General features: G+C 71.6%; 33 protein-coding genes and 1 tRNA gene (1 of these 34 cut by a window edge). 7 read left to right on the forward strand and 27 right to left on the reverse strand.

All coding sequences use genetic code 11. From position 1 onward, the window contains the following. The first annotated feature begins 28 nt into the window (after positions 1–28). Positions 29–616, forward strand: a complete 588-nt coding sequence (locus tag ACTWNK_RS32750; RefSeq protein ID WP_474308778.1) for a prolyl oligopeptidase family serine peptidase — start codon at positions 29–31, stop codon at positions 614–616. 120 nt (positions 617–736) lie between these two features. Here the strand turns inward: ACTWNK_RS32750 and ACTWNK_RS32755 are convergent, their stop codons facing one another. Beyond that, positions 737–2,713: an MFS transporter gene (locus ACTWNK_RS32755; RefSeq protein WP_474308779.1), complete on the reverse strand. Its 1,977-nt coding sequence runs from the start codon at positions 2,711–2,713 to the stop codon at positions 737–739. Between ACTWNK_RS32755 and ACTWNK_RS32760 the strand changes: the two genes are divergently transcribed. Both ACTWNK_RS32760 and ACTWNK_RS32765 read left to right on the forward strand, forming a co-directional pair. After that, on the forward strand, positions 2,616–3,416 hold the full coding sequence (locus ACTWNK_RS32760) for an AraC family transcriptional regulator (RefSeq protein ID WP_474308780.1): 801 nt from the start codon (positions 2,616–2,618) through the stop codon (positions 3,414–3,416). The genes ACTWNK_RS32755 and ACTWNK_RS32760 overlap by 98 nt on opposite strands. Before the next feature lie 758 nt (positions 3,417–4,174). Continuing rightward, positions 4,175–5,380, forward strand: coding sequence for a DNRLRE domain-containing protein (locus ACTWNK_RS32765; RefSeq protein ID WP_474308781.1), 1,206 nt, complete (start codon positions 4,175–4,177; stop codon positions 5,378–5,380). Between the two features lie 816 nt (positions 5,381–6,196). On the opposite strand, the gene ACTWNK_RS32770 is transcribed toward ACTWNK_RS32765, so the two are convergent. Together ACTWNK_RS32770 and ACTWNK_RS32775 are read right to left on the reverse strand one after the other, a co-directional pair. After that, positions 6,197–8,377, reverse strand: coding sequence for a terpene synthase family protein (locus ACTWNK_RS32770; RefSeq protein WP_474308782.1), 2,181 nt, complete (start codon positions 8,375–8,377; stop codon positions 6,197–6,199). Positions 8,378–8,517: 140 nt separating this feature from the next. Beyond that, positions 8,518–8,591, reverse strand: a tRNA-OTHER gene (locus ACTWNK_RS32775). Positions 8,592–8,756: 165 nt separating this feature from the next. Between ACTWNK_RS32775 and ACTWNK_RS32780 the strand changes: the two genes are divergently transcribed. Beyond that, complete coding sequence (locus ACTWNK_RS32780; protein ID WP_474308783.1) at positions 8,757–8,969, forward strand: hypothetical protein; 213 nt, start codon at positions 8,757–8,759, stop codon at positions 8,967–8,969. On the opposite strand, the gene ACTWNK_RS32785 is transcribed toward ACTWNK_RS32780, so the two are convergent. Both ACTWNK_RS32785 and ACTWNK_RS32790 read right to left on the reverse strand, forming a co-directional pair. Continuing rightward, positions 8,908–9,837 carry a hypothetical protein gene (locus ACTWNK_RS32785; protein WP_474308784.1) on the reverse strand — a complete coding sequence of 310 codons (930 nt, stop codon included), beginning with the start codon at positions 9,835–9,837 and terminating at the stop codon, positions 8,908–8,910. The two genes, ACTWNK_RS32780 and ACTWNK_RS32785, sit on opposite strands and share 62 nt — an antisense overlap. A gap of 101 nt (positions 9,838–9,938) precedes the next feature. After that, positions 9,939–10,325: a peptidase inhibitor family I36 protein gene (locus ACTWNK_RS32790; protein WP_474308785.1), complete on the reverse strand. Its 387-nt coding sequence runs from the start codon at positions 10,323–10,325 to the stop codon at positions 9,939–9,941. 246 nt (positions 10,326–10,571) lie between these two features. Between ACTWNK_RS32790 and ACTWNK_RS32795 the strand changes: the two genes are divergently transcribed. Together ACTWNK_RS32795 and ACTWNK_RS32800 are read left to right on the forward strand one after the other, a co-directional pair. Beyond that, positions 10,572–12,473, forward strand: a complete 1,902-nt coding sequence (locus tag ACTWNK_RS32795) for a hypothetical protein (RefSeq protein ID WP_474311046.1) — start codon at positions 10,572–10,574, stop codon at positions 12,471–12,473. A gap of 146 nt (positions 12,474–12,619) precedes the next feature. Further along, positions 12,620–13,825 (forward strand): ATP-binding protein, encoded by a 1,206-nt coding sequence (locus ACTWNK_RS32800; protein WP_474308786.1) that lies wholly within the window; start codon positions 12,620–12,622, stop codon positions 13,823–13,825. Here the strand turns inward: ACTWNK_RS32800 and ACTWNK_RS32805 are convergent. Genes ACTWNK_RS32805 through ACTWNK_RS32815 form a run of 3 tightly spaced genes read right to left on the reverse strand, consistent with a single transcriptional unit; the run spans position 13,822 to position 17,200 of the window. After that, positions 13,822–14,568, reverse strand: coding sequence for a thioesterase II family protein (locus tag ACTWNK_RS32805; RefSeq protein WP_474308787.1), 747 nt, complete (start codon positions 14,566–14,568; stop codon positions 13,822–13,824). The genes ACTWNK_RS32800 and ACTWNK_RS32805 overlap by 4 nt on opposite strands. After that, positions 14,565–15,317 (reverse strand): ABC transporter ATP-binding protein, encoded by a 753-nt coding sequence (locus ACTWNK_RS32810; RefSeq protein ID WP_474308788.1) that lies wholly within the window; start codon positions 15,315–15,317, stop codon positions 14,565–14,567. Before ACTWNK_RS32810 ends, ACTWNK_RS32805 begins: the two co-directional genes overlap by 4 nt. Next, positions 15,314–17,200: an ABC transporter permease gene (locus ACTWNK_RS32815; RefSeq protein ID WP_474308789.1), complete on the reverse strand. Its 1,887-nt coding sequence runs from the start codon at positions 17,198–17,200 to the stop codon at positions 15,314–15,316. The genes ACTWNK_RS32810 and ACTWNK_RS32815 overlap by 4 nt, the downstream gene beginning before the upstream one ends. 383 nt (positions 17,201–17,583) lie before the next feature. Here ACTWNK_RS32815 and ACTWNK_RS32820 point away from each other — a divergent pair, with 383 nt between their 5' ends. Further along, a complete protein-coding gene (locus ACTWNK_RS32820; RefSeq protein WP_474308790.1) occupies positions 17,584–17,754 on the forward strand; it encodes a hypothetical protein in 171 nt (56 codons plus the stop codon). 40 nt (positions 17,755–17,794) lie between these two features. On the opposite strand, the gene ACTWNK_RS32825 is transcribed toward ACTWNK_RS32820, so the two are convergent. The 19 genes from ACTWNK_RS32825 to ACTWNK_RS32915 form a co-directional block, all read right to left on the reverse strand. Continuing rightward, on the reverse strand, positions 17,795–18,520 hold the full coding sequence (locus ACTWNK_RS32825; protein ID WP_474308791.1) for a DUF4097 family beta strand repeat-containing protein: 726 nt from the start codon (positions 18,518–18,520) through the stop codon (positions 17,795–17,797). Continuing rightward, positions 18,517–19,158 carry a response regulator transcription factor gene (locus ACTWNK_RS32830; protein ID WP_474308792.1) on the reverse strand — a complete coding sequence of 214 codons (642 nt, stop codon included), beginning with the start codon at positions 19,156–19,158 and terminating at the stop codon, positions 18,517–18,519. Before ACTWNK_RS32830 ends, ACTWNK_RS32825 begins: the two co-directional genes overlap by 4 nt. After that, positions 19,146–20,402 carry a sensor histidine kinase gene (locus ACTWNK_RS32835; RefSeq protein WP_474308793.1) on the reverse strand — a complete coding sequence of 419 codons (1,257 nt, stop codon included), beginning with the start codon at positions 20,400–20,402 and terminating at the stop codon, positions 19,146–19,148. Before ACTWNK_RS32835 ends, ACTWNK_RS32830 begins: the two co-directional genes overlap by 13 nt. Before the next feature lie 85 nt (positions 20,403–20,487). Then, positions 20,488–22,596, reverse strand: a complete 2,109-nt coding sequence (locus tag ACTWNK_RS32840) for an MMPL family transporter (protein ID WP_474308794.1) — start codon at positions 22,594–22,596, stop codon at positions 20,488–20,490. Between the two features lie 145 nt (positions 22,597–22,741). Continuing rightward, a complete protein-coding gene (locus ACTWNK_RS32845) occupies positions 22,742–24,016 on the reverse strand; it encodes an MFS transporter (RefSeq protein ID WP_474308795.1) in 1,275 nt (424 codons plus the stop codon). Further along, positions 24,013–29,109, reverse strand: coding sequence for a non-ribosomal peptide synthetase (locus ACTWNK_RS32850; protein WP_474308796.1), 5,097 nt, complete (start codon positions 29,107–29,109; stop codon positions 24,013–24,015). The genes ACTWNK_RS32845 and ACTWNK_RS32850 overlap by 4 nt, the downstream gene beginning before the upstream one ends. A 10-nt stretch (positions 29,110–29,119) precedes the next feature. Next, positions 29,120–39,955, reverse strand: a complete 10,836-nt coding sequence (locus ACTWNK_RS32855) for a non-ribosomal peptide synthetase (protein WP_474308797.1) — start codon at positions 39,953–39,955, stop codon at positions 29,120–29,122. A gap of 243 nt (positions 39,956–40,198) precedes the next feature. Beyond that, entirely contained in the window at positions 40,199–42,088 is a 1,890-nt protein-coding gene (locus tag ACTWNK_RS32860) for an AfsR/SARP family transcriptional regulator (protein ID WP_474311047.1), read from the reverse strand. A gap of 15 nt (positions 42,089–42,103) precedes the next feature. After that, positions 42,104–43,801 carry an acyl-CoA dehydrogenase gene (locus ACTWNK_RS32865; RefSeq protein ID WP_474308798.1) on the reverse strand — a complete coding sequence of 566 codons (1,698 nt, stop codon included), beginning with the start codon at positions 43,799–43,801 and terminating at the stop codon, positions 42,104–42,106. Then, on the reverse strand, positions 43,798–44,697 hold the full coding sequence (locus ACTWNK_RS32870) for an ornithine carbamoyltransferase (protein WP_474308799.1): 900 nt from the start codon (positions 44,695–44,697) through the stop codon (positions 43,798–43,800). The genes ACTWNK_RS32865 and ACTWNK_RS32870 overlap by 4 nt, the downstream gene beginning before the upstream one ends. Continuing rightward, positions 44,694–49,406 carry an amino acid adenylation domain-containing protein gene (locus ACTWNK_RS32875; RefSeq protein WP_474308800.1) on the reverse strand — a complete coding sequence of 1,571 codons (4,713 nt, stop codon included), beginning with the start codon at positions 49,404–49,406 and terminating at the stop codon, positions 44,694–44,696. The genes ACTWNK_RS32870 and ACTWNK_RS32875 overlap by 4 nt, the downstream gene beginning before the upstream one ends. After that, complete coding sequence (locus ACTWNK_RS32880) at positions 49,403–49,576, reverse strand: MbtH family protein (protein ID WP_474308801.1); 174 nt, start codon at positions 49,574–49,576, stop codon at positions 49,403–49,405. The genes ACTWNK_RS32875 and ACTWNK_RS32880 overlap by 4 nt, the downstream gene beginning before the upstream one ends. A gap of 14 nt (positions 49,577–49,590) precedes the next feature. Next, the gene (gene sbnB / locus ACTWNK_RS32885) at positions 49,591–50,571 is read right to left on the reverse strand and encodes a 2,3-diaminopropionate biosynthesis protein SbnB (RefSeq protein ID WP_474308802.1); all 981 of its coding nucleotides are present in this window, start codon (positions 50,569–50,571) and stop codon (positions 49,591–49,593) included. Positions 50,572–50,573: 2 nt separating this feature from the next. Next, positions 50,574–51,611: a 2,3-diaminopropionate biosynthesis protein SbnA gene (gene sbnA / locus ACTWNK_RS32890; RefSeq protein ID WP_474308803.1), complete on the reverse strand. Its 1,038-nt coding sequence runs from the start codon at positions 51,609–51,611 to the stop codon at positions 50,574–50,576. Positions 51,612–51,678: 67 nt separating this feature from the next. Next, positions 51,679–53,511, reverse strand: coding sequence for an AMP-binding protein (locus ACTWNK_RS32895; RefSeq protein ID WP_474308804.1), 1,833 nt, complete (start codon positions 53,509–53,511; stop codon positions 51,679–51,681). 28 nt (positions 53,512–53,539) lie between these two features. Next, positions 53,540–54,880: a condensation domain-containing protein gene (locus ACTWNK_RS32900; RefSeq protein ID WP_474308805.1), complete on the reverse strand. Its 1,341-nt coding sequence runs from the start codon at positions 54,878–54,880 to the stop codon at positions 53,540–53,542. Then, positions 54,880–55,119, reverse strand: coding sequence for an acyl carrier protein (locus ACTWNK_RS32905; protein WP_474308806.1), 240 nt, complete (start codon positions 55,117–55,119; stop codon positions 54,880–54,882). The genes ACTWNK_RS32900 and ACTWNK_RS32905 overlap by 1 nt, the downstream gene beginning before the upstream one ends. Further along, positions 55,109–56,653 carry an acyl-CoA dehydrogenase gene (locus ACTWNK_RS32910; RefSeq protein WP_474308807.1) on the reverse strand — a complete coding sequence of 515 codons (1,545 nt, stop codon included), beginning with the start codon at positions 56,651–56,653 and terminating at the stop codon, positions 55,109–55,111. The genes ACTWNK_RS32905 and ACTWNK_RS32910 overlap by 11 nt, the downstream gene beginning before the upstream one ends. Continuing rightward, positions 56,643–57,671, reverse strand: the 3' portion of a protein-coding gene (locus tag ACTWNK_RS32915; protein ID WP_474308808.1) for a fatty acyl-AMP ligase. 678 nt of this gene lie beyond the right edge of the window; 1,029 of the gene's 1,707 nt are visible here — the last part of the coding sequence; its start codon lies off the right edge, out of view; it ends in the stop codon at positions 56,643–56,645. Before ACTWNK_RS32915 ends, ACTWNK_RS32910 begins: the two co-directional genes overlap by 11 nt.

Consider the following 57,671-nt stretch of genomic DNA (forward strand, 5'->3'; position numbering starts at 1 on the left):
AGCCGGTGCGCTGGGTACGCAAGCAGTGGTGGGCCACCAGGGCTTCGCCGTCGTCACCATCGACAACCGCGGCACCCCGAACGTCTCACCCGCCTTCACCAAGGCCGTGCACCGAGGCCTGTCGCAGGTCGCGCTCGACGACCAGGTCGCCGGGCTGCTGGAACTCGCGGGCAAGCATCCCGACCTCGACCTGTCGCGGGTGGGGGTACGGGGCTGGTCCTACGGCGGGTACCTGGCCGCTCTGGCCGTGCTGCGACGGCCCGACGTGTTCCACGTGGCATGCGCCGGGGCGCCGCCGTCGGACTTCCGCTGGTACGACACCGCCTACACCGAGCGGTACCTCGGGATGCCCGACGAGAATCCGGAGGGGTACGCGGGCGATTCGCTGATCGGGGATGCAGGTCGGCTCGAACGGCCTTTGCTGCTGATGCACGGGCTGGCGGATGACAACGTGTATCCGTTGCACACATTGCGGTTGTCGCAGGCGTTGACGGCCGCTGGGCGGGGGCATGCGACCGTGCTGTTGCCCGGGGTCACGCATTTGACGCCTGGTGGGGTGGGGGAGCGGTTGATGGCCATTGAGCTGGACTTCTTGCGGGGGCATTTGGGGAGGTGAGGTGGGTGGGCTTTCGGGGGCTTTCGGGGGGTGGGCTTCGGGGGCGCTGGGATTTGTGGGGGCGTCGATCGGGCTGGGTGTTCTGCGAGCTGTTCGTGGACGTGGCTGCCGCGTCGGCTTTCACGGCTGCCGGTCGTGGGCCGCCCATGCGCCTGCTGCGAGTACCAGCGCGATCCCCATGAGCGCGATGGTGAGACCCCACTGCAGGTAGAACCCGCCCAGCAAGGCCACCGCCGTCGCCGATGCCAGCATCGGGCCCGTCGAGTTCAGCGCCGAGAGCGCACTCACGCCTTCGGGCCCGACATCCCTGACCAGCCTCGCCATCAGCGGCGCGTACCCCGCGCCATGCCCCAGACCGGCCAGCACCAGCGGCACCCACGACCACCCCTGCCCCTCCCCCGCCGACAGCAGCACCGCCACCCCCACCACCGACACGGCGAAAAGCCCCACCCCCGCCGAAGGCACATGCCGCCAGGCCAGCCTCGGCCCGACCAGACTCATCACCCCGAACGCCACCGTGAACGGCAGGAACGCCAATCCCGCACGCAACGGCGTGAACCCCTCTTCCCCCTGGAGATGCAAGGTCAGCGCGAACAGCAGAGCGGCGTACGCACCCGCCATCGCCAGGCACGCCGCGAGCCCCGCCCACGCCCGCCGTACCGCGCCGAAGTCCAGCAACGGAGCCGGCGCCCGCCGCTCGTGCCGTGCGAACACCGCCAGCACGACCAGCCCGCCGCCGAGCACCGCCCACGTCCACGGCCGCCAGCCGTACTCCCTGCCCAGCAGCAGCGGCCCGACCACCCCCAGCATGCCACCGGTGAGCAGGAGCACACCGACCGGATCAAGCCCCGCCCGCCCACGCCCCACCCCCGGCAGCACCCGCCTCCCCGCCAGCACCGTCACCACGCCGATCGGTACATTGACCAGAAACACCGCACGCCACCCCACCTGCCACACAACCAGCCCGCCCACCACCTGGCCGAGCGCCGCCGCCAGCCCGATCGTGGCCGAGTACAGGCCGATCGCCCGCCTGCGCGCCTGCCCCTCGAACTCCACCTGGATCATCGCGAACACCTGCGGCATGACCAGCGCCGCCGCCGCAGCCTGCACCGTACGCGTCGCCACCAGCACCCACGTGACCGTGGCCAACGCACACACCGCCGACGCCACCGTGAACACACTCACCCCCGCCAGGAAGACCCGCCTCCGCCCCCACACGTCGCCCAGCCTGGCTCCGGTGACGATCAACACGCCCAGCGTGAGCGCGTACCCCGACGCGATGAGCTGCACACCGGCATCACCGGCGTCGAGTCCACGCTTGATCGCCGGAAGGGCTACCGCTGTCAGGCTGCTGTCCATGCTCACCGCCAGCTGGGCTGCGAGGAGAACGGCCAGGGTGGCTCGTTGGGTGCGCTTGGTTGGTTTGGTTCTAGGGGTCGCCGCGGTGGTCATGGGCGCAGGTTGGCAGGCGGAGGTACGGCCGGTCTTGAACGAATATGATCCCCGCTCTGGGGGCTTGGAGCTTGGGGCTTGGGTGTTGTTGTGGAGGTGAACGGGTGTGGGGCATCGCCCGAATCGGAGGCGCGTCCCAGGACCTGGCGGAGCCATGGTGACGGGAACCGGGTCGCCAGCGCAGGTCCCGCCACGGGAAAGACCCGACGAAGGCTCCCGGCCACGGCAAAGGCCGGCGCGACAAATGTCCAGACCACCACAAGTACCGCAGGCGCCCTGAAGCCCCAGATTCCCCGCAAGAGCCACCAGCCCGGCGCAAACCCGAGCCTTGACAAGGATCGACCGGCGACGAAGACCGAGGCGACCACAAAACCGCAGACGTGATGAAACCCGAGCCACGAAAAGGAGCACCGCGCGATGAAGACCGGCGTCACTCCAGGAACCGTCGGCGCGACGAAACCCCGAGCCGTGACAAGATCCGGCGCACGATGAAGACCAGGGTCGTCGCAGGGACCGGAGGCGTGACGCCGATCTGGGGTGGTGGCTGGTGGAGCTGACCGAGATCGCGGCCGCCTCGCCGGACTTCACGATCAGGGTGAGCTCCTGCGTCGCGATGACGGCGGACTGGTCCACGCCTCGCCCCATCGACACGCCCGAGGTGGTCCTGGTACGCCGTGGCAGCTTCCGCGTCCGCAGTGGCGGCGAGCGCCTCAGCCCCGACCCCACACTCGGCTACATCCTGGTACCAGGCAGGGAACACCGCGTCGCCCATCCCGCCGGCGACGACGTGTGCACGGTCATCACCGTCGGCGAACGCCTGTGGCACGACCTCACCGACGGCGAACCGCCCTCCACGGTCGCCGTACCGGTCGACGGCCGCCTCGAACTCTGCCACCGCCTCCTGTCCCACCACCGCCACGACATGTCGGTCATGACCGACCACCTGATCCGCATCCTGACCCTGATCGCCACCACCTCCCGCCCCGCCCACCACCGCGCCGCCACCTCCCGCCGCGGCGCCGCCCTCGCCGACGACGCCCGCGCCGCCCTGCTGGCCGACCACCCCGACGCCACCAACCTGATACGGCTCGCCCGCACGCTCGGCGTCTCCCCCGCCCACCTCAGCCGCTGCTTCGCCGCCCACTGCGGCATGCCGCTCACCCGCTTCCGTACCCGCCTGCGCGTCAGCCGGGCCCTGGCCCACCTGGAGTCAGGCGCCCACGACCTGGCCACCCTCGCCACCACCGTCGGCTTCGCCGACCAGTCCCACCTGTCCAGGGCTTTGCACGCCGAACTGGGACTACCACCGGGACGCGTACGAACACTGTTCGGCATCCACGACACATAGTTCGACAGTCACAGGCCACCCGGCCCCGGACGGTCACAGGGCACCTGCCCTCCGGGGGGTCGCAGGTCACCCGCCCAGGACGGTCGCAGGTCACCCGCCCAGGACGGTCGCAGGTCACCCGCCCATCGCTAGTCCTCAGTTCCCAGCCCTTGCCCAAGGTCGCTCGCCTCCGATCCCAACCTCAACTCCGACTGCGGCTTCGACCCGAACCTCAACCGCGACCGCGACCGTGACCACAGCCACAGCCACAGCCACGGCGACGGCGACGGCGAGCAGGGGCCACCCCGCCCCCGTCCTTGGCGCCGGCTCCTGGCCTTGCCCCTGCCCCTGCTCTGCCCCCCGCCCTGCCCCTGACTCTGCTCTGGCCCCTCCCTCGGCCCTGACTCCGACTCTGGCCCCTCCCGGCTCTGGCTCTGACCTCCGGCCCTACCCCGGCTCTGGCCCCGGCTCCTGGCCTTGGTCCTGCCCCGGCCCTGGCTCTGCCTCTGGCCCCTGCCCCGCCCTGACTCCGACTCTGGCCCCACCTCCAGTTCTGCCCCTGACCGCGGGCCAGGCTCCTGGCATCTCCCCCGACTCCGACTCCGGCACAACGTCGCCCACACATCGCCCCGTCGCTCGTCGCTTCCCTCACTCGCAGCACGCCGCTCGCCGCTCTACGTTCGAGACAAAAGATTCGGAAATCAAGCCGTCTTGCAAACAGGTGTTCTAATATGAACGAGGGAGAGTGACTGATCATCCATCAGAAACCGAGGTGACCCATGCACACGACCACCCCGCGCACGTCCAATCGGCTTCTGTCCCCCTTCACCGCCCTCCTGACCGCCACCCTCCTGACGGCCGCGTTCCTCGCTGTCCCCCACACCCCACCAGCATCCGCATCCACCGCCGCCCCCGAGCGACAGCACACCCTCACACTGCCCCTTCAGTCCCACGCCTGGATCGACTCCATCGGCTCGACCGACGCGACAGGCACGACGCTGTGGGCCGGCACCTATTCGACCGGCGAGACGCAAGTCCACGAGCGCTCCTACCTGCGCTTCGACGTCTCGCGTCTGGCGGGCAAGCGCATCACGTCCGCCGAGCTCCGCCTACGCAACACCCAGTCCTACGGCTGCGGCGAAAGCTACTCCCACATCTCGGTACAACGCGTCGCCACCCCATGGACAGGCAAGCGCCTGACCTGGACGAACAAGCCGGAAAGCGTCCCCACCACCGAGGCCGTCTCGCGAGGCCCCGGCACCTGCGACACCGACGGTCCGCCCTCCGGCGTGGACTGGACATGGTCCCTCACCGACATCGCCAGGGAATGGTCCAAAGGCACCCCCAACCACGGCCTTGCCCTACTCCCCTCCGACGAGCCCACCACTCCACTCCTCTACGACCATGCCTTCACCGCATCCCAATCCACAGCCGCACCCGAAACACACCCGCTCCTGACCATCACCTACACAGCCACAGCCACAGAGACCAGCCCCGCCCCAGGCACCAACCCCGACATCTCACGGTCGTCCACTCCGTCACGCCCCACCACGCCATCCGCGCTCACCACTTCATCACCCCAACGCCTTCTGCCACCCCGGCCCCCTCTGCCAACCCCTGCCGGTTCGCCGACGCCCGCAGAAACGACTGTCGAACAGGGTGCCGACACGTTACCCCCGTCCGTCGCGGCAACCTCGCCCAAGGACGGCTCCCAGTCCGTATCACCCGAGGCCGTGGTGACAGTCACGTTGAGCGAGCCCGCGACCCGCGTCTCCTTGACGATCCTCGACCTGGCACGCGGCACCACGATCGACGGCACGACAACCGTGAACTCGGCCGGCACAGTACTGACGTTCACCCCTGCCGAGCCGTTCGACGGCTACTTCCAAATCACCACGAGCGGCGCACGCGACACAGCAGGCAACACCATGCCCTCCCACACCTGGTGGTTCACCACCCGGTCTTCCACCCTCTTACGGGCGTAGCCCACCCTTACGGGCACAGCCCGCGACGCCTACGTGCGTACCCCGAACAGCAACTCCTCGGGCAAAGCGTTGCCCGATTACCAACTCTGCGAGGCCGGAGTGTTGCCCGATCAGCATCTCTTTGGGGCCCGGGTGTTGCCCAAGCAGCATCTCTTTGGACGTAGACCAAACAGCCAGCCTCACTTGCCCATAGGGCGTCTCGCCGTTCATGGGGCATCTCGCCTGCCCATAGGGCAACCCGCACGTCGCCCCAGAAGGCACATCTGGGAAGCACCTCAGGCCAACCCCCGGAAGACGCCTCAAGCTCGCCCCGCCAGGAGCTAACTGCAAGCCGCCCCCCGCAGGTACCTCAAGCTTCAAGCCCACCCTCCCGGAGGCCCGGCAAGCCCGCCCGAGGGCCCGTCAAGCCTTCCCGGGAAACACCCCGAGCTGCCCGCCAATCCCGCCATTCCCGCCAAGCCCTGCCAGGACCGGCCAGGACCGGCCAGGACCGGCCAGGACCGGCCAGGACCGGCCAAGCCTCGACCTAACACCTGCCAAAGCCGGTGAAAGCCCGTCAAACTTGGCCGGGTTTGGCCGCCCATGTGCGCCTGCGCCCGAGGACGGCCTCGCCTCGCCCCAGCCTGATCCAGCCCGTTGTATCCCCCAGATCGAAACTCCGCACGGAAACAACCCCCGGGAGCGGCAACAACTCCTGGAGCTCCCGCCCCCAAAGTCCCGCTTCAGGGCTTCAGGGCTTCAGGGCCTCCGGGCTCCCGAGCACCCGATCCAAGGTCCCGCTCCCGAACTCCCACCAAGGGGAGCCCGGGAAAGCGTTCACCCCGCTGCCAGCCGTACCGCCGAGGTCCCTAGGCCAGTGGGCAAGAAGGAGAATGCGGGGGTGCGTTGGCGGAGGAGTTCGGGTTCGGTGTAGCGGTCTACCTTTTGGTGCCAGGCGAGGATGCCGGACATCCAGTTTTTCAGGTCGGCCGCGTGCTGCAGGAGTTGTTCGTCGATCTCGGGGGCCAGGTCGAGTTCGGCCAGCATCGCGGGGAGGTCGTGGTCGGCGATCTGTTCGAACTGGAGCATGCGCTGGGTCATGAGGTCGGCCACGACGTCACGGGCGGCGATGGTGTCGAGGCCGAGGAAGTTCTCCACGACGAGGACCATGTTGTGCAGCTCGCCCTCGAACTGGATCTCCTTCTGGTAGGAGAACAGGTCGTTGGTGAAACACGCGTAGTCCTGGGCCGCGGTGTCGAGTTCGCGCATGACGCGGGTCTGGTAGAGCTCGGCAGGCACCACGTCGGCCTTCGACATCTTGGCCAGCGCCATCGTCAGGTCGGAGCCGAACGTGCTGCGCCGCATCTCGATGTAGTCGACCGGATCGGGCACCCGGTTCTCCAGCTGGTTGCCCAGCTCCCACACCCAGCTCTCCAGCATGACCTCAACGGCCCGCCGGAAGGCCACCCGGTCGTGCTCGGCCATCGGCGTGGCCGTGCGCCGCCACAGGTCGAGCAGGCCGAGCTCCAGCTGGTTGGCCGGCTGCGGCGTGACCCCGAGGTCGATCGGCATGAACTCCGTCAGCCGCTCGTTGCACAGCCTGGCCGCAGTGAGGTTACGCGCCGCGCCGAACACGGCCGGGTAGTAGTCGTCGGCGTAGGTCCCCCACGCCAGCCAGTCGGCCGCCCGCATCAGCTCCTCGGCGTCGGCGTCGGGGTGGATGCGGGAGGCGCAGTACGGCAGGTCGGCGGCGTGGTAGCTCTCCTCGGTCCACAGGCCGCCGCCGCTGAGGCCGGGCACCGCGTCGAACAGCCCCACACGCCTGGCCCAGCCGAGCGCCCACTCCTGGGCGGCGGGCTCGTGCGGATTGACGTTCACCGGGTACGGCATGCGGAACTCGGGCAACGGCAGATGCCCGACCGGCTTGAACGGCGTGTGCGCGAGACGACGGGCCCGCTGCAGCAGCCCGAGACGCGTGCTGCCGGTGCCGAGACCGGTGGGCCCGCCGAGCGAGGTGGCGCCTTCGTTCATGTACCGGCTGGACCTGATGTGCCATTCGTGCCCGCCGGACTGCCAGTCCTGCAACCCCTTGACGTAGGCGGCGATGGCCAGCTGCTCGTGCGGCGCCAGGCCGCGTTCCAGCACGAGCGCGGGCACCTCGCCCAGCGCCGTGTCCTCGAACTGCTGCATCCTGGAGGTGAGCTGCTCGTTGACGATCTCGGCGGCCTCCTGGGTCGAGCAGTCGAAGAAGCGCTCGAAGACGAGGACGGCGTTGGAGTTCTCGCCCTCCTCCTGCACCTCACGCTGGTAGGAGAACAGGTCGTTGCGCAGGTGCACCGCGTCGGAGAAGGTGTCGCAGAGCACCCGCAGCGGCCTGCTCTCGGCCAGCCCTTCGGGGATCTCGGCCCCGACGGCGTGCTCGACCAGATTGGCCGACCAGGGGGCTCCGCCGACCCGGCGGCGCATCTGGATGTACTCGATCGGATTGGCGATGCGGCCCTTGTCGATGTTGTCGAGCTCCCACATGGACTCGACCATCAGGTTGTGCGTGCTCAGGATGAAGCGCCGCCGCCAGTCGGCCGACATGGAGGGGACCGTGCGCTCCCACAGGTCCTTGAGCCCGGCCTCGGCGGGATTGGCCGGTTCGGGCGACTCCTGGCCGTCCAGGGTCATGAACTGCTCAAGACGGTCGAGATAGGCCCTGGCGCCCGCGAAGTCACGGGAGTACTTGAACTCCTCCAGAAAGTGGTCGTCGAAGAAGAAGACCCAGACGTACCAGTCGGTGATCAGGTCGAGGGTGACGCCGTCGCAGTCGGGATGGGTGTAGGCGCACATCAGCGCGTAGTCCATCCTGGCCAGCCGCTCGGCGTCCCAGACCAGGCCGCCGCCCGGCGTGCGGGCGTCGAGCATGCCCATCGCCTCGGCCCAGGCGGCGCTGTGCGTTCTGGCGCGCTCCATATGGGGGTTGAGCCGGGCCGGATAGGTCATGTAGAAGGCGGGCAGTGTGAATGCCTGCATGGGGGCGCCTACTCTCCTGTGCCGACGGCGATCACGTTGCACTTTCAGTGACGACTTTCGCACTGACGGTATCGCGCCGCAATCCCCCGAGACCCTCCGATCGACATCCTTCGACATCCTTCGCCAACCTTGTCCGCCAGCGCTCCCGGCCGGATTCGAACCGGCGCCCGACGCCCCGGGGGGCGTGTGTCCTCGGCCTCTGGACGACGGGAGCAGCCCGAGACCCTACCGCCGCTGGAGCCGCCGCGCGCGCCTTCCGGGGAGTCAATCCCGTACGGGGGCCCGAAACCGCGGCGAAACCCGGCATGATGGCTCCCGTCACCCCCCAGTGGCTGATCGTGATCCCCCGAGCCGCCCGCCGACCGCTGAGGAGCACACGTTGACCGACATCCTCGATCTCGCCGCCACCGCCAAGGAGCTGGCCGACAACGAGCCGACCGGTTCGCTCGGCCAGACCGCCGCCGCCTCCGTGGCCATCACCTGCGCCACCACCCGCGACACCGACGAGGCGCGCACCGCGCTGAGCGGCATCAGCCCCGAGGAGGTACGGCAGGCCGCCCTGGAGCTGTTCGACCGGCTCGCCACCGCCTGACCCCCTCCTGCAGCCCCCCTCCAGCAACCGCAAGGTCGATTCGGCACAGCGCCGCCGTACCCGCTCCGAGCAGCGCGGCGGCGCTGGCGACGAGGACGGCGCCCGAGGCGGTGGTGAGGTCGGCGGGCGCCAGGCCACGCGCCGCCTGGAGCACGGCGACCAGGACCAGCCCGCCGTACCCTGTCGCGGCGAGGGCGACGAGACGGGTTCGCGCGCGCTCGCTCCAGGTGGTGAGGGTGAGCAGGGCGGCCAGGACCGGCAGCACCTGAAGGGCGTGCAGGGTGACGGCGTGCGGCACCTTGAGCTGCCCGGCGGCGCCGAAGATCGACAGATCGGCCGCCTCCGGCGGCAGGCCGATGACCCTGCCGTTGGCGATCAGCGCCGCGCCCGCGAGCTGGCTGAGCAGCAGAACGCCCAGCCCGGCCCTGACCGCGAGCGTCATGCTCGGCGTGCCTTCGAAGCGCCGGTAGGCCAGTACGGTCAGCGCCACGATGGCGGGGATCAGCCCGGCGACGGCGAAGACGGCGAGCACGGCCGAGATCAGCGAGTCGGCGAGCGTGGCGAAGTTCAGATGGGAGGGCACGCCACGCCAGCGCTGCAGGCCGATCAGCCCGGTCTCGACCGTGCTGGAGACGGCCAGCCCGCCGATGATCAGGCGCTCCTGCCCGGCGCTCAGCCGTACCCGCCCGGCGATCCAGGTCAGGCAGAGCAGCGTCACCCCGAAGGAGAACCCGAACAGGATCGGCTTGCGCCACGACACCGGCCCGTCCCAGCCGCCGCCGTCGATGGCGTGGACGAGCAGATGGAACACGCTGGAGGCGAGCAGCAGCGCCGCGACGCCGTACCCGAAGCGCTGGGGACGTGACATACCGGAAAGCCTGGCCCGCGCGGGCCCGCCGGGCATCGGCCACAGGGAGGCGTCGAGGCTACACCTGTGGCCGTAGGCGGGCCCGCCTGTCGGGTGCGGACTCAGGGGAAGATCGGGAAGCCGGAGCAGCTCGCGGTGGCCAGCTTGCGGACCGACGAGATCTTGTCGCCGAACTTCAGTGCCGAGATGTGCAGGTCCGGCACGTACTGCCCCGGCGTGATGCAGAACCTGCGGTCGGCATAGCCGTGGTCGTCGTAGAGCACCCAGGCGGTCGTGCTGTCGTTGCGCACAGAGCTGGCCTTGTCGCCGCCGATGCTCGCGATGTTCGGGTTGGAGGCGTCGAAGAGCCAGACCGTGCCGCCCAGGTTCTGGTTCTGGCCGAGACGCAGCAGTCCGCTCGACGCCTGGGCCGGAGCCGCCGTCAGGACGGCCGAGCCCACCGCCAGCGCGGCTACGAAGGTCGCCAGGGCGCGGCGCGTGTTCCCCATGATGAGTTCTCCTCAGGCTGGTACGTGTTCGTGTCACTGGTACGGCGTGACATGCCGTTCCATCCGGGGACACACGCGTGGAACGGCGGTCCGGGGCTTCCGACGCCGCCATATTTCTCTACTTATCCGGCATGTCGCGTGCATCGTGCGGGCGATGCCGCCGACACTGGTGGATTCAGATGGACATGCCGGGGGGCCTTGACGCGTGAAACAGCCGGGAACGGCTGCGGGGAGGACGCATTGAGCGTGGTCCATGAGTCGCAGGAGCGCCGGACGCCCTGCGACGATCCAGCACGCCTGTTACCCGCCGGGGAGCAGGCCCTGCACAGCGAGGGCAATCTGCAGGCGGCCAGGCAGTGGTTCGACCGCGCCTGGCATGCCGCCGAACCACACGACGACGGCGAGGCCATGGCCCGGGCGGCGCTCGGCCTCGCCGGACTGTGGGTGCACGAGCACCGCACCAGCGCGGGCGCCGCCACCCTGCACACCCGGCTCGGCGCGGCCCTGGACAGGGTCGACGGGCACACCCCGCTCGGCCTGCGGCTGCGGGCCAGGCTCGCCGCCGAGCACGACTACCGTGCGGGCGAGCACGCGGCGATACTCGGCGTGCTCGCCGAGGCCAGGCGGATGGGCGACCCCGTGGCCCTGGCCGAGGCGCTCAGCCTGGCCCACCACTGCCTGCTCGCCCCCGAGCACGCCTCGGCCAGACTCGGCCTGGCCGAGGAGCTGATCGCCCAGGCCGCGCGCACGCCCGACCGCTGCGACCTGCTCATGGGCCTGCTCTGGCGTACGGTCGACCTGTTCACCTCGGGCGCGCCGCATGCCGAACGCTCGCTGTCCGAACTGCGCGCCGGACTCGCCCGCCGCGAGCACCTGGCCGCCGGGTTCGTGGTCAGTGCGATCGAGGTCATGCTGGCCATCAGGGCGGGCCGCCTGGCGGAGGCCGAATCCCTGGCCGACTCCTGCGCCGCCCGAGGCGCCGAGGCCGGAGACGCCGACACCACCGGCTGGTACGGCGGGCAGCTCGTCGCCATCCGCTGGTACCAGGGCCGGGTCGCCGAGCTGGCGCCCCTGCTGTCCGACCTGGTGCACTCCCCCGTGCTCAGCGTCGTCGACAACGCCTACTTCGCCGCCCTGGCCGTCTCCGCCGCGGCCGCGGGCGACCGGCGATCGGCCGTCGGCATGCTCGCCAGGCTGCGCGGACGCGACCTGGCCGACCTGCCGCGCTCCAGCAGCTGGCTGTCCACCCTGTACGGCGCGGTCGAGGCCGCCCATCTCATCGGCGACGCCGCGACCGCCGGACGCGCCTACGAGCTGCTGTTGCCGTACTCCGGGCTGCCGATCGTGGTCAGCCTCGGTTCGGCGTGCTTCGGCTCGGTGCAGCACACGCTGGGGGTGGCGTCGCTGGCCTGCGGGGAGGTCTCGCGTGCGGCCGGGCACTTCCGGCAGGCCGTCGACCGCAATCACGAGCTCGGCCATTGGCCCGCCGCCGTGCTGTCGCAGTGGCGGCTCGGTCAGGCGCTCACGCTTCTGCACGGCCCGCACGACCCTGCGGCCCGGCAGGAGCTCACCTTCGCGGCGAAGGAGGCGGCCGAGCTCGGGATGACACTTCCCGGCTCGGCCTCCGCCGCCGCCGAGGCGCTGAGCTGCAGGCGGGCCGGAAGGCGGTGGGAGCTGGCACTCGGCGGGCGCACGGCCGTGGTCGACCACTCCGTCGGCATGCGTCACCTGGCCACCCTGCTGGCCAATCCCGGCTGCGAGATCCGCGCCGCCGACCTGGTCACCGGCCCGGCCGCCGCCGTGCCCGAGTCCGGCCAGCCGCTGCTGGACGAGCAGGCCAAACGCACCTACAAGCAGCGCCTGGCCCAGCTGCAGGCCGAGATCGACGCCTTCGAGTCGCGGGGCGAGCCCGACCGGGCGGAAGCCGTACGCGCCGAACGCGACTGGCTCCTGGCCGAACTCGCCGCCGCGGCGGGCCTGTCCGGCCGTACCCGCGCCTTCACCGGCAACGACGAACGCGCCCGCGTCTCCGTCGGCAAGGCCATCCGCCGAGCCGTCCAACGCGTGAGCACCATCGACCCCCTCATCGCCGAGGAACTCCACGCCACCATCCAAACCGGCTCCTACTGCTGCTACCGCCCACGCTGATCAGCGACCGATTCACCACGAACCCAGCGACCAATTCACCACGACCATGCCGTCCAACTCACCGCGTCTGGCAAGCTGAACCCATGGTCACCACGCCTTTGGGCCGCCTGATCCGACGGCACGCGGAGTCCGCCATCGCAGACGCGTTGGCGGATACGCGTGTCGTGCTGGTCAACGGCGCCCGTGAGGCGGGCAAGAGCACACTTGTCCGGCAGTTCGCCAAGCCAGCCGCCACCGAGTGGCGCGATCTGGACGACGCGCTGACCCGCGAGGCCGCCCTGAGCGACCCCGGCGGTTTCGTCGACTTCTCCGACCGGCTGGTCATCGACGAGATCCAGCGAGCGCCCGGCCTGCTGCTCGCCATCAAGTCACAGGTCGACGCCGATCCCCGGCCCGGCCGCTACCTGCTGACCGGCTCCTCCCGCCTGCTGGCCCTGCGCGACCTGCCCGACACCCTGCCAGGGCGGATGGAGACCATCGAGCTGTGGCCGTTCGCGCAGGGGGAGATCGACGGACGGCCCGACGGCTTCATCGACGCGATCTTCGCGATGGGGCCGGAGCTGCGCCACACCTCGCAGGCCTCGCGGGCCGACTACACCGGTCGTCTGGTGCGCGGCGGGTTTCCCGAGGCGGTCGCGCGTCCGAACGCCAGGCGCAGGCAGCGCTTCTTCGACTCCTACGTCGGCGATCTGATCAACCGCGATGTCATGCAGTTGTCCGAGATCGAGCGCACCACGGAGCTGCGAGCCCTGATCAGGCTGCTGGCGGCACGTTCCGGGCAGCTTCTCGTCCCTCACGCGCTGAGCCGCGACCTCGGCCTTCCCGCGACGACCACCTCGCGCTTCCTCGCCCTCCTGGAGGAGGTATTCCTGGTCAAGCGCATTCCTGCCTGGTCGAAGAACATCAGCAGCCGGGCCGTCCACACTCCCAAGGTCGCCTTCACCGACTCGGGCGTGGCCGCGAACCTCCTCGCCGCCGACGAGCACGGGCTCCTGCGTCCGGGCTCGCCGTTCGAGCCGTTGCTGGAGGGATTCGTCCTCATGGAGCTGGCCAGGCAGGCCACCTGGTCGCAGACGCTCGCCGAGCTGTACCACTACCGGACCAAGGACAAGGTCGAGGTCGACGCGGTCCTGGAGACCCGGCAGGGGCGCGTGGTCGGCATCGAGGTCAAGGCCGCCTCGACCGTGCGGCCCGACGACTTCAGGGGGCTCAGGCACCTGGCTGACAGGGTGGGCGCCGACTTCGTCGCCGGTGTCGTGCTGCACACCGGCCGGCAGACGTTCTCCTTCGGCGAGCGGATGATCGCCGCTCCGGTGAGCGCCCTGTGGGAGTGCTCGGCCGACGACTGCTAGTCGAGGCGCCCCAGCGTTCGGCGGACCAGTTGCGCCACCGGGAGGGTTTCGTCCATCAGGTAGAAGTGGCCGCCCGGGAAGGGGTGCAGGGCGAAGGGGCCCTGGGTGTGGTCGCGCCACAGGTGGGCGGCAGGGAGGGTGGTGCCGGGGTCGGTGGTGCCGACGAGGGAGGTGGTGGGGCAGGTCAGGAGGGTGGCGGTGGGGGTGTAGGTCTCGATGGCCTTGTAGTCGTTGCGGATGGTGCCGAGGACCAGGCGCATCAGGTCGGGGTCGGACAGGAGGGCGTCGTCGGTGCCGTTCAGGCGGCGTACCTCGGCGATGATCGCGTTGTCGTCGCGCAGGTGCACGCCTTCGGAGCGCTCGGCCGACGGGCCACGTGCGGCCGAGACGAACAGGTGCGGCACCTCGAACCCGTCGGCCTCCAGGCGCAGCGCCACCTCGAAGGCGACGGTGGCGCCCATGCTGTGGCCCAGCAGCGCCGGGGGCGGCCCGTCGAGCTTGCGCACGCGGCGGAAGATCTCGTCGGCCAGGACGTGGATGTCGTCGACGCACGGCTCGGCGACCCGGTCCTGCCGCCCGGGGTACTGGATCGCCAGCACCTCCACCTCCGGCGACAGCTCCTGCGACAACGCCAGGAAGAACCCGGCCGACCCCCCGGCATGCGGAAGGCAGACAAGCCGGGGTGCGCCGGGCGAGGCGTTATGGAAGCGGCGTACCCACAGGTCGCCGTAGTAGGGGCTCATCGGCGTTCCAGACGGGTCATGTGCGCGGCGATGTGATCGGCGCTCGGCCGGTGCAGCGTGTCGACCACCCGGCCGTCGGTCAGGAACACGACCGTGTCGGCGTAGGAGGCGGCGACCGGGTCGTGCGTCACCATGATCACGGTACGGCCGTGCCTGTCGACCATGGTGCGCAGCAGTTCCAGCACCTCCTTGGCGCTGCGCGTGTCCAGCGCCCCGGTCGGCTCGTCGGCGAACAGCACGGCCGGGCCGGTGATGAGCGCGCGGGCGAGCGCCACGCGCTGCTGCTGCCCGCCGGACAGCTCGGAGGGCCGGTGCGACCTGCGCTCGGCCAGGCCGACCGCGGCCAGCGCGCTGCCGACCTCGTCGCTGGAGGGCTTGCGGCCGGACAGCAGCAGCGGCAGCATGACGTTCTGCTCGGCGGTGAGCGCGGCGACCAGGTTGAACGCCTGGAAGACGAAGCTCATCCGCTCCCGGCGCAGCACGGTCAGGCGGTGCTCGTCCAGCCCGGCCAGGTCGACGCCGGTGAGCAGGACCTGCCCGCCGTCGGGCCGGTCCAGGCCCGCCGCGCACTGCAGCAGGGTGGACTTGCCCGATCCGGACGGCCCCATCACGGCGGTGAAGCTGCCGGTGGCGAAGGTCAGGCTCAGGTTCGCCAGCGCGGTCACCGCCGCGCCACCGGTCCCGTACGTCTTGTGCACCGAGCGCAGCTCGACGGCGAAGTCCATGGCGGTCACCTTCTCTGTGGTCACTCGGACACCAGGGCGGGAGTACGCAGAGCCGCCATCGCGGTCAGCGTCGTGGCGAGGATGGCGAGCAGCGCGCTGGTGGCGGCCAGCGCGAGAACGGGCGCCCAGGGCACGGCGAGCGAGGCCCCGGGAACCACCTGGTTCAGTGCGGCGAGCAGCCCGGCGAAGTTGATCGCGGACGCCCCCACGGCCAGGATCAGCGCGACGGCCACGACCACGATCGACTCCACCAGCAGCGCGGCGACCGCCTGCCGTGAGGTGGCTCCGATCAGCCGCAGCAGGGCCAGGTCACGCCGCCTGCCGGTGGCCGCCATCACCATGGTGTTGACGATGGCGATGCAGCTGTAGACGACGGCGATGCCGAGGGTGACCATCATGCCGATCACGCTGGTGCCCTGGTCGCCGTTGGCCACCGTGGCCACCCACTGGCTCTTGGTCAGCAGGGTGGCGCCCAGTTCGGCGCTTCTGGCGCGCAGTGCGGCCGCCGCGGCGCCGGTGGCGTCGACATAGGCCACCTCCGCCGGGTTGGCCCCGCCGTAGGAGGAGTCGAGGTAGAAGTCGGCGCCGCTGGTGCTGTTGCCCACCACGGCGGCCACCGTGAGCGACACCTGCTTGCCGCCCGCCGGGGTGACCTGGACGCGCTGGCCGACGCCGAGCTCCCACAGGTCGGAGACCACGATGGTGCCGGGCCCGAGGTCGCGCAGCGAGCCCGAGGTCAGCGGCAGCGAGGTCATCGCGGCCAGGCGCGCGGGGTCGGTGGCGTAGCCCCAGAACTCGTAGGAGCTGCCGGGCTCGATGGTCGTGCTCACCGTCATCGGCGCCAGCGGGGCCAGCTCGACCCCGGGTATGGCACGGGCCTCGTCGAGCGCCTTCGCACTGATCATGGCGTCACCGGCGGGCACCAGCACGTGCCCGGCGCGCAACCGGCTGCCCGCCTCCTTCACCTGCGCCTGGCCGATCGTCTCCAGGGCGCCGAGCAGGCTGATCGACATACCGGCCGTGATGAGGATCGGCAGTGTGGTCGCCGCCGTACGGCGAGCCATGCTCAGGGTGTTCTCGCGGACCAGCGTGCCGATCGCACTGCCGCCACGCGCCCAGGGCAGGGTCAGCACCCTGAGGATGGGCGGAACGAGCGCAGGAGCGAGCAGGGCCACCGCCCCGACCAGGCAGAGGAGCACCCACAGATAGACCACCGGCACCGTGGCGATCTCCGGCATGACGGCCGCGACAACCCCCATGCCCATGATCGAGATCACCAGGAGGACGACGCCCCACAGGGTCTGCGCCGAGCGGCCCCGGTGGGTGGGTGGCGGATCGCCCGCCGCCTCACGCAGCGACTGCGTCGGCTGGATGGTCGCCGCGCGCCGCGAGGCGGCCGAGACGCTCAGCGCCGTCACCGCCAGCCCGGCCAGACAGGCGAGCACGAGCGGCAGCGGCGAGACGGACACGGTGAACCACGACGGCGCCATGCCGCCCGAGACCAGCACACCGGCCAGCACTGGGGCGCCCGCCAGGCTGATCAGGACGCCGATCGTGCAGCCGACGCCGGCCAGCAGCAGCGCCTCGACCAGGATCATCCGCCGCACCTGGCGCGGGGTGGCCCCGACCAGGCGCAGCAGCGCCAGCTCCCGCGTGCGCTGGATGACGGTCAGGGCGAAGGTGGAGGCCACGATGAAGACGGTGGCGAACCCGGTCACCCCGGCGGACACGCTGAGCAGCACCACGGTCCCGGTCAGCGCGGCGCGTTCGTGCGGGAAGCCGGTGAGCGCCGAGTTCATCACCAGGGCGATGGTGGCGATGACGCCGACGCCGAGCGCGAGCGCGACGAGCGCCGCGACGAAGGCCACCCAGCGCGCCTTGAGCGTGCTCAATGCGATGCTCAGCACTGGCGCACCTCACGGCCTCCCGCGAACGGGGAGACGGCGGCGCGTGGCCGTACGAGGTCGGGGTTGGTCTCAGCCCGTTCCCGCACGGCAGGAAGAGGAGTCTTCATACCGTTTCTCCGGATGGCTCGTGCTCGGCGGCGCACCCGGTATACGGGTGATATGCAGATTAATCCTGCCTGCCGATGGGCGGAATTTCAACGCTTCCGTCGAATATAGCGGAACTATAGCAGGGCACGGAATAGTCGCGCGGACCGCAATTGTCGTTCGCAAAGAAATGTACGGCAGAGGGCACTGGTTTCACCTTCGAGGGTGTAACCAGGTACCGCCGAAAAGGTGGTGCAGACAGTACCGACAGGCGTCGCGGAACCTGACACCATGGACGGATGAGGGAGACGCGCAACGGCGACAGGGCCCCTGCAGACGACCGCGACTGGTGCCCGGTGCTGCTGATTCGCAGGCCGGTCGGCGGGTGTGCCGAGTGTCCGAGCAGAGCGGCGCCGGAGCCCGCCTCGAAGGCGGCACGCGACCCCACGGCCGGCCGCGCCCTCGCCTGAGGCGTGGGCGAAGACCGGCGGAGGCGCTTTCTCCTGCTATTCACGACCCCAAATACGCTACCCGAATTCCGCCCGCCGCGTTGCGTACGAAAATAGTATTCACGGCGTCGGCGGTGGCGCGCACGCCGATATTCTGCTCGCCCGCGCCGCCGCGAATGTCGAGGGCGTAGGCGTCGCCTTCGGGCACCTCCAGATCGATGTCGCCGGCTTCGGAATTCGCCCGCAGCGAGCCCGGCGCCTGGACGAAACGCAGCGCGATGTCGCCCAGTTGCGTGGCCGCCCCGACGTCGGCCGTGCGCAGCCCGGTGCCGGTGATCGTGCCGGTCGCACTGGCCAGGCGGAGCTCGCCGGTCAGGTCGCTCAGCGTGATGTCGCCTTCGGAGGTGCGCACGTCGACCGTGACCCCGGCGGGCACGGTGAGCGTGTAGCCGACCCAGCAGGCCGCGATCAGCAGGTCCTCGTCGCACCTGGCCTCCACGTGGAAGGTCTCGCCCTTCCAGCGCTCCCGCAGCACCGGCTTGGGTCCCGACCACGTCACCTGCCGTTCGAGGCCGACCTGGCCGGGCTCGCCCGCGACCAGGCGCACCTCGCCGATGCCGAGATCGAGTTCGATCAGGCTGACCGGCTGCCGGTAGGTCTGGCGCTGCGTCTCGCTCTGCCTGGCCAGCCAGGAGTAGAGCGACATCCCGCTCAGCACCACGATGAGGAAGGCCACGCCCGCCCCGAGTGTGATCCAACCGGCGCGGGCCCGCCTGGACGCGGTCATGCCTTCAAGTACTTCAGCACGGCGAGCACCCTTCGGTGGTCGGTGTCGGCCGCGGGCAGGTCGAGCTTGGTGAAGATGCCGTTGATGTGCTTGGCGACCGCGCTCTCGCTGATCGCCAGGCCCGTCGCGATGCCGGCGTTGGAGCGGCCTTCGGCCATCAGCGACAACACCTCGCGCTCGCGTTGCGACAGCCGGGTGAGGCTGTCGGGCCTGCGCCTGATGAGCAGTTGCGAGACCACCTCGGGGTCGAGCGCGGTGCCTCCGGCGGCGACGCGGCGCACGGCTTCGAGGAACTGGCTGAAGTTGCCCACCCGGTCCTTGAGCAGGTAGCCCAGACCGCTCGACTCCCCCGCGAGCAGCTCGATGGCGTAGCGCTCCTCGACGTACTGCGACAGGACCAGCACGGCGACCTCCGGCCACCGCTTGCGCACGACCACCGCGGCCCGCATGCCCTCGTCGGTCTGCGTGGGCGGCATCCGCACGTCGATGAGCGCGAGGTCCGGCCGGTGCAGTTCGACGGCGGCCAGCAGGCCGTCCGGGTCCGATGCCGTCGAGACGACCTGGATGCCGGCCAGTTCGAACAGGCGGACCAGGCCCTCGCGCAGCAGCGCGGAGTCCTCGGCGATCACGACGCGCACGGCAGCTCCACTGTGATCACGGTCGGCCCGCCTATCGGGCTGTCGATGGCCAGTTCGCCGCCCGCCGACGCCACGCGTTCGCGCAGGCCGCGCAGCCCCGTGCCGCGTTCCGGGCTGGCGCCGCCCCTGCCGTCGTCGACGACGCGGATGCGCAGCCGGTCGTCGAGCCGGTTGACGTCGATGTGCACCTCGTCGGCCTCCGCGTGCTTGGTGACATTGGTCAGCGCCTCCGAGACGACGAAGTAGGCCGCGGCCTCGATCGTCGCGGCGGGCCTCGGCTCGACGTCGACGGTGAGCGACACCGAGACCGGCAGCCTGGCGGCGATGCCGGACAGCGCCGCGTCCAGGCCGCGTTCGTCGAGCACCGCCGGGTGCAACCCCCGGACGAATCCCCGCAGCTCGGTCAGCGTCTGCATGGCTTCGTCGTGGGCGTCGGCGAGGAGCTTGTGCTCGGCGGGCGGGAGATGGGCGAGCAGTTCCCTGGCGATGCCCAGATTCATCGCCAGCGAGGTCAGCCGCTGCTGGGTGCCGTCGTGCAGGTCGCGCTCGATCCGCCTGCGTTCGGCGTCGGCCGCGTCGATGAGGCGTACCTGGCTCTCGGCCAGGACCTCGACCCGCTGGGCCAGGTGATCGGTGCGCGAGGGGGTCAGCAGGCTGCGCGCGACGGCGGCGTCCCAGGCGGCGACCGCCCTGACCAGCCACGGCGTGCCGAACAGGCACACCAGGCCGACCGAGGTGAGCGCGAGCAGGGTGAGCGGCTCGTGCAGCCGCCAGCCGAAGTCGTTGCGCGCGGGAAGCGCCCAGGCGTAGGCGGCGATCGGCGTGCCCAGCAGGCCGATCGTCCACAGCAGCATCGAGACGGCCGTGCCCAGCATCAGCGCCATGCCGTTGACCAGGCCGTAGACCAGGCGGGTGCGGGTGACGGGCCTGCGCGCCTCGGCCCGGACGCGCGAGCGCAGGGTGGGGCCGCCGGGCGGCGGCTGCAGGACGGCCGGGATCGGCTCGCCCCGCAGGGCGGCGAACCTGGACCTGTTCATCCGCGTGCACACCCGGCCGCACCACAGCAGCAAGGACAGCGGCAGCCACCGGAACCCGACGACGGCGAACATCAGCACCGCCGCGCCGACCACGCCGAGCACGGTGAACGTCGCCATCCCGAGGATGCCGCCCGTGACGATCTGGAACGTGGCCATCCAGGTGTCGACTCGCCAGGGCGCACGCAGCACCCTGCCCCCGACGGTCACGAGAACCTCCCAGTTGCCCCGCATCGGTGTGGCCGTCTCCGTCTGGTAGGCAACCATGCGCCCGGCCCCGAGACAACCCCAGAGATCAGACCCTGGCCAAAGGCTCGTCGGCGTGCGTGTGCTCGCGCAGCCCGACGCGTCGGTGCGCACGGCGCATCAGGCTCGGCGCCCACCAGTTCCAGCGGCCCAGCAGGGTCATGGTGGCGGGCAGCAGCAGACAGCGCACCAGCGTGGCGTCGATGATCACCGCGACCAGCAGGCCGAGGCCGAGCTGCTCCATGTCACCGATCTTCGAGGCCCCGAAGCAGGCGAAGACGATCGCCATGACCACCGCGGCCAGGGTGATCAACCGCCCGCTGTGCTGCAGGCCGTGCCGTACGGAGGTGTTCGTGTCGTGCCCGCCGTCGGCGTACTCCTTGATCCGGCCGAGCAGGAACACGTGATAGTCCATCGCGAACGCGAATCCGAAGGCGAACACGGTGACCAGCAGATACACGCTCAGCCCGTCGACGACCAGCGTGTCCAGCACACCGGAAAGCCGGCCGTCCTGGAACAGCAGCACCAGCATGCCGAACGTGGCCGAGAGCGAGACGATGTTCAGCACCACCGCGACCAGCGGCGCCACCAGCGACCCCGTCATGAGGAACAGCAGCACCAGCATCGCGAGCACGGCCACGGCGATGGCGAGCGGCAGGTCGCGCGCGGTCCGGTCGAGCAGGTCGTACATCCCGGCGCTCTCGCCCGTCACCCACGACCGGACACCGGGCGGCCGGTTCGCGCGCAGCCGGTCGAGGACCTGCCTGGCGACCGGGCCCTGGGCGTCGCCGCTGACGAGCACGGCGATGGAGGAGAGCCCGGGACCCTCGGCGCGCGCGGGCTCGATCCTGGCCACGCCGGGCGCGCCGCGCAGGGAGGCGCTCCACGCCTGCAGCTCGGCGGGGCCGGTACGGGCGACCACCCGCAGCGGCGGGTTGCCGGTGAAGCCGTAGTCGCGCGACACCTCGCGTTCGACCTGCAGCGACTGCAGTCCGGGTGGCACACTGTCGGCCCCGGCCATCCTGATGTCGAGGTGCAGCAGCGGACTGGCCGCGACCGCGAGCACGACCAGCACACCGGCCAGCACGAGCACGGGCCTGCGCTGCGTGACGCGCGCGATCCCGGCGAACACCCCACGGCCGGGCCCGGCGCCCGAGACCGGACGCCTGGCGGGCTTGACGCGCCTGCCGAACAGCCCGAGCAGCGCCGGGACGAGCGTCACGGCCGCGAGCATGCCGAGCAGGGCCGACGCGATGCCCGCCGCGCCCATCGTCTGCAGCCTCGGCTGCTGGATCACCAGCAGGCTGGACAGCGCCGCCGCGACCGTCAACGCACTGAACAGCACCGTACGGCCGGCCGTCGCCCAGGCCCTGCCGAGCGCCTCCTGCCTGTCGTGCCCGGCGGCGAGCTCCTCGCGGTACCTGGCGACCAGCAGCAGGCCGTAGTCGATGGAGAGCCCGAGCCCCAGCAGGTCGACCACGCTGAGCACGGTGTTGTCGATCTGCAGCACCCGGGTGGCCAGCAGCATCAGGCCGAACGACGAGGCGATGGTCGCGATCGCCGTGATCACGGGAATGCCCGCCGACAGCAGGCCGCCGAACACGAAGACAAGGACGAGCAGGGTGATGGGCAGCGAGTACATCGTGGCGTTGGCCATGTCCTGCTGCGCCAGCCTGTTGGTGTCGTCGGAGACCAGGTCGATCCCGCCGAACCTGACGCTCACCCCCTGAGCGCCTTCGGCCAGGTCGCCGAGCCGCTCCTGCGAGCGCAGCAGCGGCCCGCTCTGGTCGTCGGCCTTGGCCAGCTGGACCTGTACGGCGACGCCCGCGCCACCGTCGCCCGTCGCGCCGTCGCCCTTGCGCGGCTCCCCGACCGCGTGCACGCCTGGCATGGCCCGCACGTCGGCGAGCGCCTGGGTGAGGGCGGGCGCGGCGGGGTCGATCCCGGTGAGGACGGCGGTGAACTCACGGCCGTGGTCGCGCCCCTCCACCAGGGCCCGCTGGCCTTCGTCGGCCTCCAGCCCCCTGATGAAGTTGGTGGAGCTGACGGCGTGGAGCAGGGGGCCGACGGACGTGCCTCCCGCGATGACGATGACCACCCAGGCCGCGAGTACCCAGCCGCGGCGGCGGAAACAGAATGTGCCGATCCGACTTAGCATGATTTCACTGTGGCGGCCGGGAGGTGGCGGCGTCTGTAATGCCTGGTGCCGTATCCAGGTGGTACTAGGTACAGCCGCCCGCCGGACGTGACGAAGTCCCCGGCTCGGGGGCGCGCCGGGGACTTCAGCTCAAGGGGAGGTCGGCTCAGGCGCCGGGGCGCGGCAGCCGCCCTCCGTGCGGGGTGTGGACGACCTCGCGGACGGAGGAGTTGAACAGGGCCACCACGACGAGCGAGCCCATCAGCGCGGCCATGCCGAGCACCGAGTTCGTCACCCCCCACCAGCTCAGCGCGACGCCCGCGAGCAGACTGCCGAGGAAGTTGGCGCCCGACCCCAGGGTCATCATCACGCTCATCACCCGGCCGAACAGCTGGTCGGGCGTCACCTGCATGGCATAGACCGACCCGGCCACATTGAACACGCCCGACACGTAGCCGTTGCAGGCGAACAGCAGGCCGAGCAGCACGGGATGGGTGATCACGGCGAGCGGCGCGATGCACAGCGCCCACACCAGGAGGCCGCCGCAGATGATCGCCCGCATCGTGACCCGCTGCCGCCACCAGGTGGCGGTCATCGCACCGGCCATGCCGCCGATCCCGCCCGCGGTGACCACGAAGCCGACGATCGCGGGCGAGTGCCCGGAGTCCTTGACGACGGCGAGCAGGGTCAGCGTCATGCCCACGAAGATCATGTTGCTGACCGAGATCAGCAGCATCGCCGTGCGCAGGAACGGCCGTCGCCACAGCCAGCCGATCCCCTCGCCGATCTCCGCGTACAGCCTGCCCCTCGGGCCCGGCGCGCGCTCGGCGTCCTGGAAGCGCTTGCGGATGAACAGCAGCTGGATCAGCGAGAGCAGGTGCATCACCGCGGTCAGCAGGAACGGCGTCCAGCGCAGCAGGCTGAACAGCATGGTGCCCAGCGGGCTGGCCAGCATGCTCACGCCCTGCATCCGGGCCTCGTTGCGGCTCAGCGCGACCGGCACCTGGCTCTCGTGCACCAGATGGCGTACGGCCGAGCGCTCGGCCAGTTCGTAGAAGATGCTCAGACTGCCCTGGACGAAGGCCGCGATGATCAGATGCGGCAGCCACACCGCGTCGGCCATGACGGCGATCAGCACGCTGACGGCGACCACCAGGCAGCCGAGGTCGGCGAAGATCATCAGACGGCGGCGGTCGTAACGGTCGACGACGGCGCCCGCCGGAACCTGGACGAGCAGGTGAGGCAGCGACACGGCCGCCGCGATCAGTCCGGCGGCGACGATGGAGTCGGTCTGCCAGAGCACCAGCAGCGGGTAGATGACCATGGTGAGCATGGCCCCGAGCGAGGTGAACCCCGCTCCCGTCCACAGCAGCAGGAAGTCCCTGTTGCGGCCGAGCGGCAGGATGTTCTCCACCGGCTCCGGTTTCTGTGTGGTGCTCATCGGTTCCCCTCTCCCAGGTGTGCCTCCAGCAGGGCGGCGATCTCGGCCAGCGGGCCGGGGTCGGTCATCTCGTGATGGGCGCAGGCGATCTCGTGCTCCTTGACGCTCCCCGCGACGTACGGGCGCCACAGCTCGCCGGGCGAGGCCACCGGTTTGCCGACCGCCGCCGTGACGAACAGCAGGTCGCCGTCGAACACGGCGTCGGGCGGCAGCGAGCCCACGCCCTCCTCGTTGCGGTAGACCTGGTAGATCGCCCGGAGTGTGGCCTCGTCGAGGTCGGACACGGGCGGGCCGCCCCCGGTGGTCGCCGACAGCGGCGACTGCGCGGCGCTCAGCACCTCGCGCAGCAGGGCGAACGTCAGCGGACGCCCTTCGGGCAGGCCGACGTCGAACCCGGCCTCGCTCAGGATGTTGCCGATGAACTCGGCCTCGGTCGGCACCGCGTCCGACATCGCCTCCGGGTAGGCGTCGAGCATCGCCAGCAGGTCGACCCGGTGTCCGAGCCTGCGCAGGTGCACGGCGACCTCGTGTGCGATCCTGCCGCCCCACGACCAGCCCATGAGGCGGTACGGGCCCTGCGGGGCGACGGTGCGGATCTGCTCGGCGTAGTCGGCCGCCATCTCGGCGATCGTGCGCGCCCGCCTGCCCGGCTCGGTGATGCCCCTGGCCTGGATCCCGTACAACGGCTGGTCGGCGTCGAGCCGCCCGACCAGCCGGGCGTACGGCCAGGCCAGGCCGCCCGCCGGGTGCACGCAGAACAGCGGTGGCCTGCTCCCGCCCGTCTGCAGCGGCAGCAGCACGCCGAGCCCCGCGTCCTTGGCGTCGGCGCCCAGCCGCAGGGCGAGCGCCGCGGCCGTCGGGGCCTCGAAGACGACGCGCACCGGAAGCTCGTGGTCGAGCACGGAACGGATACGCGAGGCGAGCCTGATGGCCAGCAGCGAGTTGCCGCCCAGCTCGAAGAACCCGTCGTCGATCCCGGCCCGCTCGATGCCCAGCACCTCGGCGAACAGCCGGCACAGCACCTCTTCGGTGGCGTTGCGCGGCTCCCGGCTGGTGACCAGCCCGGACAGATCGGGCGCGGGCAGCCCGGCCCGGTCGAGCTTGCCGTTGGGGGTGAGCGGCAGGGCGTCCATCACGACGATCGCGGCGGGCACCATGTGGTCGGGCAGCCACTCCCCGGCGAACCTCCGCAGCGCCACGGCGAGCTCCCCGGTACGGCGTGCGCCCGCGGGGTCGTTGACCGTGTCCGGCCACTGCCTGTCCGCCCGGTCCAGGTACACGCCGTCCAGCACCGCGGGGGCGGCGGTGCCCGGCACGAACACGGCGTCGAAGGCGTCGGCGCGTACGGGCGACCAGGTCAGATAGGCCGAGCGGCCCCGCTCGGCGGCCCACGCGCGCAGCGACTCGGGGTCCTCGGCCTCGGCGGCGGCGCTCAGGTGCGCGCGTGCCGACTCGGGTGAGCCGCCCTGGGCCAGCGCTTTGGCCGCGGCGACCTCGCCGACCAGCCGCGCGTTGGGGATGGCGCGCACGCGTACCGTCTCGGCCAGGTGCGGGCTCAGGTCGTCGAGGTCGTGCACGTCGCGGCCCCAGACGAGTTCGGGCACGGCCCGCACCGAGCGCACGTCGAGCGGCGTCCTGTGCAGCACGACCTCGTAGCGGTGCCTGGTCAGCTCGTTGTGCGGGACGCCGCGCTTCAGCTGGATGTCGACGGCGCCGATCCGGTCGTCGCCTGCCGCGAGTGTGGTGAAGAACTCCGGGTCGATCACCAGTTCGCGCTCCAGCAGCGTCGCCCGTTCGACCGCCGCCGCCGCGGACCCGGCCTCGCCCGCGCCGTCCCTGCCCAGCTGGATCGCGGTGTGCAGGGCGCGCAGCGTCTCGCCTCTGCGCACGTCCCCGACGAACACACGGCCGCCGGGCGCCAGCAGGTCGATCGCCTGGGTGAGGACCTGCCTCAGGTAGGCGCCGTTCGGGAAGTACTGCACGACGGAGTTGACGACCACGGTGTCGAAGAAGCCCGCGGGCAGCCCCTCGATCACGTCGGCGGGCTGGGCGCGCAGTCTGACCTTGTCCGTCAGGCCCTGCGCCGCCACGTGCTCGCCGAGCAGGGCTATCGCCGACGGCGACAGGTCGGTGCCCCAGTAGGCCTCGACCCGGTCGACCAGCTTGGCCAGCAGGAGCCCGGTGCCCACGCCGATCTCCAGGACGCGCCTGGGCCGGTGCTCGGCGATCCGCGAGATCACACCGGCACGCCAGTCCTCCATCTCGGCCGACGGGATCGGCTCGCCCGTGTAGCTGGAGTCCCAGCCGCCGAAGTCGGCGCCGAACGCGACCGCCTCGACATCGGTGCGCTCGATGGACTCGTGCAGCTGCAGCCACTCCTCGACCTGACGGCCCGAAGCGCCGTCGTCGCCGGTCGAGGGCACGACATAGGCGACCAGCCGCTCGTCGCGCGGCACCACGACGGCACGGCCGACTCCCGGGTGCCTGAGCAGGACGCTCTCCACCTCGCCGGGTTCGACGCGGAAGCCCCGGATCTTCACCTGTTCGTCGGCGCGGCCGAGGTACTCCACCGTGCCGTCCGGCCGCCACCTGACGAGGTCGCCGGTGCGGTACATGCGCTCGCCGGGCTCGCCGTACGGGCAGGGCAGGAAGCGTTCGGCGGTGAGGGCCGGGCGGTTGAGGTAGCCCCTGGCGACGCCCGCTCCGGCGAGGTACAGCTCGCCGACCACGCCGATCGGGGCCGGGCGGCCGTTCGGGTCCAGGACGTAGGCCCGCACGTTCCACACCGGACGGCCGATGACCTGGCCGCGCTCGCCGTCCATGCGGTGGTAGAGCGCGTCCACCGTGCACTCGGTCGGGCCGTAGCAGTTGTAGACGGCCGTGTCCCGCGCCGACGCCAGGGCCTCGACCAGCGCTTCGCCCATCGCCTCGCCGCCCACGATCAGCGCCGACGGCCTGGCCTCGGTCAGCAGTCCGGCGGCCAGGAGCTCTTCGGCGAACGACGGCGTCACGTCGATCAGGTCGATCCGGTTCGTCCGGGCGTAGGCGACGAACGCGGCCGGGTCGTGGCGGCATTCGTCGTCCAGGACGTGCAGTTCGTGCCCGGCCAGCATCCAGAGCAGCCCGGCCACCGACGCGTCGAAGGAGATCGAGGCGGCCAGCGCCACCCGATACCTTCCGGCGCCCGCGAGGGGGCGGTACAGGCCGGCCAGGTGGTCGTGGAAGAGGTTCACCACATTCGCATGGGTGACCACGACGCCCTTCGGCGCTCCGGTCGACCCGGAGGTGTAGATCACGTACGCGGGGCTCGCCGGATCGGGCATGGGCAGCAGGCCGGCGCCGGGTCCGGCCTGCGCGTCCTGCACCAGCAGGGTCTCGACGCCGTCGGGCAGCTCCACTCCCGGCGTCGTCACCACCACGGCGGGCGCGGCGTCCTCGACGAGATAGGCGATGCGCGCGGCCGGGTAGTCGGGGTCGATCGGCACGTAGGCCGCGCCCGACCTGAGGATCGCCAGCACCGCCACGACCAGGTCGGCCGAGCGTGGCAGCGCCAGTCCGACCAGGCGCTCCGGCCCGGCTCCCCTCGCGACCAGCTCGCCCGCCAGCCGGGCGGACCTGGCGTCGAGGTCGGCATAGGTCAGTGTGGTCAGGCCGCACACCACGGCCACGGCGTCGGGCGTCTCGGCGACCCTGGCCGCGAACAGCTCGGGCAGGCTCTGCGGCCGTACCTCGTGTGCCGTGGCGTTGTTGGTCACCAGGACCCGCTCGCGCTCGGCGGGCGGCAGCACGTCCACGTCGGCCAGGGGCGTGCCGGGGTCGCGGGCGAACGACTCGGCCAGCCTGACCAGCCAGCCGAGTATGCGTTCGGCCGACTCCCGGTCGAACAGGTCGCGCTGGTAGTCCAGGCGCAGGCCCATGGTGGCGCCGGGGGCCACGGCGAGCGACAGCGGGTAGTGCGTGGCGTCGGTGCCGAGCACGCCGACCACACTGATCTGCGCTCCGGCGTCCTTGTCCTCGTCGCTGGCGGGCGGATAGTTCTCGAACACCATCAGCGTGTCGAACAGCGTGACGCCTCCGGCCAGCTTCTGGATCTCCACCAGGCCGAGATGGTGATGGGCCAGCAGCGACGCCTGTGTGCCCTGCAGCCGGGCGCAGACGTCGGCCAGGGAGTCGCCCGGCCCGATGCGCAGCCGTACCGGGACGGTGTTGATGAACAGGCCGACCATGTCCTCGACGCCCGCGAGCTCCGGCGGGCGGCCGGAGACGGTCGCGCCGAACAGCACGTCGTCGCGCCTGAGCAGCCGGGCGAGCGCCGCGCCCCAGATGCCCTGCAGCACCGTGTTCACCGTGAGCCCGGCCTTGCGCGCCTGCCGGGTGAGCGCGTCGGTCAGCCCGGCGTCCAGCTCCACCTCGGCCGTGTCGGGCAGCGAGGGGACGTGGTCGCCGAGCTCGGCCGCGACCAGCGTGGGCTCGGGCAGGTCGTCGAGCTCCTCGCGCCAGGCCCGCCGCGCCCGGTCGGCGTCCTGCCCGGCCAGCCAGGCGAGGTAGTCCTTGTACGGCGTCACCCTCGGCAGCCCGGCCGGGTCGCCGTGCTGCCGGTAGAGCGTGAGCAGGTCCCTGAACAGCGGCGGGGCCGACCAGCCGTCCATCAGGATGTGGTGATGGGTGAGCACCAGCAGCGTCCGGTCGTGCGCACGGCGTATCACCATCAGGCGCAGCATCGGCGGCGTGGCCAGGTCGAACCTGGTCGTCTGGTCGGCGTGCAGCACCCGCCGCAGCTCGGCCTCACGCTCGGGCTCGGGCAGCGCGGTCAGGTCGACCTCGCGCAGCGGCACCTCCACCTCGGCGGGGATGAGCTGCACCGGTGCGCCCTGGTTCTTCCCGGTACGGAAGCAGGCCTTGAGGTTGACATGGCGTTCCAGCAGGGCGTGTACGGCGACGCGCAGCGCTTCGACGTCCAGCTCGTCCCGGAACTCCAGAACCGTCTGCGGCATGTAGACGTCGACGGCATCACGGTCGTAGAGGGAGTGGAACAGCATGCCCTCCTGCAGCGGTGACAGGGGCAGGTAGTCGGCCAAACCTCGGCGCTTCATACGCGGACTCTCATTCGTTGTCCCAACCGGTGGCAAGATCGTCGATTTCTTCCTGGCTCAGCTCGATCAACGGCAGGTCGGACGGGGTGTGCCCGCCCGCGTCGCCCTGTCTGACATGGGCGACCAGGCCCCGCAGCGCCTCGGCCCACAGCTCGGCGAGCTCCTCCACCTCGCTCCTGGCGATCAGGTCGGCGGGGAAGCTCCAGGCCGCCTCCAGGCGTGGACCGCCCGGCTGGTCGTAGGTGACGGCGTTGATCTCCAGGGCGTGTCCCACGGGCATCCGGGGGCGTGGCGCCGGGGGCAGGGCGGGCCCGGCGTCGTGCTGGACCCGGCCGAGATAGTTGAAGCCGATCTGCGGCGTCGGCAGTCCGGCCAGCCGGGCTCCCGTGGCGGGGTTGAGATGGCGCAGCATCCCGAACCCGACGCCGTTCTCCGGCACCGCGCGCAGCTGCTCCTTCACCCGCTTCACGGCCACGCCGACCGCCGCTCCCCCGGCGCGGACGTCCGCCCAGCCGGTGTGCCCGGTGTCGACGGCCACGGGGAAGAGGCTGGTGAACCAGCCGGTCGTACGCGAGAGGTCGACGCCTTCGACGACGTCCTCCCGGCCGTGTCCCTCCAGGTCGAGCAGCACCGCGCCGGTCGCGACCGAGCGCCTGGCCCGCCACTCGGTGACCGCCAGGCCGAGCGCGGTGAGCAGCACGTCGTTGACACGCCCGTAGAACGCGGCGGGCACGGCGGTCAGCAGCGGCTCGGTGATCTCCACGGGCAGTGCGACGCTCACCTCGGCCGTCAGGTCGCAGGTGTCACGCGCCGGATCCAGCGGGCGCGCGCCGAGCAGCGGGTCCGGCGTCGCGAGCACCTGGGTCCAGAACGGCGTCTGCGCGACCCTGGCGAGATCGGCTGACGCCTCCCCCAGCAGCCGGGCCCAGCGGCGGAACGAGGTCGGCACCGGGTCGAGCGCGACCGGCTCACCGGCGGCCAGCGCCGCCCACGCGGCGTGCAGATCGGGCAGCAGGACGCGCCAGGACACCCCGTCGACCAGCAGGTGGTGCAGCACCAGCAGCATCCGGCCGGGCGCGTCCTCGCCGTGGTCGAACCAGACGGCCCTGACCAGCACGCCCGCGTCCAGGTCCAGATCGGTCACGGCCGTGTCCCTGACGGCCGCGACCTCGGCCTGGCCGAGCCCGGCGGCGTGCACGTGCCGTACGACGGACGAGGCGTCGAGCGTGCCCCTGTCCGGCACCGTGAGCCGCCACGGCCCGTCCGCCCGCGACAGCCGCATGCGCAGCACGTCGTGGTGGTCCAGGAGCTCCTGGAGCCCCTGGACGACCTGCTCCAGCCCCAGACCGGCGGGCGTGGGCAGGAAGGCGGACTGGTGGTGCGCGTCGGCGGACCCGCCGTGCTCGCTCAGCCAGGCGATGATCGGCGTGAGCGGCACCTCGCCGATCGCCTCGGCGGGGTCCTCGGCGGCGACGGCCTCGACCGGCCGCATCACGGCGGCGAGCGCCTCCATGCGCTGATGGGTGAAGACGTCCCTCGGCGTGATCTGCCAGCCGGAGCGCAGCGCCCTGGCCGAGAGCTGGATGGTCATGATGCTGTCGCCGCCGAGCTCGAAGAAGCCGTCGTCGAGCCCGACCCGCTCCAGCCCCAGCACCTCGGCGACCAGGGCGCAGAGCAGTTCCTCCTGCTCGGTGCGCGGCGCCCGGTGCGCGGCCAGGTTCTGCGACCACGGCTCGGGCAGCGCCCTGCGGTCGAGCTTGCCGTTGTGCGTCAACGGGATCGCGTCGATGGGCACGACCGCGGCGGGCACCAGGTAGTCGGGCAGCAGCGCGGCGAGATGGGCGCGCATCTCCTCGGGGCCGCCGGCCTCCGGGCCGGGCACGACATAGGCGACCAGGCGCTTGACGCCCGGCTGGTCCTCGCGGGCCACGACGACGCTCGTGACGACGTCGGCCCGCCGGTTCAGCACGGCCTCGACCTCGCCGGGCTCGATGCGGAAGCCCCTGATCTTGACCTGTTCGTCGGCGCGTCCGAGGAAGTCCACCTGCCCGTCCGCACGCCATCGCACGACGTCACCCGTGCGGTACATGCGCTCGCCCGGCGCGCCGTACGGACAGGGCAGGAAGCGCTCGGCGGTCAGGCCGGGCTGACGCAGGTAGCCGCGCGCCAGCCCGTCGCCCGCGACGAACAGCTCGCCGGGCACGCCGGCGGGCAGCGGCCGCAGGTGCTCGTCCAGCACGTACACCCGGCTGTTCAGCACCGGCCTGCCGATCGGCGGCGCGGCCCCGGGGACCGCGTCGGCTACCAGCGCGGCGACCGTGAACTCGGTGGGGCCGTAGGCGTTGAACATGCGGCGGCCGGGCGCCCAGCGTGCGACCACCTCGGCCGGGCACACGTCGCCCGCGGTCACCACGCTCTCCCAGCGCGGGTAGGCCCGCTCGGGCAGGGTCGCCAGCACCGGCGGCGGCAGCACCGCATGGGTCACACCGGCGCCCTCCAGCAGATCGGCGAGCTCGGCGCCGCCCAGGCAGTCGGCGGGCCGCAGCACCAGCGCGGCCCCGGGCGCCCAGGCCATGACCATGTTGGCGACGGAGGCGTCGAACCCGAACGAGGCGAACTGCAGCACCCGCGAGGTGGCGGTGATCGCATAACGCTCGCTGTTGTCGACGGCCAGCGAGGCCAGCCCCCGGTGCGTGACGACCACGCCCTTCGGCGTCCCGGTCGAGCCCGAGGTGTAGATGACGTAGGCGGGCTGGTCGAGCGCGATCGGGCGTCCGGGATCGGCGGCCCGCCCGGCGACCTCCTCGATCAGCAGGACGTCGTGCTCCCCCGCCAGCCTGGGCGCCAGGTCCCCTGTCGTCAGGACGAGCGACGGCCGCGCGGCCGACAGGAGCTGGGCCAGGCGCGCGTCCGGGTAGTCCGGGTCCAGCGGCAGGTAGGCGGCCCCCGACTTGGCGACCGCGAGGATGGCCACCACCAGCTCGACCGAGGTGGCCGCGGCCACCGCCACCAGCCGTTCGGCCCCGGCTCCCCGCTCGATCAGCGCCTCGGCCAGCCCGTTCGCACGTGCGTTCAGCTGGGCGTAGGACAGTTCGACGTCCTCGAAGACCAGGGCGGTCGCGTCCGGCGTGCGGGCGGCCGTGGCCTCGAACAGCTCGGGCAGGGTACGCGCGATGCCCGCACGCGCGTGGTCGTTGCGCTCGTACAGCAGCTCGTCGAGCTCGTCGCCGGTCAGCAGGGCGGCGTCGCCGATCGGCCGGTCCGGGTCGCCTGCGACCTCGCTCAGCAGCCTGCCCAGCATGGCCGCGAGCCGCTCGGCCGTCTCCGGCTCGAACAGGTCGACGGCGTAGTTCAGCTCGCCGCTCAGCCCCGCCGGCTCGCCGCTCGCCGTACGGTGCTCGGTGAGCTGCAGGAGCAGGTCGAACTTGGCCACCCTCTCCTCGAACACCTCGGGGCGTACGGCGAGGCCGGGCAGGTCCAGGTCGGCGTGCTCCTCGGGGGCCAGGCTGAGCATCACCTGGAACAACGGGTGCCTGCCCGCCGACCGCTCCGGCGCGACCATGTCGACCAGCCGCTCGAACGGCAGGTCCTGGTGGGCGAAGGCCGAAAGGTCGCTCTCGCGCACCCGGCCGAGCAGCTCGCGGAACGACGGGTCGCCCGAGGTGTCGTTGCGCAGCACCAGGGTGTTCACGAAGAAGCCGACCAGCCCGGCCAGCGCCTCGTCGGTGCGCCCGGCCACCGGCGCGCCGATCGGGACGTCGCTCCCGGCGCCCAGCCTGGTGAGCAACGCGGCCAGCCCGGCCTGCAGCACCATGAACATGGTGGCCCGCTGACCCGCCGCGACGGCGGCCAGCGCCTGATGCGTCGAGGGGTCGACACGCAGCTCGACCGAGGCCCCTCGGTAGGACGAGACGGCGGGCCTCGGCCGGTCGGCCGGCAGTGCGATCTGCTCGGGCAGTCCGGCCAGTGCCTTGGCCCAGTACTCCACCTGGTCGTCGGCCGCCTCCAGCACGTCGCGCTGCCACAGCGTGTAGTCGGCGTACTGCACCGGCAGCGGCTCCAGCTCCGGAGCCTCGCCCCTGGCCCTGGCGGCGTAGGCCGTGGCCAGGTCGCGGGCCAGCGGGCCCATCGACAACGCGTCTCCCGCGATGTGGTGCACCACGATCAGCAGCACGTTCTCGTCGGGGGCCTGCCGGAACAGCCGGGCGCGTACGGGCAGCTCGGTGGCCAGGTCGAACCCCTGGCTCGCCGCCTCGCTCAGCGCCTCACGCAGGCGGCCAGGCTCGACGTCGGTCACGGGCACCTCGATCGAGGCGTCGGGCACGATCGCCTGCCTGGGCACGCCGTCGGTCTCGGGGAAGACGGTGCGCAGGCTCTCCTGCCTGGCCAGCACGTCGGCGAACGCCTCGGTGAGCGCGCCCACGTCCAGCGTCCCGCTCAGCCGCAGCGCCGCCGGGATGTTGTAGGTCGCGTTCGGGCCCTCCATGCGGTTGAGGAACCACAACCGGCGCTGGGCGAACGACAGCGGGAGCGGATCGGGCCTGAGCGCCGGGCGCAACGGGGCCTGGACCCGGCCGGAGGCGTCGGCCAGGTGCCTGGTCAGCGCGGCGACCGTCGGCGACTCGAAGAGCAGCCTGATCGGCAGCTCGACGCCGAGCACCGAACGCACCCTGGACACCAGCCTGACGGCCGACAGCGAGTTGCCGCCGGTGTCGAAGAAGCTGTCGTCGATGCCGATCCCGTCCACGCCGAGCACCTCGGCGAACAGGTCGCACAGCACCTCCTCGCGTGCCGTCCTCGGCCTTCGGCCAGGCGCACGGCCGCCCGTGTCCGGGGCGGGCAGGGCCTTGCGGTCCAGCTTGCCGTTGGCGGTGACCGGCAGCCGCTCAAGCACCACGACCGCCGAAGGGACCATGTAGCCGGGCAGGTCCCGGGCCACGAAGTCGCGCAGCTCGGCCAGGTCGACCGGCGAGCCGAGCACCACGTACGACACCAGGCGGGGGTCGGGGCCGCCTTCCAGGACGGTCGCGGCCTCCAGGACGCGAGGGTGTGCGGCCAGCGCCGACGAGACCTCGCCGAGCTCGATGCGGTACCCGCGGAGCTTGACCTGGTCGTCGGCGCGGCCGAGGAACTCCAGCGTGCCGTCGGCCCGCCATCTGGCCAGGTCGCCGCTGCGGTACAGCACGCCGCCGCCGAAGGGGTCGGGCACGAAGCGTCGCGCGGTCAGCTCGGGACGCCCGAGGTAGCCCCGTGCCACGCCCGGCCCGCTGACGCAGATCTCGCCCGGCGTCCCCACCGGGACCGGGGCGCCGAACCTGTCGAGCAGGTGCACGCGGCTGTCGGCCAGCGGCCTGCCGATCGGATTGCCTGCCCCCGGCTCCAGGTCGGCCTCGGTGATGCGGTGGAAGGTCGTGTGCACGGTCGTCTCGGTGATGCCGTACATGTTCACCAGGGCCGGGCGGTCGATGCCGAACCGCGACGTCCATGGGCGCAGCTCGGCGATCTCCAGCTTCTCCCCGCCGAACACGACGTGGCGCAGGGCCAGGTGGTCGAGGCGGGGGTCGCCCTCCCTGGCCAGGGCGACGAGGGAGCGGAAGGCCGACGGCGTCTGGTTCAGCACGGTGACCCGGTGGCGGATCATCAGGGCGAGCAGGTCGTCGGTGGAGCGCACCTCGTCGAGGGAGGGCACGACGACCTTGCCGCCGTACAGCAGCGCCCCCCACAGCTCCCAGACCGAGAAGTCGAAGGCGTAGGAGTGGAACAGCGTCCACACGTCGTCGGCGCCGAAGTCGTAGTGCCGTGCGGTGGCCTCGAACAGGCTGGTGACGTTGCGGTGCGTGACGCCCGTGCCCTTCGGCCGTCCGGTCGAGCCCGAGGTGTAGATGACGTAGCACAGGGTGCCCGCCGAGCCGGAGGCCACGGGCGCGGTGTCCGGGCAGGCCGACACGTCGCCGAGCACGAGCGCGCCCGGCAGGTCCGCCGCGCGCCCGGCATCGGTGATCACCACCTTCGCCCCGGAGTCGGCCAGGATGTAGCTCAGCCGATCGGCGGGCTGCTGCGGGTCGAGGGGCAGGTAGGCGGCGCCGGACTTGAGCACGCCGAGCAGTGTGGGCACCAGCTCGGCGCCGCGCTCCAGGCACACGCCGATCAGCGTCTCCGGCCCGGCGCCGAGGTCGAGCAGGCGGTGGGCGTACCTGTTGGCCTTGCGCTCCAGCTGCGCGTAGGTCAGCTCGTCCTCGCCCGAGACGACCGCGACGGCGTCGGGCGTCAGCGCGGCCTGCCGTGCGAAGAGCTCGTGCAGTCGTTCGCGCGGCGCGGTGATCGGTTCCGGCCCGGCGAATGCGGCCAGCAGGCTCTCGTCGCCGTCGGGCAGGAAGGTCGCCAGCGCGTCGCCGCCGGGGTCGGCCGCCATCGCGGCCAGCACCTTGCGATACATCTCACCGAGCCGGGCGGCGTCGGCCCTGCCGATGACGGCGGTGTCGACACTGATCCCGATGTGCCCGACCCGTACGGCCACGCCCAGCGGGAACTCCGTGGGGCTGTCGTCGATGCTGGCCAGGTAGTCGACGAGCCCGGTGTCGACCTGGTGGAAGTCCAGATAGACGAACATCGTGTCGAGCAACCGGCCGCCACCGGCCAGCTCCTGCTGGATGGCGGGCATCGGGAACTGGCGGTGCCGCCACATCGCGCGTTCCCCGGCGAACGTGCGCTCGACCAGGCCGCGCCAGGTCCTGGCGCCGGTCTCGTGCGCGAAGGGCAGCGTGTTGAGGTACATGCCGTAGACGCTCTCCGCGCCGACCACCTCGGGCCTGCCGTGGAAGACCACGCCCGCGAGGAAGGACTCCTCCTCGGTGAGCTGGCTGAGCACCTTGAGATGGGCGGCGAGCAGCACGCTCTTCATCGGTACGTCGGCGCTCTCGGCCAGCCGCCGCAGCCCGGGTTCGAGGTCGAGGAAGGAGACGGCCACGGTGTGGCTGCGCCTGTCCGGCTCGCCCGTCCCGGGGGCGAGGGTGAACTTCGGATGGCTGCGGACGATGTCACGCCAGTAGTCGCGTTCCTCCTGCGAGGCCAGCGCCCGCAGCTCGGCGGCGATGAAGTCGGCGTAGCGCAGCGAGGGGGCCGTCCACGCCTCCGTCTCGCCGCCGTCCCGCAGCCGCCGGTAGCCGTCGAGCAGGTCCATCAGCATCGAGTGATGGCTCCAGCCCTCCATGACGGCGTGGTGCTCGGTGACCGACAACCACCACGAGCCGTCGGCGCAGGTGTGGGCGGCCAGGCGGATCAGGCACGGCCTGCCGATGTCGTCGAAGGGCCGGGCGCGCTCGGCCGCCACGTGGGCCCGCATGGCCTCCTCGATCGCCGCGTCGCCGAGGTCGCCGAGGTCCGCCACCGTGACCGCCATCTCCGCCTCACGGTGGACCAGCTGCATCGGCACCGAGTACGTCGTCATGTCGATCGCCGTGCGCAGCGCCTCGTGCCTGGCGACGAGCGTGGCGGCCGAGCGGCGCAACGCCTCGGGCGAGAACGGCTGGCCGTCGCGGATCCTGAAGGAGGTGGCGTTGTGGTAGACGCGCATGTCCTGGTCGGCCATCATCTCGGCGACCATCCCCGCCTGCACCCGCGACAGCGGATAGGCGTCCACGACGCCGCCTGGCACCTTCGCCCGGTCGGCGGGCGAGATCAGCTCGAACGGCTCGACGTATCCCTGGACCGGCACCTGGGTGCGCTCCTGCCCGACGGCGGCGGCCAGGGCCGCGACGCTGCGGTGCTCGAACAGGTCGCTGACGCCGACGTCGAACCCGGCCTCCCTGAGCGTGCCCGCCAGGGCGACCGCGCGGATGGAGTCGCCGCCGATGTCGAAGAAGCCGTCGTGCACGCCGACCTTGTCCACGCCGAGCACGTCGCTCCAGACGGCGGCGATGCGCTCCTCCGCGCCGGTGCGCGGGGCCACGTAGTCGCCGCGTGCGCTCAGCTCGTCGCGGCCGGGCGCGGGCAGGGCGCGGCGGTCCAGCTTGCCGTTGTTGGTCAGCGGGAAGCGGTCGAGCACGACGAACGCCGACGGCACCATGTACTCGGGCAGCTCCCTGCCCAGGAACTCGCGCAGCTGCGCCGGTGCGGGCACGTCGTCGCCGATCAGGTAGCCGACGAGCTGCTTGTCGCCCGCCGATCCGCTCTCCCTGAGCAGCACGACCGCCTCGGCGACCGCGGGGTGCGCGGTGAGGACCGTCTCGATCTCGCCGAGCTCGATCCGGTATCCGCGCAGCTTGACCTGGTGGTCGATCCGGCCGAGGAACTCCAGGCTGCCGTCGGGGAGCCTGCGGGCGAGGTCGCCGCTGCGGTACATGCGGGCGCCCGGCTCCTGGCCGAACGGGTCGGGCAGGAAGCGCTCGGCGGTCAGCGCGGGCCGGTTGAGGTACTCACGGGCGACACCGCCGCCGCCGACGTGGATCTCACCGGGAACGCCGATCGGCGCCAGGTTCCCCCACCGGTCGAGCAGATGCACCCGGAGATCGGCCAGCGGGTACCCGACCGGGTTGCCCGCGCCAGGCCGGAAGTCGTCGGGGGTCAGCGCGTGGTAGGTCGTGTGCACGGTCGTCTCGGTGATGCCGTACATGTTCACCAGGACGGGCTTCAGCAGGCCGAACCTGGCGATCCACGGCGCCAGCTCGGCGAGCTCCAGCCTCTCCCCGGCGAAGACGACCGCGCGCAGGGCCAGCCCGTCGAGTCCCGGGTGTCCCTGCCTGGCCAGCCCCACCAGGCCGCGGAAGGCCGACGGGGTCTGGTTGAGCACGGTCACCCGGTGTTCGACCAGCAGGGCGAGCAGGTCCTCCGGCGAGCGGGTGACCTCACGCGCCGGTACGACGAGCGTGCCGCCGTACAGGAGCGAGCCCCACAGCTCCCACACCGACACGTCGAAGGCGTAGGAGTGGCACAGCGGCCAGACGTCGGCCGAGGAGAACCCGTAGTGGCGTTCGGCGGCGCGCAGCAGGCGGACCACGTTGAAGTGCGTCAGGCACACGCCCTTCGGCCGGCCCGTCGAGCCGGAGGTGTAGATGACGTAGATCAGGTCGCGGACGCCACCGGCCACGCCGAGGTCCTCGCCCGAGCAGCCGTCGACGAGCTCCCGGTCCCGGTCGAGGTCGACGGTCACCCCCCGGTAGAACCCGGCCACGGCCCCGGCCTGGGCGCTCGACGTGATCACCACGGAGGTCGCCGCGTCCTCGACCATGAACGCGAGCCGGTCGGCGGGCTGGGCCGGGTCCAGCGGCAGGTAGGCCGCGCCGCACTTGAGCACCGCCAGCAGGGCGGGCACGAGATCGAGGCCGTTGCCCAGGCACACGCCCACGAGCGAGCCCGGCCCGACGCCCTGCCCGCGCAGGTGGCGTGCCAGCCTGTTGGCCCTGGTGTTGAGCTGGGCGTAGGTGAGCTCGGTCCGCTCGAACACCACGGCGGTCGCGTCCGGCGTGCGGGCGGCCTGCCGCTCGAACAGCTCGTGCACCCGCGCCTGCGCCACCGACGGCTCGGCGGCGCCGCGCTGCAGGGCGAGTTCGGCCGCTCCGGCGAAGTCGAGCGTGGCCACCCTCGCCGTGGGATCGGCGGCGACGGCCCGCAGCAGCCGGACGTAGTCGCCCGCCATCCGCTCCATGGTCGAGACGTCGAACAGGGCGGTCGCGAACTCCAGCTTGGCCCCGAGCGCGGCGTCGCCGCCGTCCTCGACCAGCAGCGTCAGGTCGAACCGGGAGAAGCGGGAGGAGCCGGAGATCGGCGTGAGCGTCAGCCCGTCCATCGGGAAGGCGGCCCGCTCGCCCTGCTGCACGGTGAAGGCGACCTGGAACAGCGGCGTCCTGGACATGTCACGCTGCGGCTGCAGCCTGTCCACCAGCAGCGCGAACGGCATGCCCTGGTGGTCGAAGGCGTCGGCGACCGAGCGGTGCGAGGCGGCGAGCAGCTCGTCGAAGGCGGCGTCGTCCTCCCACTGGGCCCGCAGGACCAGGCTGTTGATGCCGTAGCCGATCAGCGCACGCGTCTCGGGCCTCGATCGGCCCGAGACCATGGTGCCGACCGGGATGTCCGTCCTGCCGGTGTAGCGCGACAGCAGGGCCTGGAAGGCGGTCAGCAGGACGGTGAACAGCGTGGTGCCGTGCTCCCTGGCGAGCAGGCGGAGCCGTACGGCCAGGTCTTCGGGGATCTCGAACTCGAACACGTCGCCCGAGGGGTCCCTGCGGTTGGGTCTCGGCCGGTCGGCGGGCAGGTCGAGCGGTTCCATCCCGGCGAGGCGTTCCTGCCAGTAGTCGAGGTGGCGGCGGTGCTCGGTCTCCTGGGCGCGTTCCCACACCGCGTAGTCGGCGTACTGGATGCTCAGCGGGGTCAGGCCGGAGGCGCGGCCCTGGCGGTGCGCGGCGTAGAGCTCGCTCAGCTCACCGGTCAGGACGGAGAGCGACCAGGCGTCGCAGGCGATGTGGTGCAGGACGACGACCAGGGCGTGGTCGTCGTCGGCCAGGCGGGCGAGCGTGGCCCTGACCGGCCACTCCTTCTCCAGGTCGAAGGGGGTCAGCGCCTCGCGCTCGGCGAGTTCGGCGATGGCCTCGTCCCGGTCGGCGCGGCCCGCCAGGTCGATCGTCGTCAGACGCGGGTCGCCCGGCTCGTCGACGACCTGGACGGGTTCGGTCCCGGCCATCGGGTAGCGGGTGCGCAGGACCTCGTGCCTGGTGAGCACCTCCCGCCACGCGGCCTCCAGGGCCCGGACGTCGAGCGGGCCTCGGATGCGCCACGCGGCGGGGACGAGATACTCAGGATTGGCCGGTTCCAATCGGTTGAGGAACCACAGTTGCTGCTGGCCGAAGGACAACGGAAGTCGCGTGTCCCGATCGGCGACGGGAATACCCGGGACGGATTTTCCCCTGCGCGCAATCCGAGCGTCGATGCTCCGGCGGAGCAACTCATCACGATCGGGATTCCAGATTGGCTCGTTGCGCATCCCGGTTACTCCCTAGACAGGTGGTTGGCCAGCTGGGAGTGAGCATTTAATTGTTCTCTATACGGGTTCTATACAGAGATAGGCAGTGCGGTTCCCGGCCTGTTCGGAGTTACCTCATCTGAGGCTGAGACCACTCATCTGCATCGAGGCCTTCGTCATACGGCCGAGCGCCGCCTGACGCTCGCACGAGGACTCCTCCTGTACGACGTAGTCCAGGGCGAGCGCGCGGACCAGGGCGTGGAAGCGGTACTGCGGCGGGATCTGGCGCGAGCCGGGCTCACTGTCCAGCAGCCGGGCGTCGAGGAGCTCCTCGATCAGCTCACGGGCCTGCGTGACCTTGGTGTTGAGCACGACGGCCGCCATCCACAGGGTGAAGGCGGGCACGTCCAGCAGGGCGAGCAGCCGGAAGGCGCGCCGCGTCGAGCACGGCAGGGCGAGATAGCTGTGGCTCAGCCGGTCCCTGACGGTCACATCGGCGATCCCCAGCTCGTCCAGGCGCCGGCGCTGGTTCTCCAGCCGCCTGGCGAGATGGCCGAGCGACCAGTGCGGCTTGGCGACCAGCCGTACCCCGGCCAGGCGCACGCCCAGCGGCAGGTACCCGCACAGGGCGGCGATCCGGTCGGCCCCTTCGGGCTCGGCCTCGACGCGCTCGGCGTCGATGATCCGCCCGAGCAGCGCGACCGCGTGCGGCGCGGTCAGCACGTCCAGGTCCATCCTGGGCACGCCGTCCAGCGCCAGCCGGTTGCGGCCGGTCACCAGCGCCGCGCTCCTGGGGCCCGGCGGCAGCAGCGGACGCACCTGCTCCTCGCTCGCGGCATTGTCGAGCAGCACCATCATCCGCTGGTGTGCCATGCGGCTGCGGTAGAGGCGCACGCGCTCCTCGAACGAGGACGGCACGCCGTGCGGCTCCACGCCGAGCGAGAGCAGCATCTCGCCGAGCGCGTCGAAGGGCGAAAGCGGCCGGGGCGAGAGCCCGCCGAGGTCGACCCACAGCTGGCCGCCCGGGTAGCGCTCCAGCACCTGGTGGGCCACGTGGACGGCCAGCGAGGTCTTGCCGACGCCGCCCATGCCGCTGATGACGCAGCCCGCGGTGACGCCCTGGCGCCCTTCGCGGCCGAGCGAGGCGACGAGTTCGGCCGCCTCGGCCGCTCTGCCCGTGAAGTCGCCCAGGTCGGGCGGCAGCTGCACCGGCCGCAGGTGGGGGGTGACGGTCAGGCGCTCGCCCGGCATGTCCAGCGCCGGGTCGCAGACGAGCACCTTGCCGTACAGCTCGCGCAGCTCCTGGCCCGGCTCGGTCGACAGCTCCTCGGCCAGCAGCGCGCGCAGGTCCTCGAAGGCGTTGACGGCGTGGGCCTGCCGTCCGCAGCGGTACAGGGCGAGCATGAGCTGGCCGCGCAGGCGCTCGCGCCACGGGTGCAGGGACACCAGCCCGGTCAGTTCGGCCACCAGGTCGGCATGCCTGCCCGACAGCAGGTCGGCGTCGACGCGGTCCTCAAGCGTGGCGAGCCTCGCCTCTTCGAGGCGGGGGCGCTCCACGGCGGTGAGCATGTCGGTGGCGCCCGACAGCGCCGGGCCCTGCCACAGGGCGAGCGCCCGGCGCAGCACCCGCGCCGCCTCGCCCGCCGACCCGCCCTCCAGCAGCGCCTTGCCCTGCCCGGCCAGCCGTTCGAAGGCCAGCAGGTCGACGGTGTCGGGGTCGACCTCCATGAGATAGCCGGGCCGCTGCCTGACGATGGAGACGCCGAGCTTCTGGCGCAGTCTGGAGACGTAGATCTGGATCTGCGCCTCGGAGGTGCCGGGCAGTTTCTCGCCCCAGAGCATCTCCGCGATCCAGGAGTCCGACACGACCCGCGATCTCGCGAGCAGGAGAATGGCCAGAAGTGTGCGTATCTTGGTGGCGCTCAGTTCGACCGGGCCCGATTCACCGCCGGCTGAAATCGGGCCGAGAATGAAAAAACGTAAAGCTCCGCCGTCGTCGTTCAATGGAACCCCCGAATTCACCATCACTTGGTCGGGATCCTAAGTGTGTATCGGCTCGGCGCTCAACCCTTCACGACCCCTATGAAAAGGGACGAATCGCTGCCCATAAGGGGCCAGTGGCCTGGCGATCACATCGAAGGTACGGCAGGCGTCGAGCCGGGCGAGCAACTCGGCGAACACCACGCCGCCCGCCTTGCCGAGCGGCTCGCGCGTCTCGTGGCCCAGCCGTACGGCGATCCTGCGCAGGGCGACCGTCTGCCAGGCGGCCGTGAACGTGCCGTCGCGCACGGCGCCGACACCCGCGCACGCGGCGGCGGCCAGCAGGAAGGCGTACTGCTCGGCCATGGCGAAGGTGGCGGCCGACGCGGTCACCGTACGTTCGCCCGGCGGCAGGTCGAGGCAGGCGGCGCGCAGCCCGGACAGGCGGCCGAGGAAGAAGGCCCGCAGGTCGGTGTCCTGCACCTGCTCCAGGGCCGCCGACAGGCTGTCGTTCCCCCGCGCGTCGGGCGTCAGGCGGTCGAAGTCGAGTTCGGGCAGGCCCTCGTCGAGGGTGAACAGCTGCCTGGGCGCGGGACCTGCCCGTCCCCAGCTGCGCCTGGCCAGTCTGGGCAGCTGCGCGATGATCGTGGCCAGGCAGGCCGCACCGCTGGAGTGCGCGAGCCCGGCCACGGCGAGGTCCCTGTGGTACTTCTGGAAGACGCCGTAGGGCCCCTCGCGGATGTAGGCGCGTGCGCCCATCAGCGTGAAGAGCTCGTAGGAGGCCGAGTCGAGCAGCGCGCACACCGTGTACTTGCAGGCCGCGGCCAGCACACTGCCCTGCTCGGGCAGCAGGTGCAGCGCGCGTCCCGCCACCGCGCCGAACGCGTCGCAGACCAGGAGGTCGGCGAAGACGCCCGTCAGGCAGTCGCGTGCGGCCGGGATCTCGGCCACCGGCCGCCCGTAGAGCACACGCTCGCCCGCGAAGCTCGCCGCCAGCCGCAATTGCGTGTCCAGGGCGCCGACCGCGATGGCCGGAAGGGCGACCCGCGTCACCTGGAACGCGCGCAGGGCGACCTCCAGGCCGCTGCCCGGCGCGCCGAGCACCGCGTCGGCGGGCACCCGGCTGCCGTCGAACCGCACCCCGCCCAGCGGCGTGGCCCGCAGGCCGGAGGTGTGGTGGCGTTCGAGGATGCGGTAGTCGTCCAGCCCGGCCATGTCCATCAGCATCATCGAGTGGCTGCGGCTGCCCGGCTCGTCGGACGTCCTGGCGAACAGCGTGACGGCACGCGCCCTGGCGATGTTGTTGATGAGCTGCTTGGTCCCGGTCACGACCAGCGCGTCCCCGCTCGGCCGCGCGCGCACGGACATGCGGGTGAAGTCGGCGCCGTGCGCCAGCTCGGTGAAGGCCGCCGCGGCCCGCTCGCCGCCGAGCAGCCGGTCGGCCAGCCATCGGCGCTGGGCGTCGTCGCCCGCCGCCCACACCGGCGCCGAGGCGATGAAGCTGGTGACGCCGTAGCCGATGCCCAGCGTGGGGTCACGCCTGAAGACCGCCCGCACCGCCTGGACCAGCGAGTCGACGTCGACGAACGCGCCGCCGAGCGAGGCGGGCACGAAGTGGTCGGCCAGCCGTACGGTGTCGAGGATCGACTCGCCCGCCGCGAGGAGTTCGCCGCGTTCGTCGGCGGCGAGCACCTCGGCGAAGCCGGTGGGGTTGGCCGGGTCCCAAGGGTCGCCGAGCAGGTCCTCCAGCCTGCTCACCGGCACCACTCAAGGACGGCCGTGGCGCTGTGCAGCTTGTTCTCGGCCTGGTCGAAGACGATGCTGTGCGGCCCGTCGATGACCTCGGCGGTCACCTCCTCGCCCCGGTGCGCGGGCAGGTCGTGCATGAACGCCGCATTCGGGCTCGCGCGCCAGAGGTCGGCCGTCACCTGGAAGGGGGCGAAGACCTCGCGCCAGTTCGGATCTGGCTTGGCGGTGCCCGTGGTCTGCCAGCGCGTGGTGTAGACGACGTCCAGGTTCTCGGGCAGGTCCCGCATGTCGTGCCGCTCGACGACGACCTTGGGGTCGACCCGGTCGAGCACGTCCTGCGTCAGGCCGTAGCCGGGCGGGGTGCGCAGTTCGAGGCTGACCGAGTCGTACCTGCTCAACGCCAGGGCCAGGGCGGCGGCGGTGTTGTTGCCCTCGCCCACGTACAGCAGGCGCAGGCCCTCGATCGCGCCGAAGCGCCACAGCAGGGTGGTCAGGTCGGTCAGCGCCTGGGTGGGGTGTTCGTCGGCGCTCATCGCGTTGACCACCGCCATCCGGTCGCCCGCCGCGAACGTCCGCATCTCGGCGGGGTCGCCTGCCGTACGGGCGACGAGGACGTCCAGCATGCGCTCCAGCACCCTGGCCGTGTCCTCGATCGTCTCGCCGGTGTTGGTCTGCAGGTCGCCAGGTCCGAAGGAGACGACGTCGGCGCCCAGGCGCAGCGCGCCCGTGGTGAAGGCGGTGCGCGTCCTGGTCGAGGTCTTGGCGAAGTAGACGCCCGCGATCCGGCCCGCCAGCGGGCGCGAGGCGCCGCCCTCGCCGTTGCGGTGGTCGAGGCCACGGGCGACCAGGTGACGCAGGTCGTCGTCGGACAGGTCGTCGATCGAGATGAGGTGCTTGGGTGTCATACCGTTTCCTCCAGAGGGAAGTCCTCGGCCAGCAGGTCGGCCGCCACGAGGCCGGCCAGCCCGGCCAGTTCCGCATGCTCGAAGACCTCCCGCGCGCCGAGCTCAACGCCGAGCTCCTCCTGCACCCGCGAGATCATCTTCAGGACCAGGAGCGAGTTGCCGCCCAGGGCGAAGAAGTTGTCCCTGACGCTGACCTTGTCGACGCCGAGCACCTCCTGCCAGATCTCGGCCAGCAATGACTCCAGCGCGTCGCGCGGCGCGACGAACGCCGCCGCGCCCGTCGCCTCGCGTCCGGGCGAGGGCAGCGCGGCCCGGTCGAGCTTGCCGTTGACGGTGAGGGGCAGCCGGTCCATGACCACGATCGCCGCCGGAACCATGTACTCGGGCAGCGTCCTGCTCAGCGCCAGCTTCAGCTCGCCCGCGTCGATGCTGTCGCCGACCGGCTCGACATAGCCGACGAGGGACCGCTCGCGCAGGACGACCACCGCGTCGCGGACACTGGGCTGGTCGAGCAGCAGGGCCTGGATCTCGCCCAGCTCGATGCGGTAGCCGCGGATCTTGACCTGCTGGTCGGCGCGGCCGACGAACTCCAGGCCGCCGTCGGGGTTGCGTCTGGCCAGGTCGCCGCTGCGGTAGTACCTCCGGCCGCCCGGCGCGGGCAGGAAGCGCTCGGCCGTCAGCGCGGGCCGGTTGCGGTAGCCGCGCGCCACGCCCGGTCCGGCGACGAAGATCTCGCCGGGCACGCCGACCGGCGCCTCGCCGCCGTGCTCGTCCAGGAGGCGTACCTCCAGGTCGGCGAGTGGCGTGCCGATCGGGCTCCCGTGATCGTCCTGGCCGATCGGGTGCAGGGTGGTGTGGACGGTCGTCTCGGTGATGCCGTACATATTGATCAGGCGGGGGCGCTCGACGCCGAACCTGCGGATCCACGGGGTCAGCTCGCCGATCTCCAGCTTCTCGCCGCCGAACACGACCGCGCGCAGGGCGAGCTCCCCCAGACGGGGATCGCCTTCTGCGGCGAGCGCGGCCAGTTGCCTGAAGGCCGAAGGCGTCTGGTTCAGCACGGTCACGCGCTCGGCGCGCAGCAGGTCGAGGAAGCGGCCGGGGTCGCGCACGACGTCCTTGGGCACGACGACGAGACGACCGCCGTACAGCAGCGCGCCCCACATCTCCCAGACGGAGAAGTCGAACGCGTAGGAGTGGAACAGCGTCCACACGTCGCCAGGGCCGAAGGCGAAGTCCCGCTCGGTCACCGTGAACAGGCGCAGCACATTGGCATGCGTCACCTCCACGCCCTTGGGCCGCCCGGTCGAGCCCGAGGTGTAGATCACGTACATCACGTCGTCCGGCGCGTTCCGCACCTGCGGGTCCTGGGCGAGCAGCCCCGGCTCCAGCGTGTCGAGCAGCACCTGCGTGCCGCCGAGCCCGGCGCCGAGCCCGCTCGTCGTCACCACCAGCTCGGCGCCCGCGTCCTCGACCATGTACGTGAGCCGCTCCCTGGGCTGCTCCGGGTCGAGCGGCACATACCCGGCGCCCGCCTTCAGCACGGCCAGCAGGGCGACGAGCAGGTCGGGGCCGCGCTCCAGGCACACGCCGACCAGCCCGCCCGGCCGTGCCCCACGGGCGATCAGCTGTCCGGCCAGGTGATTGGCCCTGCCGTTCAGCTCCGCGTACGTCATGGCGTCCACCGCGAGCGCGTCGGGCGTGCGGGCGGCACGCGCCTGGAACACCTCGTGCGCGCACAGGGCCGACGGGCTCTCGGTCCGCGCGGGATGCTCGAAGTCGGCCAGGTCCACGGCCGAGAGCCTGAGCGCGGGCCGCGCCGCGACGTCGCGCAGGAGCGTGAGCAGGCGTCCGGCCATCCGTGCGGCCGTCGCCTCGTCGAACAGCGCCGTCGCGTACTCCAGCGAGGCCAGGACCGAGCCGTCGGGCCGCCGCTGGGCCAGCAGGCTGAGATCGGTCTTGGCGATCAGCCAGGATCCGGCCATCACCTCGGCGTCGGCCGCATCCAGCTCGGTGTCGGTATGGCCGACCTCGTGCAGGTCGAACGTCACCTGGTAGATCGGCGTCCTGGCCAGGTCACGCCGGGGCTGGAGCTCGTCCACCAGCCGGTCGAAGGGCACACGCTGGTGCGCGAAGCCCGCACGGCAGACGGCGTCGACCCGGGCGACGGCCTCCTCGAACGTCGGGTTGCCGCTCAGGTCGACGCGCAGGGCGAGTGCGTTGAGGAAGAAGCCGACCGTGTCGCCGAACTGCTCGTGCTCGCGCCCTGTCACGGGGGTGCCGACGGCGAAGTCCCGCTGGCCGCTGTGGCGCGAGAGCAGCATCGCCCACGCCGTCAGCAGGGTGGCGAACAGCGTCGCCCCCCGCTGCCTGCCCCAGGCGCCCAGCGCGCCCGCCAGCTCGGCCGGGATGTCGAAGGTGAGCATGGCACCCCGGTGGTCGCGGTGCGCGGGCCTGACCCGGTCGGCCGCCAGCTCCAGCGCGGGCACGCCCGCCAGATGCGCCCGCCAGTACGCGAGGTCGTCCGCGAGCGTCCCCGCCGTGAGGGTACGGCGCTGCCAGGCCACGTAGTCGGCGTACTGCAGACCGGCGGGCGGCAGGTCCTCGCCCGCGCACAACGCCCGCAGCTCCCGGTCCAGCACGACGGAGGACCAGCCGTCGCACGCGATGTGATGCACGGTGAGCACCAGCAGGTCACCCGCCAGTACGGCACGCCAGACCGGCCCCGCCGCCAGGTCGAACCCACGGGCGAGCTGCCCGGCGACCACCGCAGCCAGGTCCTCGCCGTCGGCCGCGACCCTGAACTCGACCGGCGACTCCTCGTCGACGACCTGACGTGGCTCGCCGTTCACCGCGACATAGCGGGTGCGCAGGATCTCGTGGCGTGCGGCGAGGCGGGTCAGGGCCGACCGCACGACGCCGGGGTCGGCCGCGCCCAGCCTGATGAACACGGGCGCGACCCATTCCGGGCTGCCCGGCTGGATGCGGTCCAGCAGCCACAGGCGGCGCTGGCCGTGCGAGAGCTCCATGAAGGGCTCGCGCCCGGCCGGGCCGATGGGCTCGGCGCCCGCGCCCGCTCCCTCCACCAGGGTGGCCTGGCCCGCCACCGTGGAGACGGTGTAGAGGTCGGGCACGGGCAGGCCCAGGCGGTTGGCGAGCTTGGTCAGCAGCAGGGAGGTGCCGCCGAGCTGGAAGAAGTCGTCGTCGGCGCCGACACCGTCGACGCCGAGCAGCTCGGCCCAGACCCCGGCGACCCGGTGCTCGGCCGGGGTACTCGGCCGCGAACGGGCGACGGGTTCGGCATGCGCCTTGAGCGCACCTCGGTCGATCTTGCCGCTGGGCAGGACCGGCAGGCTCTCGTGCAGGACGTACCTGGTCGGCACGTGGGTGTCGGGCAGGATCTCCCGGGCGAACAGCCGAAGCTCGGCGGGAGCCGCCAGGCCCGCGACGTGCGCGACCAACCGGCCCGACGACTCGACCACGGCGACCGCGCGCACGGCCGGGTGTTCCTGCAGCGCCGCCTCGATCTCCGCGGGCTCGACCCGGACGCCGTTGACCTTGAGCTGCTCGTCCAGCCTGCCCATGAAGTGCAGGACGCCGTCGGCCGACCAGCGCACCAGGTCGCCGGTGCGGTACAGCCGCTCGCCCTCGGCGAAGGGGTCGGGCACGAAACGGTCGGCCGTCAGGCCCGGCCTGCCCAGGTAACCGCGTCCGACGCCCGGTCCGCCGACATACAGCTCGCCGGGCACGCCGACGGGCGACAGCTCCCCCTTGTCGTCGAGGACCCGCACGCGCATGCCGGAGATCGGCCTGCCGATCGGCACCGCGTCGGCCGGCTGGGCGGGGTCGACCAGGTGGGCGGTCACGTCGATGGCGCACTCGGTGGGGCCGTAGGTGTTCCACATCGCCAGCGAGGGCAGCGCCGCCGCGCGGACCAGCGAGGCGTGCAGCGGCTCGCCCGCGCTGAACAGCAGCCGCAGCGAGGTCAGCCCCGCCCAGCCGGGCTCGCGGACCAGCTCGCGCAGCAGGGAGGGCACCACCTGCAGCACGGTGACGCCGTGCTCGCCGGCCAGCCGTACCAGTGTGGCCGGGTCGCGCTCGGCGCCGGGCGGCGCGACGACCACCGTGCCGCCGCTGACCAGGGGGGCGATCATCTCCCAGCCAGCGGCGTCGAAGGTGAGCGACGTCTTGTGCAGCAGCCTGTCGTGCGGGCCGAGCGCGTGTGTCGAGGTGGTCCAGCGCACGCGGTTGGCGATGCCCGCATGGGTCACCACGACGCCCTTGGGACGGCCGGTCGAGCCCGATGTGTAGATCACGTAGGCCGCGTCGGCAGGGTCGACCGGCACCGCCGCCGCCTCCGGCGTGGGCAGCGAGCGCAGCAGGTCCGGTGTCAGCACGATGGCGGGGGCGGCGTCGGCGTAGATACGCTCGCGGCGCTCGCGCGGGTGCTCGGGGTCCATCGGCAGGTAGGCGGCGCCGCTGCGCCAGATGCCGAGCACCGCCACGATGAAGTCGGCACCGCGGGGCACGTTGACGCACACGACGTCGCCCCTGCCGATGCCCCACTCGCGCAGCAGATGGGCCAGGCGCGCGGCCCTGCGGGTCAGCTGGGCGTAGGTCAGGCTCGTGCCGCCGTCGACCACGGCCACACCACCCGGTGTGGCGGCGGCCTGCCGCCACACCAGGTCGCCGAGGAGGGCTTCGCTCACCTCAAGCTCCGGGGACGCATGTCGGTCCAGACCTTCTCGATATGGCGAAGGCACTCGTCCTTGGTGCCTTCGGCGCCTTCGTGCTGCCATCCGGAGGGCAGGTCACGGTCGGCCCACCAGATGGAGTACTGCTCTTCGTCGTTGAGTACGACGAGATACCTGTCGCTCATGTCGGCTTTCTCCTTCATGCGGGTTGCTGAAAGGCCTCGACGGTCAGGCCGTGGCCACGGGCGCGGGCCTGCTCGAACACGTACCTGGCCAGCGCCATGTCGAGCGCGCCGAGGCCGAAGGGGGAGAAGATGATCGGTGAGTCGCCGCCGGGCAGCGAGGCGGTGCCGCGCAGCAGCCCGCCGATGGTGGCGTGCACGAAGGAACGCCCGCCGACGGCCAGTTCGGCCAGATGCAGCGAGGTGCGCTCGCGCAGGGCGTGGTCGACGTCGTCGACGACGTTGCGCGCGGCCAGGACGGTCGACGGCGTGAGGTCGCGCAGCGAGATGTGCAGCACGATCGCGCCCGGCCTGGCGCCTTCCAACGTCATGTGCGGCTCGACCGCGGTGGTCGCCAGCGACAGCACCCCGGCAGCGGCCACGGCCTCGGCGACACTGCCGGCGAGCCGTACCTCGATCCCGGGGCGCAGCGCGCGTGCGCGCTCGCCGAAGGCCTCGGCGCGCGGGCGCGAGAGGTCGAAGAGGGTCAGCTCCGACACCTCGGGCAGGAAGCGCAGCGTCTCGAAGTTGATCAGGCCGCAGCCGATCATCGACAGCGCCCGCACGGGGCTCGACCCCGCGAGGGTCTGGGCGGCGACGGCCGCGGACGCGCCGGTGCGGGTCGCGGAGATCTGCCCGCCTTCGGCGAAGGCGATCGGCTGTCCGGTCTCCATGGAGTTCAGCACGATGGTCGCACTGGCCCTCGGCAGTCCCTTGCCGAGATTGCCGGGGAAGGAGGCCACCCACTTGATGCCCGCGATCGGCTGCTCGCCTCCCACGAAGGCGGGCAGGCCGATGATGCGGTCGGCGCCGCGGCCGGGGAAGCGCAGGAAGGTGGAGTGCGGTACGACGGTCTCGCCCGCGTCGTGCTCGCGGTAGGCGGCGCGTACGAGGTCGAGCACGGCGGCGTCGGCGTCGCGCAGGACGTCGCGCACGTCGTCGTGTCGGAGGATCAGCATGGTCAGACCCCTTCCTTCCACAGGTGGGAGACCTCGCCGAACGTGCGGCGCACCCACGCGTCGGAGTAGATCGTGTCCAGGTAGCGGTCACCGCCGTCGGGGAAGAGCAGCACGCAGGTGGACCCCGGCTCGATCTCGTGCCGTACGGAGGTCAGGGCGGCGACGATCGCACCGGAGGAGCCTCCGGCGAGGATGGCCTCACGACCGGTCAGCCTGCGGCAGCCCACCACGCAGTCCAGGTCGGACACGTGGATCGCCCGGTCGGCGGCGTGCTCGCGGTACAGGGCCGGGCGGATCGCCGCGCCGTGGCCGGGCAGCAGCCGGGGAGCGGGCCGCTGCCCCTCGAAGATCATGCTGCCCTTGGCGTCGACTGCGGTGATCTTGGTGGTCAGCCCGTGCTCGGCGATGTAGTCGGCACAGCCGACCAGCGTTCCGCACGAGCTCACGGGGATGAACAGATGGTCGGGCCCGCGGCCGAGCTTCTGCACGATCTCGCGCATCGTCTGCAGGTGGGCGCGTGCGTTCAGGGGATTGCCGTACTGGTTGGGGTGGAAGGAGTTCGGGATGCTCTCCAGGAGCTCACGCACCCGCCTGATGCGGCGCGGCAGGTACTCGCCGGTCGCGGGATCGGGCGAGTCCACGACCTCGACCTCGGCCTGCAGGGCCCGCAGGATCGCCAGGTTCTGCTCGGTGGTCTTGGCGTCGACCACACAGACGAACCTGAGCCCGAAGTAACGGCAGATCTGCGCCATGCCGATGGCGAGATTGCCCGAGCTGGACTCGACCACCGTGGAGACACCGGGCTTGAGACGGCCTTCCTGAATGGCCTCGCTCAGCATGTTGAGCGCACTGCGGTCCTTGAGACTTCCGCCGGGATTAAATGACTCCAGCTTCGCGAACACCTGAAGGCCGGGAAAGAGGAGCTCTAGCTTGACGAGCGGCGTCCCGCCAATAGCCGAGAGAATTCCATTTGTCGTGGATACTGGCACAGGGCTGACTCCGTCCAGGAGATTATGCCGGTCCACAATCAGCACCAGCACGCCTACTATCCACTCCGGCGGCTATATCCCTCCTATATTCCGCCGCCCCTGAATAAGGCGCAAAGGGCTATGCCCAGTCCTGGACGTCCAGGGCGTTGGCCACGAGGAGTTCGCGTACGAGTTGCCTGTTGACGCCGCCGCCCGGCATGGTGGGCAGCTCGCCGGGCCGTACCAGCACCACGCCCACCCGCTGCAGGCCGAACCGCAGGGCGAGTTCGTCGCGGATGCCGCGCACCAGCCCGGCCCACTCCTCGCCGCTCGGCTGGGCGACGACGAGGATCTTCTCGTGCAGGTCGAGTGCGGGGAAGGCGGCGCAGGCCACGATGGAGCCGAGTTCGAGCAGGCTCTGCTCCACCCGGCCCAGGTGCAGCGGGCGGCCCTGGTGCAGGGTCACGTCCCTGGCCGTGCCGAGCACGTGGAGTTCGCCCTCGACCCTGGCGCCGAGCGTGCCGCTGCGGACGAAGCCCCTCTCCCCCGTCGCGGTGGCCCGGTCGAAGCGCTCGGCGCTCTGGGCCTCCTTGCGCCAGTAGCCGGCGGCGACGTGCGGTCCGCGCAGCCAGATCTCGCCGACGATGCCCTCGCCCACCTGGACGCCGGTGAACGGGTCGACGATCACCAGGCTTCGCGCGTCCGGCCTGCCGAGCCCGAGCAGGCGTTCGCCTTCGGCGCCGGGCGACAGGTGGTTCTTGTCCAGTGCGCGCATCTCGAACGTGGGCGCGCGCAGCGCCTCGCCGGGCGCGCCCAGCGAGACGATCATCGTCGCCTCGGCCAGGCAGTACACGGTACGCAGCACCTCGGCGCGCAGCCCCGCGGGACGCAGGAGCGCGGCGAAGTCCTCCAGCGTGTCCGGCCTGGCGGAGGGCAGGTCGGCCATCTCCACCACGAGCAGGTTGCGCAACGGCGACAGGTCAAGCGCCGCGCAGTCCTGCGGGTCGACCTCCTGGGTGCACCAGTCGTAGCCGAAGCTCGGCGCCACGCTGAACTCCACCCGATGCCGGTCGAAGAGCCGCAACCACGCGAACGGCTCGGCGCAGAACTCCTGCGGCGACAGCAGTACGGCGGTGCCCCCGGTCAGGAGCGGGACCAGCAGCAGCGTGAACAGGCCGAGCCCGTGATGCAGGGGCAGCCACCCGCCGACGGGCGTGCCGGGGCCGAGCTCGCACGCCTCGGCCAGGAAGGCGGCGTTGCTCAGCAGGTTGGCATGTGTCAGCGCGATGCCGACGGGCTCACCGGCCACGCCTCCGGTGTAGTGCAGCAGCGCCACGTCGTCGCCGCGGCGCAGGGGCTCGACCCAGTCGGAGGGGTCCTCGTGCACGACGCTGTCGGTGGCGACGCAGACGTAGGTGCCCAGGTCGTCGTGGGTCAGCCAGGCGTGGACGTCGTCGGCGTGCGCCGCGTCGGTCAGCAGCAGATGGGCGTCGGCGTCGAGCGCGATGCCGGTCAGGGTACTGAGATGGTGGTCGGCGTGCGTGGGCAGAGGCAGCGGCACGGGCACGACGTCGGCATAGAAGCACGCCAGCAGACATCGCACGAACTCGACGCCGGGCGGGTAGCACAGCAGCACCCGATCGCCCGGTTTGCACACGCTCTGCAGCCAGGCCGCGACCTCGCTCGCGGCCAAATGGAGATCAAGATATCCGATGCGCTTTTCTTCGTCGCCCGGAAATATCACCGCGTCGGATTGCGGTCTTTCCTTGACCTGCCGAAAAAACTCCCCGAAAAAAGATCCTTCCCCCACAAGGACTACCTCGCGCCTCCGTGATAATGCGGCCCCCGCCGCCAGAATGCGGCCCCCGCCGCTTCCACCCGAACAAGCGCCAGCATAACCTACACCCGAAGCGTCCTCTATTGAAATTAAGGGGAACAATGTTCTATTCGCGTCGGAATAGAACATCCACATTCGAACGTCAGGAGTAAATGAGCCTCACTCATGCCTCACCGAAGGCGAGCAATCTCGCGACTTCGCCCTTGTCTACCATGGACAGACCGCCCACCGTCAACTGCGGATCCGACTCGACGGCCCGGCGAAGCTGACCTGCGAAGATTTCCACCGTCGCCCGGTCGTACAGGTCGGCGTCGTACTTGAGCACGGCGGTGAAGAGCGTTCCGGCCCTGCGGACGTCCACCATCAGATCGAACTGGCCTTCCATCTGGGTGAGGTCGAGCACGGCGACCCGAAGGCCGCGATAGATCGTTTGCGCGCCCTCGACCGAGCCGTCGGCCGCCAGCGGCAACGGCGGGTCCATCGCGACCATTGACAGCAAATTCACAGCAAGCCGAAAGGGCGGCCCGCCGGACGGGGCCAAATCCTTGATGAGGGCCGAAGGAAACTCGGCATGCGCCATCGCCGCCACCAGTTCGCGATGGGCGGCGAGCGAGGCCTCCCCCAGCGTCACTCCCGGACGCAACCGGGCCCGGATCGGCACCGTGTTGGCGAAACAGCCGACGACCTCACGCGAGCGGGCGGCGAACCTGGTGCTGACCGGACAGCCGATGAGGAAGTCACCCGGCAGGCCGCGCCGGTGCAGCACGGCCTGCAGCCCGGCCACCACGACGGCGAACGGGGTCACCTCCAGCCGCCTGGCCCGCTCGACCAGCCGTTCGCCCGCCTCCTGCGACCACTCCACGCCGACCGTGGCGCCCCGGAAGGACGGCCTGGCCGGGCGCGTCCGGTCGGCCAGCAGGGTCGCGGGCTCGGCGCCCTCGCACACCCCGCGCCAATGCCGCTCCAGCCGCTGCCCGCGCGGCGAGGCCAGCAGGTCGCGCTCGTGCCGTACGTGGTCGTCGTAGGTGCGGGCGGGCGCCTGCCGGTCGGGGGCGTCCCGCTCGTAGGCGTGCAGCAGGTCGCGCAGGATCATCCACTGCGACATCGCGTCGCTGACGATGTGGTGCGCCGTCACCAGCAGCACCTCGGCCCCGGCCGCGCCACGCATCAGCGTGACCCGGAAGGCGCCCTTGCCCAGGTCGAAGGGCAGTGCGGCGAACTCGGCCGCCCTGGCCCGCAGGGCGTCCTCGTCCACCTCCCCCATGTCGACGACCGTGACCGGGAAGGGCCGGTCCGACAGCACCCGCCGTGGCTCGCCCTCGACCTCCTCGAAGACCGAGCGCAGCACCTCGTGCCTGGCCGTCACGGCCGTGACCGCCCGCCGCAGCCGCTCGGGATCCAGCGCGCCGTAGACCCGCAGCGCGACCGTGATCAGGTACGCGGCGCTCGCGGGCGCCAGCCGGTAGAGGAACCACAGGGCCTGCTGGCCGATGGACAACTCCATCAGCCGACCTTCGCGTGCAGATGGTCGGCCAGCAGGTTGACGGTCGGATGGTCCCACGCCACGGTGGCCTCGAAGACCAGCCCGAACTCGTCCTCGATGTCGCCGCTGAGGCTCATCGCGAAGATCGAGTCCAGGCCGATCTCGACGAACTTGAGGTCCGGGTCGATCTCCTCGGGCGTGCGCTCGACATAGAACGCGACCCGCTCGCGCAGCCAATGGCGGATGTGCTCAACAGGCATGGTCGGTGACTCCTCGCAGAAAGGACGGGGCACTGCGGTGCCGCTCACGGTCGAACAGCAGGTCGGTGGCCTCGTCCGGACGGTCGAACACCCTGGCCAGGCAGGCCCGCAGCCACAGGTCGTCCAGGTCGTTGCCGGCATGCACCCGCGCGACCGCGGCGGCCGCGTACAGCCGGGTGTAGCTCCTGGCCAGGTCGAACACCTCCGAAGGCACCTCACGGCCGCGTGGCCGCCACTCGGCCATACGCCGGTGCAGCCGATCGGCCCGCCTGCGCAGGTCGTGCGGGGCGGCCGGGTCCGCGGCCAGGTCCTGGACCAGGCTGCAGCCGTCACGGGCCGCCAGGCTGAGCCGCCTGGGGTCCAGCGGCGGGAGCGGACGCCCGAGCTCGGTCGCCGCGGCCAGGCCCTCGTGGTCGACCCGGCCGCCTCGGTAACCCCTGACCAGGGCGGGGAACTGGTTGATCAGCGTGCTGAGGTTGACCCAGGTGTTGCCGTCGAAGACGCCCACGATGGAGTGGTCGCGCCAGATCTTCTGGAAGGCGCCCTCCACCAGCAGGGCACGCGCCCCCATGACCTTGGCCAGGCGCTGGACGGCCCGGTCGATCAGCGTGGGCACGTAGTACTTCACGACGGCCGAGATGAGGCTCTGCTCGCCGGTGAGCGAGTGGACGGCCCGGGTCGAGACCAGGGTGACGGCCTCGGCGACCAGGAGGTCGACATGGGAGTCGGCCAGGGCACGCTTGGCATGGGGCAGGTCGGCCAGCGGCCTGCCGTACATCCGGTGGTTGTCGGCGAAGTCGCGGGTGATGCGCAGGGCGTGCTCGCCCATGCCCAGGGACATGCCGCCGCAGAGGGTACGGGTGATCTGCAGGCTCTTCAGCAGGATCTCCAGGCCCGCGCCCGGCTCCCCGATCATGGTGTCGGCGGCGACGACGGCTCCGGTGAAACGGATGCCGCTGATGTCGGCGCCGCGCACGCCGTGGGTTGCCACCTTCGGCAGGCACCGGAAGGTGTGCGCGGGCAGGCCGTGCTTGTCGACCATGAACAGGCTGAAGCCGCGCGCGTCGCCCTTGGGCCCGGTCCTGGCGAGCACGCAGAGCAGGTCGGCGCGGGTGGCATTGTTGATCAGCCACTTCTCCCCGTCGAGACGGTAGCCACCCGGCACCGGCACGGCGGTGACGTCCCCGGCCAGCACGTCGCTGCCGTGGTCGCGTTCGGTCAGGGCCAGTGAGACCACCTCGCCGCGGAACACCCTGGCCTCAAGGGCCGCCACCTGGGCGGGCGTGCCGCCGACCCAGGTCGCCACCGCGCCCAGGTAGGTCTTGCAGTGCGCGAGCGCCACGGTGAAGTCGCGGCCCGCCAGCGCCCGGATGAGGGCCAGCAGCCGCTCGGCCGGCTCCCCCGGCAGGTAGAGCCGCTCGACGCCGGATGCGGTCAGGGCGGCGCAGATGTCGTCGGGGAACTCCTCACGCGCGTCCAGATCGAGGCAGTGCCCGACGGTCAGCTCCGGCGGTAGCTCCAGGTCAGGCGTCATGGTCGCTCCGGCAGTGCGCGATCATCCTCGGGGACAGCCCTTCGTGATGGACGGTGAGGCCGCCTGAGACGAACAACCGCCTGGTGGCCTGCCTCCGGATCTTGCCGCTGGTCGTCCTGCGGATCTCGCCCGGCCGGACCAGGCACACATTCGCCGCGCCCAGCCCGAACCCGGCGCTCAGCCGCGACCTGATCTCCTCCACCAGCGACTCAGGCGAGGACAGCACCCGCGACCTGACCTCCTGGACCACCACGACCTCCTCGCGCGGCATGCCGACGGAGAACACGCACGACGGCAGGTTCTCCAGCGCCGGGTGCGCGCCGCTCAGGGCGCGCTCCAGGTCGTGCGGGTAGAGGTTGCGGCCGTTGACGATGAGCAGGTCCTTGATCCGCCCGGTGATGTAGAGCTCACCGGCCAGCAGCGCGCCGAGATCGCCCGTGCGCAGGAAGCCGTCCTCGCCGTCGGCGCCGGTGCCGCCGAACGTCCGCGCGGACTCCTCCGGCTTGCGCCAGTAGCCCATGGCCAGGCCGCGGCCCCGGACCCAGATCTCGCCGACCTGGCGCTCCGGCAGCGTCCGCCCGGTGTCCGGGTCCACGATGCGGACCTCCAGCGCCCCGGGGCGGCCGCATCCCACCAGCGCCCTGCCCTGCGGGCTCGGCACGAGCGTGTCCTGCTCCAGGGCCGCCGGGTCCACGGTGGTCACGACCGGCGCGAGGCCGGGCGCGGTGCCCGAGATGAACAGCGTCGCCTCGGCCATGCCGTACCCGGCCGTGAGCGACTCCGGCTTGAGACCGGCGCTTGCGAACCTGTCGGCGAAGCGGGTCAGGGTGGCGGCGTCGATCGGCTCGGCGCCGTTGCAGACGTGCCGCCAGCAGGACAGGTCGAGGCCGTGCAGCTGCTGCTCGGTGACCCGGCGTTCGCACAGGTCGTAGGCGAAGTTCGGCGCGGCGCTCACCTCGGCGCGGTGGTCGGCGATGAGGCTCAGCCACCGCCAGGGATGGCGCAGGAAGTCGGTCGG

Source organism: Nonomuraea sp. IBHARD001, from assembly GCF_056106265.1.

What these genes read in the sequence shown, in the direction of transcription:
- ACTWNK_RS32755 (WP_474308779.1), bottom strand. Translation starts at nt 2,713, where the DNA reads ATGGGGCGAGGCGTGGACCAGTCCGCCGTCATCGCGACGCAGGAGCTC.
- ACTWNK_RS32765 (WP_474308781.1), top strand. Translation starts at nt 4,175, where the DNA reads ATGCACACGACCACCCCGCGCACGTCCAATCGGCTTCTGTCCCCCTTC.
- ACTWNK_RS32770 (WP_474308782.1), bottom strand. Translation starts at nt 8,377, where the DNA reads ATGCAGGCATTCACACTGCCCGCCTTCTACATGACCTATCCGGCCCGG.
- ACTWNK_RS32785 (WP_474308784.1), bottom strand. Translation starts at nt 9,837, where the DNA reads ATGTCACGTCCCCAGCGCTTCGGGTACGGCGTCGCGGCGCTGCTGCTC.
- ACTWNK_RS32790 (WP_474308785.1), bottom strand. Translation starts at nt 10,325, where the DNA reads ATGGGGAACACGCGCCGCGCCCTGGCGACCTTCGTAGCCGCGCTGGCG.
- ACTWNK_RS32805 (WP_474308787.1), bottom strand. Translation starts at nt 14,568, where the DNA reads ATGAGCCCCTACTACGGCGACCTGTGGGTACGCCGCTTCCATAACGCC.
- ACTWNK_RS32820 (WP_474308790.1), top strand. Translation starts at nt 17,584, where the DNA reads ATGAGGGAGACGCGCAACGGCGACAGGGCCCCTGCAGACGACCGCGAC.
- ACTWNK_RS32825 (WP_474308791.1), bottom strand. Translation starts at nt 18,520, where the DNA reads ATGACCGCGTCCAGGCGGGCCCGCGCCGGTTGGATCACACTCGGGGCG.
- ACTWNK_RS32840 (WP_474308794.1), bottom strand. Translation starts at nt 22,596, where the DNA reads ATGCTAAGTCGGATCGGCACATTCTGTTTCCGCCGCCGCGGCTGGGTA.
- ACTWNK_RS32845 (WP_474308795.1), bottom strand. Translation starts at nt 24,016, where the DNA reads ATGAGCACCACACAGAAACCGGAGCCGGTGGAGAACATCCTGCCGCTC.
- ACTWNK_RS32850 (WP_474308796.1), bottom strand. Translation starts at nt 29,109, where the DNA reads ATGAAGCGCCGAGGTTTGGCCGACTACCTGCCCCTGTCACCGCTGCAG.
- ACTWNK_RS32860 (WP_474311047.1), bottom strand. Translation starts at nt 42,088, where the DNA reads ATGGTGAATTCGGGGGTTCCATTGAACGACGACGGCGGAGCTTTACGT.
- ACTWNK_RS32870 (WP_474308799.1), bottom strand. Translation starts at nt 44,697, where the DNA reads ATGACACCCAAGCACCTCATCTCGATCGACGACCTGTCCGACGACGAC.
- ACTWNK_RS32880 (WP_474308801.1), bottom strand. Translation starts at nt 49,576, where the DNA reads ATGAGCGACAGGTATCTCGTCGTACTCAACGACGAAGAGCAGTACTCC.
- sbnB (WP_474308802.1), bottom strand. Translation starts at nt 50,571, where the DNA reads ATGCTGATCCTCCGACACGACGACGTGCGCGACGTCCTGCGCGACGCC.
- ACTWNK_RS32895 (WP_474308804.1), bottom strand. Translation starts at nt 53,511, where the DNA reads ATGTGGATGTTCTATTCCGACGCGAATAGAACATTGTTCCCCTTAATT.
- ACTWNK_RS32900 (WP_474308805.1), bottom strand. Translation starts at nt 54,880, where the DNA reads ATGGAGTTGTCCATCGGCCAGCAGGCCCTGTGGTTCCTCTACCGGCTG.
- ACTWNK_RS32905 (WP_474308806.1), bottom strand. Translation starts at nt 55,119, where the DNA reads ATGCCTGTTGAGCACATCCGCCATTGGCTGCGCGAGCGGGTCGCGTTC.
- ACTWNK_RS32910 (WP_474308807.1), bottom strand. Translation starts at nt 56,653, where the DNA reads ATGACGCCTGACCTGGAGCTACCGCCGGAGCTGACCGTCGGGCACTGC.